Genomic DNA, 56,735 nt, shown 5'->3' with positions numbered 1-56,735 from the left:
CGATGGCCGACAGCCGCTCACGGCGGCGTTTCTCCGCGCCAAGAAGGTTGCCGACCGACTCCGCCCCGACTCCGAGACCGCGAAGCTCTCGAAGGAACAGTTCGCCGAGTACCGCACCGCCGTGACCGACTACGAGGTCGCGTTCGATCTGGCCGAACGCGAGGCTCGCCGCATCCGTGACTCGTCCTTCACCGCCGATGAGCGCAAGCGCCTGAGCACTGCGCAGCAACTGCTGAGCGTCGCGATCGATCAGGCTGCCACCCCCGCCGAGCGCCAGCTCGCGTACCGACGAGTACGCGAAGAGCTCGACGGCCTGCTCGCTCTCTCGGATGACGCGATCACGATCCTCGAAGAACGTGTGGCTCTCGAGCTTCCCGCGTCATCCCCGGCCACAACCCCCGTGGCGGAACCGCCCGCTTCGGCATCCGAGCGGGCGGCCGGCCCCGCATCTCCGGGCATTTGGCCCGTCCCCTCCCGCACCCCGCGCTCCTGAAACCAGCTCCAGACGAGCAGGCCCGGCGCCAAGCCGACGGATGCTGCGCTTGACGCATCCTGCGTTCTATGGTTACCTACTTGAGTAACTAACCGAAGAACACCACGGAGGCGCGGATGATCGAAGAAGGCAAGGCCCTCTTCCTGCAGATCGCGGAGAGCGTCGAGGACTCGATCGTTGACGGGAGCCTGGCCGAAGAGGCGCAGGCGCCCTCAACAAACGAACTCGCCGCCTTCTACCGGATCAACCCCGCCACGGCAGCGAAAGGAGTGACGATGCTCGTCGACAAGGGCGTGCTCTACAAGCGACGGGGCATCGGCATGTTCGTCGCCCCGGGTGCTCGCGAAAGCCTGCTCGCCGAACGGCGTGCGGCGTTCCGCGACCGCTACCTGACCCCCCTCTTGGCCGAAGCCCGCAAGCTCGGGCTCGGCTCCGAAGACCTCGCGCAGCTGCTCCGTGAGCACGCGCAGAACACTACAACGGAAGGCGACCAATGACTATCAACGATGTCGCACCCTCCGCGGGTGCCGGTGAGACGGTGATCGAGGTGAAGAACCTCACCAAGCGCTACCGCGATACTGTCGCGGTCGACGATGTGAGCTTCTCGATCCAGAAGGACACGATCTACGGTCTCCTCGGGCGCAACGGCGCGGGCAAGACCACCGTGATGTCGATCCTCACGGCTCAGAACTTCGCGACGTCGGGTGACGTGCGCGTGTTCGGCGAGCACCCCTACGAGAACGCTCGGGTGCTGCGCCGCATGTGCTTCGTCCGCGAGAGCCAGCGCTATCCCGATGACGCGAAGCCGATCCACGCGTTCGCGACGGCGAAGCTCTTCTTCCCCAACTGGAACCAGGAGCTCGCCGATCGCCTGATCGCCGACTTCCGCCTCCCTGTGCGCACCCGCATCAAGAAGCTCTCGCGCGGCCAGCTCTCGGCCGTCGGCGTGATCATCGGTCTGGCCTCGCGGGCCGAAGTGACCTTCTTTGACGAACCGTACCTGGGCCTGGACGCCGTCGCGCGTCAGATCTTCTACGACCGGCTCCTCGAGGACTACACCGAGCATCCCCGCACCGTCATCCTCTCGAGCCACCTCATCGATGAAGTCTCGAACCTCATCGAGCGGGTGCTCGTCATCGACCGGGGGCAGATCATCATGGATGCAGCCACCGACGACGTTCGCGATCAAGCCACCGCGATCGTGGGCGATGCCGCTGCCGTCGATGCCTTCGTCGCGGGACGCGAAGTGCTTCACCGCGAGAGCCTCGGACGGGTGGCATCCGTCACGATCGCGGGCGCACTGTCCGCAGATGAGCGCGCCCGCCTGACGGCTGCTGGTCTCGACATCGGTCCGGTGTCGCTGCAGCAGTTGATCGTCCGCACGACACAGCACGCCGACGAGACGGATGCTGCGGCATCCGATACCCGCACCACCACGAAGGGAGGCCGGCGATGAACCGCATCGGAAATGTCGTTCGCATGCAGCTGGTCAACAGACAGACATTCATCTGGGTGCCGCTTCTCGTCCTGGGCGGCACGCTCGCGGTCACGCTCATGATCTGGGCGATGCTGCCTCCTGCGGCGGTGAAGTACGGTGGCGGTGCGCAGGCGCCGATGTGGTACTTCTTTGCCGTCGGCATCATGGGGATGACCCAGACCTTCCCGTTCTCGCAGGCGATGAGCGTCACGCGACGCGAGTTCTTCTTCGGATCGCTGCTGACCGCATCCCTGACCTCGGCGATCCTCACGGTGATCTTCGTCATCGGCGGGTTCATCGAGCAGGCGACCAACGGCTGGGGTGTCAACGGGTACTTCTTCTACCTCGACTGGATCTGGAGCTCGGGACCGGTCGTGGCAGCAGCGCTCATCCTGTTCATGACGATGACCTTCTTCGTCACCGGCTTCGCGATCGCCACGATCTACAAGCGGTTCGGTCCCACCGCCCTCACGATCATCCTGGTCGGTCTGGGCCTGCTGCTGGTGGGTGCGATGTGGCTCATCGGACGCCTCAACGCGTGGGGACAGGTCTTCGGTTGGATCGTCACGCAGGGACCCGAGGGACTTGCGATTGGTCTGGTGATCACCCTGGTCGTCCTGTCGGGGATCGCCTACGGACTTCTCCGCCGCGCCATTCCGTGACGGGTGCTGCAACGAAACGGAACGGGGCTCCCGGCCACATGGCCGGGGGCCCCGTTCAACGCCTCGTAGGCAATCTTTACTCATCGACACCGTCGCGCCGGACTCCTACAGTCGCCACGACGACCGCATCCCGCGATGAGCCAAGGAGATCCATGCCCGCGTTCCGTTCCCCCGCCGCCGCCCTCGCCACTGCCGTCCTTGCTGCGCTACTGCTCGCCGGCTGCGCGACCGGCGGCACAGACGCCGGGGCGGCAGAGGGCCCCGTCGCCACGGCCGACGCCGCAGCAACCGATACGTCGGGTTCTGATGAGGCAGTCGACGAGACCGACGCCGAGCCCCAAGGTGAGCGTCCCGAGGGACTGGACCCGAGCCTCCCGGTTCCGCCCGGCACGCTCATGAGCGCCACCCCGGAGGCGAGCGCCTGGGAGTACATCTACTCGGGAGTTACGAGCGACGAGGCGCGCGCCTTCGCAGACTCTCTGAAAGACATGGGCTTTGAGCAGATGGTCAGCGTCGACTCCGACGGCGTCGAGCAGTGGTACCTGCAGAGCGCCAGCTGGGCGATCAAACTCGAAGAGACGCACGCCGACGAAAGCCTGCTCTACTGGGTGGACCCGATCTCCGAATAGTCGAGCAACACAACGCAAGCGGGCTCCCCACCACCAGGTAGGGAGCCCGCTTTTGGCACCAGAGCGTCAGGAGGTCAGGGAGTCGACCCAGTCCTGATTCTCGGAGATCCACTGCTGCACGACGGGCAGGTAGTCATCCCCGTCGTACTCGTTGAACATGGCGTTCTCGAGCGAGTAGAGCGTCGCGCTGTCCATCGTGAAGTTCGAGATCCACTGGTGAACGTCCGGGAAGTCCGTCGCGAAGGTCGTCGAGGCAACCGAGTGGATGCTCTCAGCACCGCCGAGCAGGCCGTCGGGGTCTTCGAGGTCCTTGATCGGGAAGGCGTCGTAGGCCCAGTGCGGACGCCACAGCGTCACGACGATGTTCTCATCGGCGTCGGTCGCCGCGCGCAGCTCGGTGAGCATGGCGGGGGTCGAGGACTCGACGAGGTTCATGCCCTCCAGGCCGTAGCCGGGAACGACGTCGTCGGCAGTGATGCGCATGAGACCGGAACCGGGCTCGATACCGATGATCTCGTTGTTGAACGCGTCGGCGTTGGCGGCGAGGTCGCTGAGCGAGTCGATCGGAGCGTCCTCGTTCACCGCGATGGTGAGCTTGGCCTCGTCGCTCCATGCGCCGAGGTCCTCGAGCGAGTCGCCGTACTGGTCCATGTAGTCGGCGTGGGTGACGGGCAGCCAGGTGTCGAGCACGACATCGAAGTCGCCCTGCGAAACACCCTGGTATACGGGCGCCACATCGGCGTACGTGAGGTTGACGTCGTAGCCCTGCTCCTCGAGCACGGCCTGCCACAGGTAGGACGCGGCAATGCCCTCGTCCCATCCGTTGAAGACGGCGATCTCGATCGGGCGATCAGCGCCCGATGCCGTCGCGTCGCCTGAGGCCGCCGGCTCGCTCGAGCCCGCGCATCCGGCCAGCGCCAGTGTCGCCGCGCCAACGAGTGCTGCGCCGGCGATCAGGTTTTTTCTCTTGGTCATCATGATGACTTCCTCTCCTTCCGCGTTGCTGTCCGCGGATCGGTCGTTGTCTGTCAGGCGCGCGGGTTCGCGCGCCTCCGGTGGGCGATGAACCCACCCGGTCTTGAGGGACGGATGCCGCGGCATCCGTCGTGGTCAACGCGTCGGGATGCGGCTCACCGAACCGGCGGCGTCCTGCTTGTCACGTGCCGTGGGCGCTGCGTCGACGCGCTTGGCGCGGCGGCGGGAAGCGGCGCGCGGGCCACCCTTGTCGGCGAGCGCCGAGGTCATCCGGTCGAGGATCATCGCGATCATCACGACCGAGATGCCCGCCTCGAAGGCAAGTCCGACGTTGATGCGGCCGAGGGCGCGCACGATCTCGCCACCGAGTCCACCGGCACCGACCATTCCGGCGATGACGACCATCGACAGGCTGAGCATGATGATCTGGTTCACGCCGGCCATGATGCTCGGGAGCGCAAGCGGCAGCTGGATCTGGCGCAGGATGCGACCCGGGGTCGCGCCGAAGGCCTGACCGGCCTCCACCACTTCACTGTCGACGCCACGGATGCCGAGCTCGGTCAAGCGCACGCCGGGCGCGAGGGCGAACGAGATCGTCGCGATCATGCCGGGAACGGCGCCTACTCCGAAGAAGATGATGGCGGGGATCAGGTACACGAAGGCGGGGATCGTCTGCAGGAAGTCGAGAATCGGGCGGACGATCCGCGAGACGGTGTCGTTGCGCGCTGCCCAAATGCCGACCGGGATGCTGATGATGATCGCGATGGCTGCTGCGACGAGCACCAGCGCGAGGGTGTCCATCGCGTTCTCCCACTGGTCCAGTAGGACGATCAGGAACAGGCCGAGCGCTGTGCCGAGGGCGAGCTTCCATCCCTTGACCCAGTAGGCGAGCGCTGCCAGGGCGATGATGATCAGCCAGAACGGCGGAGTGACCAGGACCCAGTCCAGGCCCTCGTAAATGGCACCCAGCGCGAGCGCGATCGCGTCGAAGAGCCAGCCGAACACTGCCCCGATGAAGTCGAGGAGCGCCTCGACCCATGCGCCGAGGGGAAGTCGAAGGTTCTCCATCAGACGCTCCCCTCTGTCGCGATGACCGGTTGGTTTGCAGCCGACACGGCCTCGAGGGTCGCGGTCAGTTCAGCAACAGGCACCGTCATCGGCACGTCGATGATCGGGATCTCGGTCGTGGTGGGTTCGACGTTGCCAAGGGCTGCGAGTAGGACGACCCGTGGGATCGCGCCGAGCAGACGACCCTTGTCGTCGACGACGGCGATCGGCACGGGACTTTCGACAGAGCGCTCGATGACATCAGCGAGTGCCTCATCGGGTCCGACGACCGACTGCGGGCTTTTCACGAGGGAACGCAGGTCCGTATTGCCGTTCTTGACCGCGCGCACCACGCTACGGTCCGTGACCGCTCCCAGGAACTTTCGGTTCTCGGTGACGAGCACCGAGCCGGTCTGCAGATCGCGCATGATCTTCAGCGCGCCACGCACGCCGGCACTGACGGGCATCATCGCTGCCGGGGGTTCCATCACGGAGGACGCCGTAAGCACACGGGTCCGGTCAACGTCCTGCACGAACTGCGCGACATAGTCGTTCGCGGGGTCGGTGAGGATTTCTTCGGGTGTGCCGTTCTGAACGATCCGGCCATCGCGCATCACCGCGATGCGGTCGCCGAGGAACATCGCCTCGTTGAGGTCATGGGTGATGAAGATGATCGTTCGCCCGAGCTCGCGCTGCAGCTCAACGAGCTGTTCCTGCATCTCCCGCCGGATGAGTGGGTCGAGCGCCGAGAATGCCTCGTCCATGAGCATGATGTCGGTGCCTGCGGTGAGGGCGCGGGCAAGTCCCACACGCTGACGCATGCCGCCCGACAGTTCATCGGGCATCGCGTCGGCGCGATCGGCCAGCCCGACCTTGTCGAGGATCTCCCGCGCACGCTCGCGTCGCTCGCTCGCCCCGACGCCCTGGATCTCGAGCGCATAGGCAGCGTTGTCGAGCACCGTGCGGTGCGGAAGCAGGGCGAAGTGCTGGAAGACCATCGAGATCGAGCGGCGCCGGATGTCGCGCAGTTGGCTCGCGCTGGCCGTTGTGACGTTCTCACCCTGGACGACGACATCACCCGCGGTCGGCTCAAGGAGTCCGTTGAGCATCCGGATCACTGTCGACTTGCCCGAACCGCTCAGGCCCATAATGACGAAGATCTCGCCTTTTTCGACCGTGAAGCTCGCGTCGATGACCGCAGCAGTGCCCTGGTCGGCGACCTCGGTTCGGGAGGCGCCGGCCCGCAGGCGGTCGACGGCGGATCGAGGGTTCTTGCCGAAGACTTTGAAGAGTCCTCGCGCTTGGAGGGCAGGGGATGTGGTCACTGTGTGCACCTTGGCAGCCGTTGCAGCTGGCTGCATCGGTCACGCCCGGGTGGCGATCACAGGCACGCGGAAATAGGGCACGCATGCGCTGGCATCGGATGTCGGATCCGATCAAGATCACCGACCGTACGCTCGCCGAGATCGAACATCGGCAACCGCGGACTGGGTCGAAGGGTTCGGGGAACCCGGCGGCCAAGTTACCAGGCTTCGTGGACGATCTCCACCCGGTAGCGCATGAGATCAGCGCCCGTCAGCGGCTTCCGTGTGGTGGCGAATCACTTCGGCGACGACGAACGAGAACCACTTCTGCGCGAACTCGGGGTCCAGATCCGCCTCTTCTGCGAGACGCCGAAGACGGGCGACCTGCTGCTCTTCTCGCGTCGGGTCCGAGGCCGGCATCCCGTGCTCAGCCTTCAAGACACCCACCTGCTTGGTAGCGCGAAAACGCTCCGCGAGCATGAAGATCAGGGCGGCGTCGATGTTGTCGATGGTCGCGCGCAAACGCAGCAGGTCGGCAACTGGATCGGTCGGCTCGGTCATCGCCACTCCCTTCGGACTGTGTCGAGATTATCGCCTCCCTCACCCAGCGACCGCCGACCCCTAGAGTGTGACCATGAGCGACAAGAGCCCGACCCCGTCATCCTCGGTGGCGCCCGACGGAGAGACCGCCGCGGCGGCCGCCGCACCCACCGACGACGCCATCACCCCAGCGCCGCAACGGCGGTCGTTCTGGGTCGGCCTCAATCAGCCGTTCGCGGTTGGGTTCGCCGTCACTCTGGGAGCGCTGGCTGCCCTTCTGCTCGGGCTTGCCGTGTCGAACCTCGCCACGGTCATCATCTACATCAGCTTCGCTCTCTTCGCCGCACTCGGACTCGACCCCATCGTGCGCGCTCTCGAACGCAAGGGCGTTGGGCGTGTCTGGGGAATGGTGATCGTCTACGTGGGCTTCCTGCTCGTCATCGCCGGCGTCATCCTGCTCATCATGCCGACGGTGGTCGCCCAGATCGCGCAGTTCATCCGCGACATCCCCTCGATGATCAATGACTTCGAAAAGTCGGACGCGTTCGCGTGGCTTCAGACGAACTTCGGCGACCAGATCGGCAGCATCCTCAAGGATGTCGAAACGTTCATCCTCAATCCCGCGAACATCGCCTCGATCACGGGCGGCGTTCTCGCAGTCGGTGCGGGAATCGCGACGGCGATTTCGGGCATCATCATCGTGATCGTCCTCAGCCTCTACTTCCTCGCCTCGCTGAACACGATCAAGGCAAGCTTTGTGCGCCTGACCCCGGCGAAGTCCCGCGCGAAGGTGACGGAGATGACCGAGCAGATCACTGACGGCATCGGCGGCTACCTCATGGGGATGGTCATCCTCGCGTTCTTCAACTCTGTCGTGGCCTTCTTCCTTCACCTCTTCCTCGGGTTGCCGTTCCCCGCGCTGATGGCTGTCATCGCGTTCTGCATCACCCTGATCCCTCTGATCGGCCCTGTGCTCTACTGGGGAATCGCGACGATCATCGCGCTGTTCACCGATCCGGTAGCTGCGCTGATCTTCGCGGCGCTCTACCTGATCTACATGCAGCTCGAGGCATACGTCCTGACTCCCCGGGTCATGAACCGTGCGATCTCGGTTCCCGGTTCTCTTGTCGTGATCGGCGCGCTTGTCGGAGGCACCCTGCTGGGACTGCTCGGCGCGCTCGTCGCTATCCCGATCACCGCATCGATCCTGCTGATCATCAAGCAGGTCGTGATCCCCCGTCAGGACGCGAAGCTCTAGCCCGGGTCGCCCGCCCGCTCGAGCAACCCGAGACGGTAGGCAGCAGGAACGGCGTGGTGGCGCGAGCTCACCCCGAGCTTGCGATAGATCGCCGAGAGCTGCGTCTTGACCGTACTCGGCGACACCGACAGTGCCTTGGCCATGTCAGAGACTGAGGCGTGCCTCTCGAGCGTTTTCAACACGATGGTCTCGCGCGGTGTCAACTGTGGCCGTTCCGCGATGACGAGAGCTGCTGACGCCTTTTCGACAGCTGCCTCGAATGCCGGACGGATGCTGCGCTCGGAGAGGTCGACCATCTGATCCATGAGCCACCCAGGCATGTGAGCGATGATCCGGACGAGCCCCGCAGCAACGACCATGCGGCCGACGATTCCCCCCTCTCTCGCGGTCGGCAGATTCCCCATCACGGCATCCGCCCAGATGCGCACGAGCAGTGCCTCAGCCCGCTCGGCAAGGCTGCTCGTCGAGCATCGAGAACGGCGGTAGCGAGCTCACGAGCAGCGCCCGCGTCTCCGACGTACATGTGCATGTGCGCTGTCGCGAGAACGACGAGGGGACCCTGCGGCGCGTGCGTCAACACCTGACGGGCGCGGTCGGGCTCTGACAGCTGCAGATGAGCATGAGCCTTCATTGCGGCCACCACATCCTGGGCGAACAGACTGTTCCAGCCCGGGTGGGTCGCTTCGGCGAACTCGACGATCTCGAGCGCCCGCATGGGACTGCGCTCGAGCAGAGCGTGTCGCGCGCGAAGAAGAGCGGTTACCGGCCACAGATCATCCGAGGCTTCCACCTCCGGCCACTCCATCTCAGGGTCGTGGGCGTCGAACCGTTCCACGAGCATCATCGCCTCGGCGAGCGCCTGCTCCTCACGCAGCGCCCGAGCCCAGCCGGGTGGAATCTCGCCGGCCACGCGATCGAAGCGGCGAAGCTGACGCCGCGCCTCCACGAGGTTTCCGCGCAGCACATGCACCGTCGCGGATTTGGCCAGGATGCTGCGGTGGAGCGTCGCGCAGGAGTCGGCAAGTCGCGCAGCCACGGCGAGGTGAGCCAACGCAACCGCAGATGAGCCCGCGTGAAGATGGGCGATCGCCAGCTGTACCCGCAGCAGGGCACGCAGGAGGGGCGGTGACCCGGGAGCTTCGAGAGTCCCCTCAGTGTCGAGCCGCGTCAGCTCCGCCAACAGTCCCGCGATCTCCTCGGGACGCGCTCGGGAGCGACTCGCGCTGAGGGTGACGAGCATCGACTCCACGCGGACGGCATCGTGCACCTCGGGGGCACCGGGAGCGAGGTCGGGGACCCCGAGCAGGTCGGAGCCTTGATGCGAGCGCAAAACGACACGCGCGGCGGCGATACGGACCGCCCAGACCCCGTCGTGCGGCGCGAGTGCTGCAAGAGCCCGGCTCGCCAGGCGCAGATCCTCGAACAACAGTCCCCAGAGCGCGTATTCGAGGATCGACTCCACATCCGCACGTCGCTGGTCATCGATCGCCGCGCTCAGGTCGTCGCGCAGCTTGTCGTCGATGTGGCGGTGCCTGGGTTCCTTATAACGAAGGCCACCTGCACCCGCCAAAAGCAGCCTGGTCCGAGGCAGAATCTGCGATGGATCCCGCACTATATGGAGTCTACGGGCGGCTGAGATGAAGAGTATTCATGGACGACGGTTGGTTGAATTACTCGGTGTAGCTCCTGTGTTCGCCGGTGTGACGCCAATAATCGAGGTGGGGGAAACGTGGGCGCTTAGGCGTCTGCGTCCGGTGTGTTGTCTGGGGAAGGCCCGTGACCCGCAGTTCTGCTGCCTCTGTCGTGTCCGGTTGGATCCGGGCCATCAATGCTGCTGACCTTTCCGGCTTTCTGAGCGAGCTGGAAGAGGAGTGCATCCTCGTCGAGCCGCAGCACACCTATCTGGGCAAGGGCAACCTTGCCCGCTGGTTCGAGATGGTGGTGCTTCACCGCTCATCCACGCTTCGACTCATTTCGACCCACGACGCCGAGCCCGATCACCTGCTCGCGTGGGCGGAGTGGCGGGCCACGAGTTTTCACGACGAGGTGACGGCCTGGACCCCCCTTGCGGTGCTGACCGCACGCGGGCGAATCCGCGAGATCCACATCTCGCCGCCGATGCGCGTTCCCCTACCCGCTATCACCCCGCCCGAACCGGAGGAGAGCGCCGCATGAGACACGTCCCCACGAGCAAGTACCCGAGCGCCCGCCGCCCTGCTCCGCCGCCCGCCGGGCCGCGGTGGTGGCACTATCTTCTGGTCGGACTGCTCGCAACCGTCGCCATCGCCCTGGCCGGCGCCGCGCTCACCCAAGACCATTCGCCGCCGCAGCCCCGCGAACGGGCTGTGTCGCTCACTCTGCCCGGGTCATCCGAGATGTCGACCGTGGCTGCACGGGGGTGACCCGGTCGCGAGATCGAACGCGCCACAGGATGCCGGCAGCAATGACACCCTGAACCATGACGATGGCGCTGATGGTGGCCGCAATCGTCCCGGCAGCTTGGTCGGATGCCGTGAGCAGGTCGAATCCCCCGTGCCAGATCAGCACGGGAACGATGCTCCATCCGGCGCCGCGGCCCATCCATGCGAGAAGGTACGAGCCCGTAACGAGGGCAAGCATCCACCCGATGATTCCGGGACCCATCTCGCGATAGGTCGGGTTGAAGATGAAGGCGGGGGCGTGCCACACGATCCACACACCCGCAACGATGAGCGCCGCCCAGAACGTGGAGAAGCGCTCCGCGAGGTGCGGTAGCAACCAGCCCCGCCATCCCGTTTCCTCGCCGAGCCCAAAGGTGAGGATCCATACGACGGCCACGGCTGCCACGTTCCACCCCGGAAGCTTCTCGGTCAGTCCGAACTGTGTCATATCGGGCCAGCCGCCCGCGACGATCGCCGCGGTGAGGTAGCCGACGAGAAAGTACGCCACGGGCATCCCGAGGGCCCACCACCACCAGACCCGGCGGAATCGCACGGAGAATGTTCGGTTCGCCCAGGCTCGCACCCCGCGCCATCCGCCGCTGAAAAGGCTCGCAACGACCGCCCCAGCGAGCGGACCGAAGGAGCCGGCGAAGAAGACGAGGGGAACCGGGGGCAGCTCCGTTGCGCCCAGCGCCGCGACAGCCAGGGGCGCCCACACCAGCCAGGTGACCCCGAACGCGACCACCAGATAGACGACGACGCTCCCGCGGCGCCCGGCTACGGCGCTGTCGACGGCAGACGACATCTCGACCTCCGCGCGTCGCCGGTGACCCTCGCTGGGGACGAGCTCGGAGTCAGACCGCTGCGACGGTTGTCACGGTAAGCGCAGGAGACAGGTCGGTGAAGGGACCTCGGTCCTTGTCGTGGGGCGGCCGGGGATTCCGCGAGCATCGAGCGGCAAGGCCGCAACATCGTTCGATCGCTGACCCGCAACCAGCAGTCCGTCAGCGACGACGAGGTGGTGCCGCGGCCAGTCGACCCCGGCCTCCACGAGCGCCAGCGGTGAAGCAGCCTCGCCCTCGCCGGTGACCCGCATGACCGCCACCGTGTTGCTTCCCCGCACACCGGCGTAGAGGAGTGTGCCGTCGGACGATTGCGTCAGTTCCGCTGCCGTGTCGCCGTCGAGCGTCCCAGCGCCCAGCGGTGTACCACCCACGACGTGCCATACGCCAGCGTCGTCCGGAGCAAGCACGAACAGCTCACACGAGAGCTCCGCGACGATGTACAGGTGGCCGCTGGGATGCAGGAGCCCGTGCCGCGGCCCGGATCCTCGGGGCAGCGTCACCTCCTGTATGAGTCGCGGCGCGCGCGAACCGGTGCGCCAGAACCTCACGAGGTCGAACCCCATGTCCGTCGTGGCGACAACACCCGGAGCCACGACGATGGACTGGTGGGCGTGCGAGACTCGCGGCTCGGGGTCGTAGCCGGCGTAGGGATCGGATGCGGCATCCGCCGTGACGGAACCACGGATGCCGCCGTCGGCGTCCAACTCGAGCTGCACCACCTGTCCGTCGCCCCAGCAGGTCACAAAGAGCCGCTCGCGGCCAGCGAGGATGTGACACGGCGCCGCACCGACGGGGCTCGGCTGCCCGAACGCGACCCACTGGTCTGGCCCCTGCTCCCGGAACGCCTGGACAGCACCCGCGCCCTCGAGTGTCGCGTAGGCCACATCCAGGTTTGGATGCTTCGCCACCCACGATGGGGAGGGCACGGATGCCAGGGTCCCCCGCCAGCTGAGGGAACCAGCACTCGTCGAGTCAGCGTCCCCAGCGGTGAGCAGACCGATCCCGTCGGCAGTGCCGTCCATATCGGCCGTGTAGCCGCCGACGAGTAAACGCATGCGCGCGGGCCTCAGTCGACCAGGTCGTGGCGGACGATGACCGCATCGCGACCAGGTCCGACACCGATCACCGAGATGCGCGTGCCGCTCATCTCCTCGAGCGCGAGCACGTAGTCCTGAGCTTCCAGCGGAAGATCCTCGAACGTGCGCGCCCCGGAGATGTCTTCGCTCCAGCCGGGCAAGTACTCCAGGATCGGGCGTGCGTGGTGGAAGTCCGACTGATTGTCGGGAATGTCGTCGAAGCGCGTCCCGTCGACGTCATACGCGACGCACACCGGGATCTGCTCGAGGCCGGTCAGGATGTCGAGTTTGGTCAGCACGAGATCGCTGATGCCGTTGATGCGCGTGGCGTACCGCGTGATGGGCGCGTCGTACCAGCCGACCCGCCGCGGACGACCCGTCGTTGTGCCGAACTCGAAGCCCCGCTGCCGAATCCATTCGCCCTGCTCGTCGAAGAGCTCGGTGGGGAACGGGCCTGAGCCCACACGGGTCGTGTACGCCTTCACGATGCCCACAATGCGGTCTAGCCGGTTGGGTCCGACTCCCGAACCGGTGGCAGCACCCCCTGCGGTAGCCGAGGAGGACGTGACGAACGGGTACGTGCCGTGGTCGACATCCAGCATGGTCGCCTGGCCGCCCTCGAAGACGACAAGTTCACCCGCGTCGAGCGCGTTGTTCAGCAGCAGCGAGGTGTCGGTCACCATCGGCCGAAGCCGTTCGGTGTACGAGAGCAGGTCTTCGACGATCTCGTCGACCTCGATCGCACGGCGGTTGTAGACCTTCACGAGCAGGTGGTTCTTCTGCTCGAGCGCACCCTCGACCTTCTGCCGCAGGATCTTCTCGTCGAACAGGTCCTGCATCCGGATGCCGACACGGTTGATCTTGTCGGCATATGCCGGACCGATACCGCGCCCCGTCGTTCCGATCTGGCGCTTGCCGAGGAAGCGCTCGGTGACCTTGTCAAGCGTGCGGTGATACTGCGTGATGACGTGCGCTGCCGAGCTGATCTTCAATCGCGACGTGTCGATGCCGCGAGCGCGCAGCGCCTCGAGCTCGCCGAAGAGGACCTCGAGGTCGACGACGACACCGTTCCCGATGACGGCGTTGACACCGGGCGAGAGGATGCCGGAGGGCAGCAAGTGCAGGGCATACTTCTCATCGCCGATCACGACGGTGTGGCCCGCGTTGTTGCCGCCGTTGAACTTGACGACCCAGTCGGTGCGTTCACCGAGCAGGTCGGTGGCTTTGCCCTTGCCTTCGTCGCCCCACTGCACTCCGATGATCACGATGCCTGGCATGACGAATTCCCCCGGGGTGACGTGAGCTGGTAGGTCTCGAGTCTATCGGCGCGTCGCGTCACGGCCCGAGAAGGCTTCGGGGACGGCGCTCGATATCGTGAGCACATGCTGAGATCACGGGCCTGGGCCACCACGTGGGCGGCGCTGCGGCTGATCGCCGCCATCGCGGGTGTGGCGGCAATCATCGGCCAGCTGGTGCGCACGCTGAGTATCTCGGCCGGCAACGGTTGGCCACTCGCACTCACCGCCGTCGACTTCTTCAGCTTCTTCACGATCCTCTCCAACGTCGGCGCGGCGGTGGCTCTGACGATCGGCGCGATCCTGATCTGGCGGGGTGACCGCGTCGACCCCGCGTGGTTTGCCAGGCTGCTTGCTGCAGTGTCGACCTACATGCTGATCACCGGGATCGTCTACAACGCGCTGCTGCGAAACATCCCGCTCCCCCAGGGATCGACAGTTCCGTGGTCGAACGAGATCCTGCACGTCTGGGCCCCCCTGTTCATCCTGCTGGACGTTCTGCTCGGTCCGCTGCGGCGGCGCCTTCCCTGGCGTGCGCTGTGGACGATCATCGCGTTCCCGATCGTGTGGGTGATCTACACGCTGGTGCGCGGGCCGCTGGTCACCGACTTCCGCACCGGCAATCCGTGGTGGTACCCCTACCCGTTCCTGAACCCCAACGTCCAGCCGTGGGGCTACGGCGGCGTCGCACTCTATGTCGTCGGCATCGCCGCCGGCATCCTGCTGCTGGCAGCCGGGGTGATCTGGGTGGGTCGTCGGCGGGCTGCCGACCCCGCGGAGGCAGGTGGCGCCGCTCAGTAGACTGAGGTTCCATGTCGAAGGTCCTCCAGTCCCTGCCCATCGGCGAGCGCATCGGCATCGCCTTCTCGGGGGGTCTGGACACCTCCGTTGCCGTCGCGTGGATGCGCGACAAGGGTGCGGTGCCCTGCACCTACACGGGAGATCTGGGGCAGCCCGATGAAGATGACATCGCCGCCATTCCGGGCCGCGCGCTAACTTACGGTGCGGAAGTTTCGCGCCTTATCGACTGCAAGACCGCGCTCGTCGAAGAGGGCTTCGCCGCCCTCTCATGCGGCGCGTTCCACATCCGCTCGGGCGGCCGCACGTACTTCAACACGACGCCGCTGGGTCGCGCCGTCACGGGAACGCTCCTCGTGCGCGCGATGAAAGAGGACGGCGTCGACATCTGGGGCGATGGGTCGACCTATAAGGGCAACGACATCGAGCGCTTCTACCGCTACGGACTCCTCGCCAACCCTGCCCTGCGCATCTACAAGCCGTGGCTGGATGCCGAGTTCGTGCGCGAACTCGGTGGCCGCAAGGAGATGAGCGAGTGGCTCGTCGCGCACGGCTTCCCGTACCGTGACTCCGCCGAGAAGGCCTACTCGACGGATGCCAATATCTGGGGTGCGACGCACGAAGCGAAGACTCTCGAGCACCTCGACGTGTCGCTCGAGACCGTTGAACCGATCATGGGGGTGCGCTTCTGGGACCCCGAGGTCGCGATCGTGACCGAGGATGTCACCGTCACTTTTGAGGCTGGTCGCCCGGTCGCTCTCAACGGCACCGAGTACTCCGACCCGGTCGACCTGGTGTTCGAGGCCAACCGCATCGGCGGTCGACATGGCCTCGGGATGAGCGACCAGATCGAGAACCGCATCATCGAAGCGAAGTCCCGCGGAATCTATGAGGCTCCAGGAATGGCGCTGCTGTTCATCGCCTACGAGCGCCTCGTCAACGCAATTCTCAATGAAGACACCCTCGCGACGTACCACGAGCAGGGCCGGCGCCTCGGCAGGCTCATGTACGAGGGCCGCTGGCTCGAGCCGCAGTCGATCATGCTGCGTGAGTCGATCCAGAAGTGGGTCGGTTCCACGATCACGGGAACCGTCACGCTCCGGCTGCGTCGCGGCGAGGACTACACCGTTCTCGACACCACCGCGCCCGTCATGTCCTACGGTCCCGAGAAGCTCTCGATGGAGCGCGTCGGCGACGCGGCCTTCGGGCCGGTGGATCGAATCGGCCAGCTCACGATGCGAAACCTCGACATCGCCGATTCCCGCACTCGACTCGAGCAGTACGCGAGCATGGGTCTTCTGGGAGGTCCCACGGGTGAGCTGATCGGTGCCCTCAAGCGTGGCGAGGCCGACGAGATTACCGAGCACGCGGCACCCTACGACCACGACCGCGAGGAGCTGGCTGAGGCGACGGATGCCGCGGGCGAGGCCGCCGCGTTCGACTTCGGCGCCGACTGAGAGGCGCAGCGCCAGCGGTGCCTGAGCATCCGCCGGCAAAAGTGCACATTAGTGTGCAAGTTCTGCGATGATTGATGCATGGCCCACACCCCCGCGCACACCCTTCGCCGGGACGCCGTGCGCAACCGCGACGAGCTCCTCGCCTGCGCGCAACGTGAGATCGCCCGCGACCCGCGCGCCTCGCTCGCCACGATCGCTCAGGCAGCAGGACTGACCCGCCGCGCACTCTACGGACACTTCTCCGACCGCGACGCACTCGTACGTGCGGTCATCGAACGCGGTGCGGAACGGTTCAACGCGATAGCGAACGGCATTGCCGCCGCAGAGCCGTTGGACGAGTTGACCGAGCTGACGACGCGACTGTGGCACGAAGCCTCTCTTGTGCACGCCTCCGCGGCGATCGCCCTCGAGGAGCGCTACCTGTCACTGACGGCGGCATCCCTCGCGCCCCTGCGCGCGCGTCTTGCAGCGATCGTCGAGGACGGTCAACGCACCGGACAGATCCGGGGGGATATCAGCGCCGCTACCCTCACGCGTCTGATCGAAGAGACTGCACGCACCCTCATCGTCCGCTGGGATCAGCAGGATGCCGAAGTCACGGCTCAGCTGCCGGTGCGCGCCGTGCTCAGCATCGCTGGGTTGTCGTGGCAGGACGTCGAGGCTCGACTCGCGAGCACGAGCACGAGCGCCGCCACGAAGGGGGCATCCGGTGCACGTTGAACTCTCCGACGTCAGCAAGGGCCGCCGCGGGATTGCACTGCCGCACATGAGTCTGAGCTACGGCAACAGTGTCGCCCGACTCGCCGTCGCTGAAACCGAACAGCGCCCCACCGTTCTCGGTCTCATCGCGGCGGGCAGGATGACACCCGACACCGGCGCTGTCCGGATCGACGGGGTTTCGGACCGTGGCGCGCTGCGCCGACGAGTCGCGCTCGTCGACGCGCCGGATGTCAGCGATCCCGCGCCCAACGTCACCGTATGGGGCATCGTCGCGGAGGAACTCATGTTCGCGGGTCAGCCTGCCTCTCCTCGAGCAGTGAAGCAGTGGCTCGTGACACACGACGCCGCGGGTCTGTCCCGCTTGCCGATCGCCGATGTCGCGCCTGCCGATCGGCTCCGGCTGCTGATGGAACTCGCGATCCTGCGGCCCGGCGTCGAAGGTCTCGTCGTCGTCTCGCCAGATCGCCACGGCGGCCATCCGGAGCGATGGTGGAAGATCGCCGTCGACTTCGCCGACCGCGGTACGAGCATTCTGGTGATCGCGGGAGCGGCGTCGGGAGCCGTACTCGCTGACATCGCTCCGCGTGCCGAGCTCGGCCCACCGGACGAGAGCGCGCTCTCCGAGGAGGATCAATCATGAAGGTTCCCGCCATGATCGCGGCGGAGCTTCGGCGACTGACCGCGACACGCATGTCGATCCTCGCCCTCGTGGCGCTCATGCTGGTGCCCGTGCTCTACGGAGGCGTCTACCTGTGGGCCAATCAAGACCCCTACGGCCGACTCAGCGAGGTGCCGGTTGCGCTCGTGAATCTCGATACGGGAGCTCAGAACGACGGCGCGAGCGTGAACTACGGCGATGAGGTCGCCGACAATCTCCTCCGTGACGGCAGCTTCGACTGGCAGTCGCTCGACGCCGGTGCTGCCGAACAGGCTCTCACCGACGGATCCGTGGACTTCATCGTGACGATCCCGGGCGACTTCTCGACGGCACTGGTGTCAACCTCCGGCAGCAATCCGCACCAGGCCCGCTTGGAACTCGAGACCAACGACGCCAACAACTACCTCGCCTCCACGATCGGCGACCAGGCGATCGAGAAGATTCGTGCGTCAGTGGCGCAACTCGTCGGGCAAGAGGCAGCGTCGCGCTTGCTTTCGGGAATCGCCGACATCCGCTCGAACCTGCAGGATGCCGTCACCGGCGCCACCGAACTGTCCTCGGGCGCGGCGCAGGCATCCGACGGGTCGGCGCGCCTGGCCGACGGGGCTGCCCAGCTCTCGTCCGGCCTCACACAACTCGCGGACGCCGCCCCGGGCCTGGCTGATGGTGCAGCCCAGGTCTCCCAGGGAACCGCGACGCTGGCGGGGTACGCCGATCGAGCCAGCTCCGCCAGCCAACAGGCCGTCAACGAGCTCCCGGCGGTTCGCCAGGACATCATCGACGCGCTCACCGCCGAAGGCCTCACCCCTGCAGAGATCGACGCCTTCCTCGCTCGCCTTGACCCACTTGCCGGGGCTGTGCAGAACGCCAACGCGCAGGTACAGAGCGCGGTGTCATCCGTTGATGCTCTCGCAGCAGGCGCCGCGCAGGTGGCTGCCGGTGCGCAGCAGCTCTCCGGCGGGCTTCAGGATGCCGCCAGCGGCGGGGTGCAGCTGGATGCCGCGTCCCAGACTCTGGCCGGCGGCCTGGCCCAGCTCGACGAGGGGGCGGCGACGCTGCGCGACGGCCTTGCGTCGGGCGTCGCGCAGATTCCCGATTCGGATGCTGCGCTTCGGGAGGCGCAAGCGCAGACGATCTCGGATCCGGTCGCGGTGGAGACCGGCAAGGTCGCCGCGGCGGGGGACTACGGTGCGGGCCTGGCCCCGTTCTTCGCGGCCCTTGCCGGATGGATCGGCATCTATGCGCTCTTCCTGATCGTGAAGCCCATCTCGCGTCGCGCCGTGACCGCCTTGCACTCTCCAGTGCGGGTCACCCTCGCCGGATGGCTCACCCCGGGCCTGCTCGGCGGACTGCAGATGCTCGCACTGTTCGGCATTCTCGCCGCGGCCCTCGGCTTCGCGTTCACGCACCCGCTGGCGACGCTCGGCGTGATGGTGTTCGCTTCCTTGACCTACGCCGCGATCATCCTGGCCCTGAACGTCTGGCTCGGATCGGTCGGACAGTTCCTCGGGCTCGTCCTCATGGTGCTGCAGCTCGTGACCGCAGGCGGAACCTTCCCCTGGCAGACGCTGCCCGAACCGCTGACCTGGCTGCATCACATCCTGCCGATGGGCTACGTCGTCGACGGGATGCGTCAACTCATGTACGGCGGAGACCTCGCGCGTGTGGGCACCGACCTCGGCATCCTGAGCCTGTGGTTGGTCGGTGCGTTGGCGTTCGCGGCGATCGGAGTCGCTCGAATGACCCACGGGAGGACGCTGCGCGACCTCCAGCCGAGCCTCATCGGCTGACTCGAATGCGGCGGCGCGAGCTAGGATGACCACCTGACACGGGATCCCAGGTCGACTGCGACCCCGTGTCCGCCCGGCTCACCCGAGAGGCTTCAATGTCGAAGACCGTACCCGCCGTTGTCGGCGACGCCCCCGAGGCGCCGACCCGCCCGCGCCTCGGCCGCCGCATCGGCCTCATCGCCTACAGCGTGCTCGTGGGGATCGTCGTGCTCGCGTTGGTTGCCGCGGGAGTCGGCGTGTGGTTCGTGAATCGCTCGTTTCCCGAGACCGAGGGAACGGTCGCCCTGGACGGGCTGTCGGGCACCGTCACCGTGCAACGCTCCCAACTCGGCATCCCGACGATCACGGCAAGCTCCACCGATGACCTCTTCTTCGCGCAAGGGTACGTGCACGCCCAGGACCGTTTCTGGGAGATGGACTTCCGTCGCCACGTCACCAGCGGTCGGCTCGCAGAGCTGTTCGGTCAGTCGCAGGTCGGCACCGATGCGTTCCTGCGCACCCTCGGCTGGCGTGAGATCGCCGAGCAGGAAGTGGCGGCGCTGGATGAGACGACCCTCTCCTATTACCAGGCGTACGCCGACGGGGTGAACGCGTATCTCGCCGACCGCGACGGGGCAGACATCTCGCTGGAGTACGCGGTCCTCGGCCTGCAGAACGCGGACTATGAGATCGAGCCGTGGACCCCCGCCGACTCGGTGGCCTGGCTGAAGGCGATGGCCTGGGACCTCCGGTCGAACATCGAGACCGAAACCGAACGAGCACTGCTGGCCACCTCCTACACCGACGAGCAGCTCCTCGAGCTGTACCCGCCCTACCCGTTCGACGAGAACCCGGTCATCGTCCCCGAGATCACTGACGTTCCAGCGGCTACCGAGCCAGCGCAAGCAGCTGCCGGCGGCATCCGCTGGACCGAGGTTTCCGACGTCGTGAGCGCCGTCTCGACGCTGATCGGCGATGCGGGCGAGGGCATTGGTTCGAACTCGTGGGTCGTGGCGGGTGACTACACCGACACTGGGATGCCGCTACTGGCCAACGACCCGCACCTGGGCGCATCGCTGCCGAGCGTCTGGTATCAGGCGGGTCTGCGCTGCGCGGTCGTGAGCGACGCCTGTCCGTTCGATGTCGCCGGCTTCAGCTTCTCGGGCGTGCCCGGCATCATCATCGGCCACAACGCGTCGATCGCGTGGGGCTTCACCAACCTCACGACGGATGTCGTCGACCTCTACATCGAGAAGCTCGACGGCGAGCAGTACTGGCGCGATGGTGAGCTCGTCGACCTCGACACCCGCACCGAGACGCTGAAGGTCGCAGGTGGCGAGGATGTCGAGCTGACGATCCGCTCGACGGTGCACGGCCCGATCATCTCGGGCCTGACGGCGGACTTCGATGCGATCGCCGCTGACCCCGTGGTCGGCACGGCAGGCGCCACCGTCACCCCGACGGCTGAGCCGGAGGGCGAGAGCGCCGTCAGCATCCAGTGGACCGCGCTGCAGCCGGGAACGACGGCCACGGCGATCTTCGAGCTGAACGCCGCCACCGATTTCACCGGATTCCGCGCAGCCGCCGAGAAGTTCGTCGTGCCGGCCCAGAACCTGATCTACGCGGATGTGACGGGCAACATCGGCTACCAGACGCCGGGGCAACTTCCGATTCGCGGTGCCGGAGACGGGTCGATGCCCCAGCCAGGGTGGGACTCGGCCTACGACTGGCAGGGCTACATCCCGTTCGCGGATCTGCCGGTGGCCTACAACCCCGACGAGGGTTACATCGTCACCGCGAACAACGCGATCGTCGACCAGAACTACCCCTACTTCCTCACGCGGGACTGGGACTACGGATGGCGCGCAGCCCGCATCGATGAACTGCTGCAGCGAGCCATCGCCGAAGGGCCCGTCACCGCCGAGGTGATGCGCGGCATCCAGGCAGACAACCAGTCCGAGATCGGCAAGACGCTCATCACCGCCTTCGAGAACCTTCGGACCGGCGACGAGGCGACGGATGCCGCACTCGACCTGCTGCGTCAGTGGGACGCCCAGAACGACGCCGACTCGTCGGCCGCCGCGTTCGCGAATGTCGTGTGGGACGAACTCGCGCACAACCTGTTCACCCGCGGTCGATCGACGCCGGTTCCCTTGACCAGCCAGTCACGGCAGTTCCTCGTGGTGCAGAACCTGCTCGCTGACCCGAGCTCTGCCTGGTGGACGAACACCGAGATCGGCGTGTCGGGCCAGCGGGAGATGCTGGAGGCCAGCGCCCGCAGCGCGACCGAGATCCTCACGACGGCGCAGGGATCGAATCCGCTGCAGTGGCGGTGGGGCACCCTGCACGCGATCACGCTCACTCACGAGACGTTCGGCACCTCGGGTATCGCGCCGATCGAGGCCCTGTTCAACCGCGGCCCCTTCCCGGTTGGTGGCGGCTCCTCGGTGGTCAACGCGACCGGATGGCCGCTCGGTGAGGGCTTCGCGACGACGACGGTGCCGTCGATGCGCATGGTCGTCGACCTGAGTGACTTCGACGCGTCAGGCTGGAATCATCTGACCGGCGCGAGCGGTCACGCGTTCCACAAGAACTACACCGATCAGACAGCGACCTGGCAAGCGGCGGGACTCACGCCGTGGGCCTTCTCTCGGGATGCCGTAACGGCAGCCACCGAGCACACCCTCACTCTCGAACCCGCGAACTAAGCCTCAGCCGGGATCGGCGCCGGTCTCGGGGCGGGAGGTCTCGATCTCGGCGTCGGCGAGTTCGTCGACCACGAGGTCATCGACGTCCATCGTGCGGTTGCGGTACGCCTGACGGCCCACCATCTGGGCCGCAAGTGGCGACGCCGCGAGCTGGATCAGGATGATCGGCACGATGAACGCGACGACCGCCCAACTGCGCTGTGCGAGGGCGATCGCGATGCACACCAGGATGACGCCCAACACCTGGGGCTTGGTCGCGGCGTGCAGGCGGCTGGGGACATCGCGGAACCGCGCCAGCCCGATCGCCGCCGTCACGCACAGCAGCGCGCCGATCAGGATCAGCACGAGAGCCGTTCCGTCCAGAAGGGCCGCGATCTCAGCATCCGTCATTTCGTCACGTCCTTTCGGGCGACGAACCGAGCGATCGCGATCGATCCGAAGATGCCGACCGCGGCAATGATCAGGAGGACCGGCAGGGTGCGAGTGTGGTGTCCGATCACCATGTCGGCGCCGAGGACGCAGACAACCTCGGTCAACAGCACATCGGACGCGACAGCGCGATCGAGGATCGAGGGCCCCACGACGATGCGCCACAGCGTGACGAGCGCCGCTGCCGTGAACGCGATGTAGATGGCGATGATCAGGATCGTCGAGATCGTCATGACACCTCCGCCTTCTGCGCCTGCCGAAGCCGGTGCAGCTGCTCGCGCGACCCGAACGCCCGGGTCAGCCGCGCCTCCCACAGGAGCGTCTCGCGCCGATTGGCGACGATCTCCTTCTGCCCGCGCACGCCGATGATGTGCAGGTACAGGATGCGGCGATCGCGGTCGGCATCCAGCACGAGCGAGCCGGGAATGAGCGAACACGTGATCGCGGTGTGAGCCATCAGCAGGTCATCGTCAGTGCGCAGCTGGACGCCGATCACGGCAGTGCGGGGCTGCCGGCGCAGGTCGAGCACCTGCCACGCGACTGTCAGCGAGCCGCGCACGAGACCCCCGAGGAAAGTGACGACGAAAACCAACGCGTACCAGAGGTTGAGCCGCCCCGACAGCTCGACCACCGGAAGGTGGAAGACGACCGTGACGGCGATGGCAGCGAGAAGGCCGGTGAGAAAGGCGAGCACCGTGAACTGTCCCCACAGCAGCATCCACAGCGCCGTCAACCACAGCAGGACGGGAAGCTGCCGCCAGATCGCGGTGAAGAAGCCGACGGGCTCGGGGGAGCGATCAGTCACTGCTGCACCTCCCCGCTCATGTCGACGGACTCGTCCAGCTGGACGACGGTGATCGGCTCGAGCAGCGCACCGCCGACCCGGGCGCAGATCTCATACAGCGGCCCGGCGAACACCGTCAGTGCGACGCTGAACGCCACCATCCCTGCGGTACCCGCCGTCATGATGCGCGGGATCACCCGGCGTTCAGTGACGGTCGTTGCCGCAGGCGCTTCCCGCAGATAGGCCGTGCGCTGCGCGGTCTCGCTCGAATCGTCTTCCTCGCGCCAGAACGAGAGGTTCCACGCTCGTATGAGGGCATACAGGGTGAGCAGGCTCGTCGCAATCCCGGCGACGATGAGCGTCATCATCAGCGGTGTGCCGACCGCCGCCCCCGCGTCGAACAGCGCGTATTTGCCGATGAAGCCCGAGAACGGTGGGAGGCCGCCGAGGTTGACGGCCGGGATGAAGTACAGCAGCGCGATGACGGGGGCCGCCCGCATGAGCCCCTTGACCTTGAGGATCGAGGTGCTTCCGGCCCGGCGTTCAACGAGGCCCACCGCGAGGAAGAGCGTCGTTTGCACCACGATGTGGTGGACCATGTAGTAGATCGTCGCCCCGATCGCCGCGGGCGTCGCGATCGCGATCCCGAAGATCATGTAGCCGACGTGGCTGACCAGGGTGAACGACAGAATCCGTTTGAGTTCGGCCTGCGCGACGGCACCCAGGATGCCGATCACCATCGTCGCGAGAGCCGCGATGAGCAGGATCGTATTGAGGTCGTTCTCGAGGAAGATCTGGGTTTCGGTGCGGATGATCGCGTAGACGCCGACCTTGGTCAGCAGGCCCGCGAACACCGCAGTAACCGGCGCTGGCGCCGTCGGGTACGAGTCGGGAAGCCAGAACGAGACGGGGAAGACCGCTGCCTTGATCGCGAACGCGAGCAGCAGCATGACGTGCAGCACGTATTGCGTTTCCTGCGGCAGCTGCGTCATCCGGTCGGCGAGCTGGACCATGTTGACCGTGCCTGTCGCGCCGTAGATCATCGCGATCGCCGAGAGGAACAGGATCGACGAGACCAGGGAAACGACGATGTAGGTGATGCCCGCACGGATGCGCTGCTCACTGTTTCCGAGGGTGATGAGCACGTAGGACGCGACGAGCAGGATCTCGAAACCGACATACAGGTTGAACAGGTCACCCGCGGTGAAGGCGACGAAGATACCCGCCGCGAGGATGAGGTACGTCGGGTGGAAGATCGAGACCGGGGTGTCGTCGTCGCCGTCGGCGGCTCCCTGGCCGATCGAGAAGAGCAACACGGCAAGCAGCACGACGCTCGAGACCATGACGAGCAGCGCCGCAAGGCGATCGACGTAGAGCACGATCCCGAACGGGACGGGCCAGCCTCCCACCGATACGGCGAAGGGGAGGTTGGAGGCGTCGACAGCGACCAGCAGCACTGTCGCGATCGCGAGCGTCAGGACGAGCGTGACCACCGAGACACCGACCTGAACCCGGCGGTGGCGGCCGGCAATGAGCGCGATGGCCGCACCCAGCAGCGGCAGCGTGACCAGGAGCGGAACGAGGGCGGTCATGAACCTGATCCCTTCGTCCGATCATCCGTGGCTTCGGATGCGAGGAAGTCGCTCGTCGCGTCGTCGTCTTCGGGTTCGATCTCCTGATCCATCTCGTCGTCGGCTCGCATGCCGCGCTCGCGAAGCGCGACATCCGCTTCGTCCTCGTCGAACGTGTCGGCCTGGCCCAGTTGCCACGAGCGGTAGATCAGCGCGAGCAGGAACGCCGAGATCGCGAAGGTGATCACGATCGCGGTCAACGTGAGCGCCTGCGGCAGGGGGTCCGACATCTCCTGAGGTTCACCGTCGCCGTAGAACGGCGCGATACCGGGCCGCCCCATGACGATGAGCAGCAAGAGGTTGGCTGCGTTGCCGAGCAGGAGGAACCCGATGAGCACGCGCGTGAGGCTGCGCTCGAGCATCGCGTACACGCCGGCGGCGAAGAGCACCGCCATGATGACGATGAGAACGATCGAGACGTTCACGATCCGCTCACCTCCTCGCGTGCCGCGACCGACGTCCCCGCTGCGTTGGCCTGACGGTCGACCTCGGCACCAAGACTGCGCAGGACATCCAGCACCAGCCCGATCACGACCAGGTACACACCGACGTCGAAGATCGTCGAGGTCACGAACTCGATGTGCCCGAGCACGGGCACATCGGCCTCGAAGATGGCCCGTGTCAGCGGCTCGACGCCGAATGCGAGCGGGATGATGGCGCAGGCAACGGCGATACCCATGCCGATCCCGAGGAAGCGTCCAGCGTCGGTGGGTGCAGCAGCGCCGAGCTCGTAGCGACCCCCGGCGATGTAGCGCATCACCAGCGCCATCCCGGCAACGAGACCCGCTGCGAACCCACCACCGGGAAGGTTGTGCCCGGCGAACAGCAGATACAGCGACACGATGATGATCGAGTGGAAGAGGATCCGCACCACGATCTCGAGCAGGATCGACCGGTTCTCGGGACGCACACGCTGCCCCGCGACGAGCCAGGCGTTGCGGCCGGTCGGGCCGTCGGCGTCAGTCTCAGCCAGCGGCGTGCGACGGCGCAGCGCGCGGTGAGCGCGCTGGACGATGGGCTGCGTGATCTGAGGGAGCGTGTCGGAGCGATTCGTCACGAAGACGAGGGAGGCCACACCGGTGGCGGCGAGAACGACGACCGAGAGTTCACCCATCGTGTCCCAGCCACGCAGATCGACTAGCGCGACGTTCACGACGTTCTTGCCGTGCCCGATCTCGTAAGCAAGGTTCGGGAAGGCGAGCGAGATGGGCAGGTCGACGCGGGCGCCGGTTGCGACGATGGCAACGCCGGCCATCGTGAGTCCCACGAGCACGGCCAGTATCGCGCGGCCCACGGCGAACGACGAACCGTTATGAGCGCCGAGGCGCGACGGGATGCGGCGCAGCACGAGCGCGAATGCGACCAGTGTGACGGTCTCGACGAGGATCTGGGTGAGAGCGAGATCAGGTGCACCGCTCGTTGCGAAGAGCACGACCATACCGAGGCCGGTGACCGAGACGAGCACGACACCCGTGTAGCGCTTGCGGGCACGAACGGCAATGACTCCGGCCGCGATCATCACCGGAGCAACGGCGAGTTGCACGGGCGTGTGGAAGGCGTCGAGGTCTGCCTGCCAGTCCGATGAGGCCAACAACGCGGTTCCCTCGCCGGCCACAAGAACGAGGAAGATCGTGGCGACGTAGACCGGGAGTGAACCGCGCTGGACGAGCGTGGTCGTCAGCACCGAGAGTCGCTCGATCATCCGCAACGAGCCGTTATAGGCATCCACCGCCGTGAAGGGAAGAACGCGCCGGCGTCCGACTCCCCGCGCCGTAAAGACAAAGAGCACGGCACCGAGCGCGATCGTGCCGAGCGAAATCCACAGGGCCGGCTCGAACCCGTGCCACAGTGCGAGATAAGCGGGGTGCTCGGGCACGGACACCTCGGCGGTCGCCAGCGGCGCGAGCTGCGCGTACGGCGCGAATGCGACATCGAGAAGGGGAGCGGCGAATCCTCCCGCAAGGCTGAGCGCAGCCAGGATCACCGGCGCCGACAGGAATCCCGCCGACGGGGCCGGCCACGACACCGTAGCCATGTCGCGCTTGGTCCAGAACGCTCCCCACACGAACCGGATGCCGTACGCCGCGGTCAGCACTGAACCGACGACGACAGCCAGAAGCGCGACAAGGCCCCATGCCGAGCCTCCGACCGCCTCATCCAGGAGGGCTGCGAGCGCACCCTCCTTCGCCACGAACCCGACGGTGGGGATGATGCCGACCATCGACGCGATCGACACGATCGCGGCCGTGGCAAGGGCTGGCACCTGACGTCCGAGTCCACTGATCTCACGAAGATCGCGGGTCGAGAGCTGGTGGTCGATGATCCCGACGATCAGGAACAGCGCGGACTTGAAGAGGGCATGACTGAGCAGCAGAGCGAGTCCCGCCAGAGCGGCATCCTGGGTGCCATAGCCGAGGACGACCATGAGGAAACCCAGCTGGCTGACAGTTCCGTAGGCGAGAAGGCGTTTGAGATCTGTCTCACGCAGGGCCTGCCATCCGCCGAGCAGCATCGTGAAACCACCGAGGCCGATCACGATCGGATGCCACGCGGGATTCTCGGCGAAGACCGGCGCCAATACCGCAACGAGATAGATGCCGGCTTTGACCATGGCTGCCGCGTGCAGATAGGCCGAGACCGGTGTCGGGGCCGCCATCGCGCCGGGGAGCCAGAAGTGGAAGGGGAAGATCGCCGACTTGCTGAGCGCGCCGACCAGCAGCAACACGAGCGCCGCGGTCATGACGGGACTGACCGGTGGGTCGGCGAGGATCTCGGACAGGCTTGAGGTTCCTGCCTGCACCACGACGAGCACGACACCGATGAGCATCACCAGGCCACCGAGAGTCGTCACCAGAAGCGCCTGCAGGGCAGCGCGCCTGCTGGCCGCACGTCTGTTGTAGTGGCCGATCAACAGGTACGACAGAACGCTCGTGACCTCCCAGAACATCACGAGCACGACGACATCGTCAGTGAGCACGAGCCCGTACATCGCCCCCGCGAACGCGAGCAGCACGGCGGCGAACTGGCCGAGCTCTTCCTTCCCGTCGAAGTACCAGCGGCAGTACAGCAGAACGAGAGCACCGACTCCGGTGACGATCAGCGCGAGGACCCACGACAGGGTGTCCATCCGCATCGACAGCTCGATATCGAGAGGTTCGATCCAGGTGAACGACTCGAAGGGGATGTCGCCGGCAAGCACTCGGGGTGAGAGCGCCGCGGTGTACACGAAAGCCCCGAACGAGACCGCGGCGGCGGCGAAGAATGCCCGTGGACCCCACGCCCGCACGAGCAGCGGCAGTGCGAGTGACCCGATCGTGAACGCCACGAGAACGAGGAGCATGCCGGCCTCCTCGTGGTCGTCGTCCCGTCGATGCTGCGGGATCGGGCGATCAGGGTGTGGCTTTCATCCTATCCGGGCAGTGTTCAGGCGCGGCCGGTGGATGCGGGATTACCCCGGGGAACCGGCCCTGCCGTGGTGCCGATTCGGAAGGAACACGTGAACGTGACGGACGCGGCATCCTCCCCCGCCAGCATCGCCACGACCGCGGCGCCGGCCGCGCGACCCTTCTCGACGGCCGGCTGCACCAGGGTCGTCAGCTCATAGGCATCCAGTCCGTCGACCTCGACTCCATCGAAGCCGGTGACGCTGAGATCGTCGGGAACGCGCAGGCCGCACTCTTCGGCCGCGCGGATGACGCCGGCGGCCAGCAGGTCGGTCTGGGCGATGACCGCCGTCGGGCGGTCGGGTCCGGCGAGAATCTCGCGGCCGGCGGTCAGGCCCTCATCGATCGAACTGGTCACCGCTGCGTACGTCGGGGCATCGGGGTAGACAGCCCGGGCACCGACCAGGCGCGCCGCGGTCACATCGACCTTGACGGCGTCGGCGGGGCCGAACCAGCCGCGGGCGCGCGAGGGGCGGATCGGGAGGGTGAGGATCGTCACCCTCTCGTGGCCGAGGCCCCGCAGGTAGCTCGCTGCCCGCTGCTGCGCCGCACTGTTGTCGAGCTCGATCCGCGGGATGTCGGGCCCCGCATCGCCCTCGATGATGACGACCGGCACGCGGCGAGCACGCAACACCTCGAGCGAGGGCTGGCGGGTTTGGCCGAATCCGACGAGGACCGCAGCATCGATCGGCGCGGAGGTCATCGCCGATGGCACCTCGATCGCACCGCTGTCGGTTTCGGTTGCCGGCGCCGCAGAGGACGTCTCATCCGGCAGAAGCAGCAGTCCGGCGCGAAGCGGTGCCACCCCCTCGGCGATCCCATCCATCATCGCGATCGTCACCGGGTCGTGAAAGGCGGAACGCAGCGAGCCTCCGAACACGACGCCGACGATGCCGGACCGACCCCGACGCAGCGACGCGGCGCGGGGATCCGGACCGGTGTACCCGAGAGCCTCAGCAGCCGCTAGCACGCGCCGGCGCGTCTCGGCGGAGGCAGGCGCGTTGCCGCTGAAGACGACGGACGCCGTGGATGCCGAGACTCCGGCTTCGCGCGCGACGTCAGTGATCGTTGCCCTGCGCTCGCTCATGGTGCCTTGATGGTACTGGCTCGCACACGCAGTTCCCCGTGAGATGGTGCGCCTCGAAACGATTCGATACACTCGACCGGTGGATACCGCTCTCTCTCGCGCTCAGATCGTCCGGTGGCGCACCGCGGTCTTCACCATCTTCTTCCTCAGTGGGCTGAGCGTGGCAACGTGGGCTGCGCGGGTGCCGGCGATCAAGGCGACGCTCGGCGTCGACAACATCCAGATCGGCTTCATGCTGCTGGGCGCCGGTATGGCCTCGATCATCGGTCTGTCCCTGGCATCCGTCGTTCTCGCGCGGTTCGGTGCTCGCCGAAGCATGCTCGGCGCCATCCTCACCTTCTCGGTCGGTGTCGCGCTCGTTGGAATCGGTGTCGACGTCGCAAACTCGTACATTCTCGTGATCGTCGGTCTCGCTCTGTTCGGCCTGGGCAACGGATCCGTCGACGTCATGATGAACGTCGAGGGTGCTGCGATCGAGAAGACGATCGGAAAGACGATCCTTCCCCTCTTCCACGCGTTCTTCAGTTTCGGAACCGTCGCCGGCGCGGGGCTCGGGGCCCTGGCGATCGCCATGAACCTCAACGTACTGACGCACACCGCGGTGATCGCCGGCCTGCTCGTGCTGACCGGTCTCTGGGCGAGCGCCAACGTGCCGGCCCGGGAGATCGCGATGGACCCGGATGCCGACCCGGAGCCGGCCCAGAAGCCGGGCATGCGCGAACGCCTGAGCGTCGCTCTGTCGGCGTGGAAGGAACCCCGCACCTACACACTCGGGATCATCATGCTCGGGATGGCGTTCGCCGAGGGCGGCGCCAACGACTGGCTCGCGCTCGGGGTCGTGGACGGACATGGCGCGAGCGAAGCGCTCGGGGCGATCGGGCTTGCCGTGTTCTCGGTCAGCATGACCGTCGTCCGGGTTTTCGGTGGGCCTCTCGTCGACCGCTTCGGCCGCGTTGCCACGTTGCGCGTTCTCTCTGTGCTCGCGGCATCCGGCCTGCTGCTGTTCATCCTCGCGCCGAATGTGCCACTCATCTTCGTCGGGGCGGCGCTCTGGGGCGCGGGTACCTCGCTCGGCTTCCCTCTCGGGATGTCGGCAGCCGCCGACGACCCCGCGAAGGCTGCAGCGCGCGTGAGCGCGGCGGCCACGATCGGCTACGTCGCGTTCCTGTGCGGCCCGCCGATCCTCGGGTTCATCAGCTTCCACATCGGCGTGCTCAACACGCTGTACATCCTGGTCGCCCTCGCGATCGCCTCGGGCCTCGCATCGGGCGCTGCCCGCCCCCTCCCGGTGCCTGCCGCCGCTCCCGCGGGCGGCGAGCGGACTGAGGGCCATTAGGCTCGACGGGTGCGTCTTGTCATCGCCCGCTGCACCGTCGATTACACCGGCCGACTGAACGCGCATCTCGCGCTCGCGACCAGGCTCCTGGTGCACAAGGGCGACGGTTCGCTGCTGGTGCACTCGGACGGCGGCTCCTACAAACCCCTGAACTGGATGAGCCCGCCCTGCTCGCTGGTCGTGGAAGAGCCGGATGCCGAAGCCGCCGATGTCGGCGTCATCGAGCAGTGGCGCGTCACGCATGCGAAGACCGGCGACGCCCTCCTCGTGCGGATCTACGAGGTCGTGCACGACTCCACGCACGAGCTCGGCGTCGACCCGGGCCTGGTGAAAGACGGCGTCGAAGCAGACCTCCAGCGTCTCCTTGCCGAGCAGGTCGACGTCATCGGCGACGGCCTGAGCCTCGTGCGTCGCGAGTATCCGACCGCAATCGGCCCGGTGGACCTCCTGCTGCGCAACCCCGAGGGCGGCACGATCGCCGTCGAGGTGAAGCGCCGGGGCGACATCGACGGTGTTGAGCAGCTCACGCGCTACCTCGAGCTGCTCGGGCGCGATCCGCACCTGGCACCGGTGACGGGAGTCTTCGCTGCCCAGGAGATCAAGCCGCAAGCGCGCGTGCTGGCGACTGACCGCGGCATCCGGTGCGTCACCCTCGACTACGAGGGGATGAAGGGCATCGAGTCGGGAGCGCCCCGCCTGTTCTAACGGGGCCTCCAGCGACTGCCGCCCCGCTGGGTTCCCCTAGCGTGGAGTCATGCGATCTCCCTGGACCTGTGTGCTGTGGGATGTCGACGGCACCGTCGTCGACGCCTCCGACGGCATCCTTCGCCGACTGACCACGACCCTCGAGCACTTCGGCTACCCCGCACCGACCCGGGCAGAGCTCGTCCACTGGATCGGTCCGCCCATGTTCGAGTCCTTTCAGGTGAACCTCGGCATGACACCGGAGCAGTCGACGGATGCCGTAGCGTACTACCGCGCCCTCAGCAAAGCCGACGGCTACACGACCGGTGCGCGGTTGTTCGACGGGATCGGAGAACTCATCGCCGATCTCGACAGCGCCGGCATCCCGCAGGCGACCGCCAGCTCGAAGCCGGAGAACCAGGTCGTCGCCCTCATGGAGCATTTCGCGCTGTCGCCGCACCTGCGTGCGATAACCGGTGCCACTCCCGACGAGCGGACTCTGAGCGCGAAGGCCGACATCGTCGCTGAAGCGCTGCGGAGACTGCGGGCTGTCGGTGTAGACACGTCGCGACCCGTGCTCATCGGGGACCGCCACCACGATGTCGACGGGGGCGCCGCTAACGATGTCCCCGTGATCTTCGTGCGGTGGGGTTTCAGTTGGCCCCACGAATCCGAGGGCGCGCAGGCGACGGTCGACGACGTCGCGTCGCTGCGCGGATTGCTCCTGGCACCGACAGAATAGGTGCGCAGGAGGGCAACGATGACCGACACCGCAGCGACCGAGACTCCCGCGCGCCGGGCGTCCGGGTTCGGGATCCGAACCGCGGTGTCGCGGATGCCTGCCACGATCGTGTTCGTGCTCGCACTACTCGCGGTGGGCATCATCTCGCAGGGCCTGTGGCGATCGTTCAAGCACAACCCGCTCTTCGCGGAGGTCGCGTACGGACTGCCGGCGTTCCTCGAGGGCCGGTGGTGGACGCCGGTCACGGGAACGTTCTTCGTCGTACATCCGTGGGTCTACGCCATCACTCTCGCGAGCTTCATCGGCATGGGCTACCTCGAGTGGCGCCGCGGGACGCGGGTTGCCCTCGCGTACTACACGGTCGGGCAGCTCTTCGCGATCTTCGCGAGCGCCCTGGCGCTCTGGCTTCTCGCCTTCACACCCTGGCCCTGGGCGCAGCGCGAGGCACTCGCCCTGGATGTCGGACCCTCCGGCGGTACCATGGCATGCCTCGCCGCCGCGGCTACGGTCCTCCCCTCCCCGTGGCGTTCCCGTGCGTGGCTGGTGCTGCTCGGCGGTAGCGCGGTGGCACTGCTCTACTGGGGTTCGCTGGCGGATGTCGTGCACGCGTTCGCCATCCTGCTTGTTCTGGTCGTGGCGAGACCGCTGCGGCTTCGCCGCGTGAGCGTTCAGGAGCAGCGATTCGTCGCTCTTGTCGCGGTCCTCGCGCTGGCAGCGGTCGAGACGCTCACCTCGATCGTTCCGACCAACGGACCGTTCGGCCGGACCGAACTCGGCGGCGGATCCTGGATCGACACGGCGATCGACGTCATCATCCTGCTTCTGGTGGCCCGGGGGCTCTTCCGCGGTCGCCGCTGGGCATGGGTCATCGCCGTGATTCTTGCGAGCATCAACGTCGTTCTCGGCATCCTGGTCATCGCCCTGTACTTCACCTTCCCCGCCGCCGACCTCACCTGGGACGGCGACCCGTCAGTCACCGTCGCGACGGCGGTGTTGTGGGGCATCCTGCTCGTCTATCTCGCCTGGGTGCGCGGCGCTTTCCGTGGCCGGCGGCGAGCGAAGTTGGGCCTCAGCCCCATCCCCACGGCCGGCGAGGTCCGCGAGATGCTGCACGCCTTCGGCGGCGGCACCCTCTCGTGGATGACGACGTGGGAGGGTCTCTCGTACGCCCGCACGAGGTCGGGGATCGTCGCCTACCAGCGCCGCTCGGGGGTGGCGCTGGTACTCGCCGACCCCCTCGGGCCGCCCGCGAGCCGAGCCGAATCAGTGCGAGAGTTCGTCTCGACGGCAGAGAGCGCGGGACTCATCCCCTGCTTCTTCTCGGCGGACGAAGCAACCCGCGCTGTCGTGCCGGAGGGCTGGCGCAGCCTCATCGTCGCTGACGACACGATCGTCGACCTGGCGGGGCTCGAGTTCACCGGCAAGCGGTGGGCTGCGGTTCGCACGTCACTGAACCGCGCGAGCCGCGAGGAGATGACGTTCCGGATGACGCACCTGGCCGATGAGCCCTGGGGCATCCAGCAGCAGCTGCGCGCCATCTCGGACATGTGGGTCGGCGACAAGGGGCTGCCCGAGATGGGCTTCACCCTGGGCACGCTGCACGAGGCTGCAGACCCTGAAGTGCGGCTCGCCCTGGCGATCTCACCGAACGGCGACGTCGACGGATTCCTTTCCTGGCTGCCGGTGTACGGCGAGGGCCGGGTCGAAGGGTGGACGCTCGACCTCATGCGCCGTCGCGAGGGCGGGTTCGGGCCCGTGATGGAGTTTCTGATCGGCTCGTCGGCACGGTTCTTCGCCGACGAGGGAGCCCGGATGCTGTCGCTGTCGGGCGCTCCCCTCACACACGACTATCCACCGGACGCCGGGATGATCGCCGACATCACCGAGCGGCTCGCCGACATGTTGGAGCCGGTCTACGGCTTCCGGTCACTGCACCGCTTCAAGGAGAAGTTCCATCCCCGCTACGAGTCGCTATACCTGCTGTATCGCGACGAGGCCGACCTGGCTCGGATCGGAATGGCGTTGACCCGGGCCTTCCTCCCCGACGCGTCGCTGCGTCAGCTCGCAGGATCGAGCCGAGAGCTCCTCCGCAGCGGCCGGTCCTGACCATCGAACGCGGTGCCATCGAACGCCCGGGCCGAGCAACGCTCCAGACCCGGGCGTCGACGGATCCCCCCGGATAGATCGCGCCAAAGCGCGACGAGCCACACTCTATCGACACGCGCGCCTCACTGGTACTGCTGCTGGATGAGATCTCCGGCCACTCACGAGGTCGCGAGAAAGACGGCGTCGCCGCCGGTGTTGAGCACGGTCCACACGCCGCCGTCGACCTCCTCGGCCGGGACGCTCACAGCGACGTTCGCCGACAGGTCTTCGGCGGGCGGATACACCGTTCCGATCGACCAGAGCTGGTTCGGCACGTCGGCTGCGGCGTTCTCGAACAGTTCGTAGCTACGCCCGCTCGCCCCGATGTAGCGGACGACCAGCGACGCCCAGGGGTCGATCCCGAGGGTGTCGGCATCCGCGGGGTCCTGCCCTGCCTCCGCGAGCTGATCACGGATCGCGTCCCAGTCGATGAGGATGCGCATCGGCAGCACGACATACCCGTCGCCGACCTCGGTCGCCGCAGTCGCACCCACCGACCACGCCGACACGTCGGAGAGGCGAATGGTCTCACCGACCGGGAGCGGGTTGGCGCGAGACCCCGGCGCCGCCTCGGCGCTCTCACTGAACGACGGCGTCGGGCTCGGATCTGGTGTCGAGTCTGCGGTGCACCCTGTCAGTGCGATGCCCACGATCGTGAGTGCGGCCAGGGCCGCGGCACGCTGGAATCTCATGACGCCTCGATTCGGGTAGGACGAAAAGAAGGCCCCTCTCGGGACCTTCTCTCCTGTGCGCGAGGGGGGAGTTGAACCCCCACGCCCTTTCGGGCACTGGCACCTGAAGCCAGCGCGTCTGCCTATTCCGCCACTCGCGCGAACCGCGGCGAACCGCGGATCAACTTCCCGAGGATATCACGACAGATCAGCGCGTCGAGCCCGGTATCGGCGCTCCCGACAGGTCGTCCATGGCCTGTTCAGAGTCTCCAACTAGCATGGACCCACCGCTCTGCCTGCCTGAGGAGATCCGTGGGACTACTTGACAGCTTCGAGAAGGGACTCGAACGTGCCGTGAACGGCGCGTTCGCGAAGACCTTCCGTAGCGGGATCCAACCCGTCGAGATCGCTTCCGCCCTGCGCAGCGAGCTCGATAAGAAGGCCGCCGTGGTCGCGCGGGACCGGATCCTCGCCCCGAACACCTTCACCGTGAGGCTGGCACCCGCAGACAACGAGCGGATGCAGGCGATCGGTCAGCCGCTCGTCGACGAACTCGCCGAGCTTGTCACGAAGCACGCACGGTCGCAGGGGTATACCTTCGCCGGCCCCGTCTCGGTGACCATTCGCCGCGACGATGCCCTGTCGACCGGAACTCTGCAGGTCGATTCGTCGACCGCCCAGGGCTCGGTCTCCTGGCGCGGCGTTCTCGACATCGCGGGCCAGCGGCATCCGCTGGTCAAGGCCCGCACCGTGATCGGCCGCGGCAGCGACGCAGACATCACACTCGCGGATGCCGGCACCAGCCGCCGTCACGTCGAGGTGCTGTGGGACGGCGAGCGCGCGATGGTGCGCGATCTCGGGTCGACCAATGGCACGCTGCTGAACGGTCGCAAGATCAGCGAGTCGCCGCTGCCGCCAGACTCCACCATCACGATCGGCCGCACCGACATGGTCTTCCGCGTCGTCGCGCAGGCCTCCGCGCCGGCACGACAGCCGGCATCCGATGCCACGCGGGCTTTCGACGTGTTCGACGGGGGCGGACGCGCATGAGTGAACTGACACTTCTGCTGCTGCAGATCGGGTTCCTGCTGCTGCTGTGGTTCTTCGTGTTCGCCGTCGTCTACGCCCTGCGCGCCGACGTGTTCGGTGTGCGGGTGCGACGGATGCCGGAAGCCGTGGCGCCGGTCGGACCTGTTCGCCGCGAGACGGCACCGGTCGCACCCACTGCCCCGAGCGCTCCCGCTGGCGCTGCGGGTGGTCTCGCCACCAAAGAAGCCGTTTCGCGCATCGTGATCACGAGTGGCCCCAAGGCCGGTCTCGAACTCCCCCTGGGAACCGAGCCGCTGACGATCGGGCGCTCCAGCGAGTCGGGCCTGGTCATCCGTGACGACTACACCTCGAGCCACCACGCCCGCCTGCTGCTCTGGGGGGAGCAGTGGATGCTGCAGGATCTCGATTCGACAAACGGCACGTGGCATGACGGTGCGCGTGTGAGTGCGCCGGTCGAGGTGAAGATCGGAGCCCCGATCAAGGTCGGCGCCACGACCTTCGAGCTGCGGAAGTAACGGCCGACCCGTCATGGTCTTCGAAGGCTCCAGCGCCGCGCTGTCGCACACCGGAAAGGTGCGCTCGAACAACCAGGACTCTGGGTACGCGGGATCGAACCTGTTCATCGTCGCCGACGGGATGGGCGGCCACGCCGGCGGCGACGTGGCCTCGAGCATCGCGATCGCGCAACTCGCAGACCTCGACCGCCCGTTCGAATCGCCCGCGGCAGCCGAACGGGCACTCGGCGAGGCGATCACCGACACCGCGGCTGCCCTCATCGACACCGTCGCCGCCCGCCCGGAACTGGCCGGCATGGGAACGACGGTCAGCGCTCTCGCGATGGTCGACGACTACGCCGTGATCGCCCACATCGGCGACTCGCGTGTCTACCTCTACCGCGACGGAGCCCTGACGCAGATCACGACCGATCACACGTTCGTGCAGCGTCTGGTCGACTCGGGACGCATCACCCCCGAAGAAGCGCGCTACCATCCGCGCCGCTCGGTGCTGATGCGTGTGCTCGGCGACATGTCGCCGAACCCTGAGATCGACACCTTCGTCATGCCGACTCAGCCGGGTGACCGGTGGCTCCTGTGCTCGGACGGACTGTGCGGCGTCGTCCCCGACACGCAGACGGCCAAGGCGCTCGGGGCAGATCTTGCCCCTGCCCGCACCGCTGACGCACTGCTGAAGATGGCCCTGGATGCCGGAGCCCCCGACAACGTCACCATCGTGCTCGTGGATGTCGGGGGGCGGCATCCGTTGTTCTCGGGAACCCCGACGGTTGTCGGTTCGGCGTCTAACCCCGCCGGCATCGACATCCCTGCCGCCCGCAGCTCCCGCACGAGCTGGCTGCACCCCGCAAGGCAGGCAGCCAACGAGCCGACGCACTTCGAACCGGCGCCAGAATTCCTCGAGGAGCTCATCGAAGAGGACCGACGTCGATCGCGCCGACGCCAGCTCGCCTGGATCGCGGGCTTCGTGATCGTGCTCGCGATGATCAGCGTCGCCCTGTTTGGCGCCTACCAGTGGACGCAGACGCGCTTCTTCGTCGGCGCCGACGAAGACACCGTCGTGATCTACCGCGGCATCCAACAGAACATCGGTCCGATCTCGCTGTCGACACCGTACGAAGACACCGGCATCCTGCTCGCCGACCTGCAGTCCTTCGACCGCGCGACCGTCGAGCGTACGATCTCGGCGCGATCCCTTGCCGACGCGCGGGCCATCGTCGACAGGATCGAATCCCGGGCGGAGGTGCCCAGTGGCTGATCCCGCCATCACACGTGAACCGGCGGCCGACATCTCGGCCGACACGGCTGTCGTCCGCGCGCTCAAGAGGTTGCGAACCCCGCAGAAGCAGCGCAACCGCGAACTCGGCCTGCTGCTGTTCGCGCTCGTACTCTCACTCGGTGCCCTCGTGCTCGTGCAGCTCGGCGTCATGGGTGAGATCGCCCCGGGTTACCTCATCGCCTTCGGCGGACTGTTCACGACGGTCATCGCCGTCCACATCGCGCTGCGCGTCTGGGCGCGCGATGCCGACCCCTTCGTCGTGCCGATCGCGACCCTGCTCACCGGGCTCGGGATCGCGATGATCTACCGCATCGACCTCGCCATCGGTGCCGAGGGGTGGGATGCAGCGTCAGTTCGCCAGCTCGCGTGGGCGGGCATCGCGATTCTCGGATGCCTCGCCGTCGTGATCGCGCTCCGCAACTACCGCGTCCTGTTCCGATACACCTACATCTTCGGGTTCGTGGGAATAGCCCTACTCCTGCTTCCTATCGTGCCGGGCCTGGGCACCGACGCGAACGCCGACGTCTGGGTGTCGCTCGGGATCTTCTCGTTCCAGCCGGGTGAGCTCGCGAAGATTTCCTTGGCGATTTTCTTCGCTGGCTACCTCGTGCGCACCCGCGAAAGCCTGAGTTCTGTCGGCACCCGGTTCCTCGGCATGACCTGGCCGCGAGCGCGGGAGCTCGGTCCCCTCCTCGTGCTCTGGCTGATTTCGCTCGGGATCATCGTGCTCCAGCGCGACCTCGGCACGGGACTGCTGCTGTTCGGCATGTTCGTCGCAATGCTCTACGTCGCCACGGGCAAGACCTCGTGGGTCGTCATCGGTCTCGTGCTGGCTGCAGCCGGCGCCTTCTTCGCCTCGCGGGTGCTCTCCTACGTCGGCGGACGCTTCGACAACTGGCTCGATCCCTTCAACCCGGACCGCATCGAAGCCACCGGCGGAAGCTTCCAGCTCGTCCAGGGCATCTACGGCCTCGCCCACGGTGGGCTCATCGGCACCGGACTCGGGCAGGGACGCCCCTACATCACCCCCCTGTCGCAGAGCGACTACATCCTGCCGAGCCTGGGCGAAGAGCTCGGCCTCGCCGGTGTGTTCGCGATCCTGCTGCTGTACATGGTGTTCGTCGCCCGCGGCATCCGGATCGGCGTCGCAGGGCAAGATGACTTCGGCAAGCTCCTCGCGACGGGCCTGGCCTTCACGATCGCCCTCCAGGTGTTCATCATGGTCGGTGGCGTCACACGCGTCATCCCGGTTACGGGGCTGACGACACCGTTCCTCGCGGCAGGTGGATCTTCGCTCGTTGCCAACTGGATCATCGTGGCGCTGCTGCTGCGCATCTCGGATGCCGTCCGCAGTCGCCCCCGCGCGGTGATCGGCTGATGGGGGTGATGGCACGATGACCAAGGAATTGCGGCGGCTCAGCATCCTGGTGCTCGTGATGTTCCTCGCTCTGTTCGCCTCGACGACGTGGATCCAGGGAATCCAGTCGGCAGATCTCGCCGACTACCCGCGAAACACCCGCGCGCTGTACGACTCGTACGAAGTGCAACGCGGTTCGATCATCGCGAGCGGTTCGGCGATTGCGTCTTCGGTCCCGTCGAGCGACGTCTTCAGCTGGCAACGCGTCTATGTCGACCCCGACATGTGGGCGCCGGTGACCGGTGTCATCCCCGTCGTGGGGCAGGCCACCGGCATCGAGCAGGCGATGAACGACGAGCTCAGCGGCACTGCAAGCTCGCAGTTTCTCTCCCGCATCGAACAGATCCTCACCGGCCAGCCGCCGCGCGGTTCAAACGTCGTGCTGTCGCTGGATGCCGACGTTCAGCGGGCCGCGTATGAGGCGCTCGGCGACCTGCAGGGCGCGGTCATCGCCATCGAGCCCGATACCGGTCGAGTCCTCGCAATGGTCACAAGCCCCAGCTACGACACCAATCTGCTCGTATCGCACGACACCGCTCAGGTCGAGACCGATTACGCCGCGCTGCTCGCCGATCCGGCGAACCCGCTCTACAACCGCGCGATCGCGGGGGATCTCAACCCGCCAGGGTCCACGTTCAAGGTCGTCGTCGTCGCCGCGGCTCTCGCGTCGGGACAGTACACACCCGAATCCCAGATCCCGAACCCCGCCATCTGGCAGCTCCCCCAGTCGTCGAACACGATCCGCAACGCCAGCGGCGGAACGTGCGGACCCGGTGAGACGGTCTCGATCGCCGACGCGCTGCGCCTGAGCTGCAACATCCCGATGGCTCAGCTTGCTGCGGAGCTCGGCGACGAGGCGATCCGCCAGCAGGCCGAGAAGTTCGGATTCAACCTCTCGTTCAGCATCCCCCTGGACTCGACTCCGTCGAGCTACCCCCGCGGGCTCGACGCCCCGCAGACCGCCCTCACCGGTTTCGGCCAGGGACAGGTGACAGCGACGCCGCTGCAGATGGCGATGGTCTCTGCCGGAATCGCCAACGGCGGGATCGTCATGAACCCCCGAATGGTCGATCAAGTCATCGGCCCGGACCTGTCGGTACAGCAGACGTTCGAGAGCACCGTTTTCGGTGAGGCACTGAGCCCGGAACTCAATGAGGAGATGGTCGCCATGATGGTCGCGAATGTCGAAAACGGCGCCGCCTCGAATGCAAGAATAGAGGGCGTCGACGTGGCCGGTAAGACGGGTACGGCGGAGAACGGACCCGACAAGCCGTACACCCTCTGGTTTACCGGGTTCGCGCCCGCCGACGATCCCGAGGTGGCAGTGGCAGTCGTCGTGGAGAACGGTGGCGGAATGGGTCAGTCGGGCTACGGGGACCTCATCGCGTCCCCGATCGCGAAGAAGGTCATGGAGGCGGTGCTGAACAAATGAGACCGACGCAGGGTGTGACCTTCGGAGGCCGTTACGAGCTGGATTCGCGGATCGCGATCGGCGGCATGGGCGAGGTCTGGGAAGCAACAGACCACGTCATCGGACGCACGGTCGCGATCAAGATCCTCAAAGACGAGTACATGGGCGACCCCGGGTTTCTGGAGCGCTTCCGCGCCGAGGCCCGGCACGCTGCCCTCGTCAACCACGAGGGCATCGCCAGCGTGTTCGACTACGGCGAAGAGAATGGCAGCGCGTTCCTGGTCATGGAACTCGTGCCGGGTGAGGCTCTCTCGACCATCCTCGAGCGCGACGGTTCACTGTCGACCGACAAGACGCTCGACATCATCGCCCAGACCTCGGCGGCCCTGCAGGCGGCACACGCCGCCGGTCTCGTGCACCGTGACATCAAGCCCGGGAACCTGCTGATCACCCCCGACGGCCGCGTGAAGATCACTGACTTCGGTATCGCGCGCATCGCCGACCAGGTTCCCCTGACCGCCACCGGTCAGGTCATGGGCACTGTGCAGTACCTCTCGCCCGAGCAGGCGTCCGGTCACCCGGCATCCCCCGCCACCGACATCTACTCGCTCGGCATCGTCGCCTACGAGTGCCTGGCAGGCAAGCGCCCATTCACGGGCGAGTCGCAGGTCGCGATCGCGATGGCCCAGATCAACGAGCAGCCGCCGCCGCTGCCGCCGACCGTCGCTGTGCCGGTGCAGAACCTCGTCATGGCGATGATCGCCAAGAAGCCCGAAGACCGCCCCGCCACCGCCGCTGCCGTCGCTCGTGCCGCAACGGCGCTTCGCCGCGGCGACGTTGCCGCGGCAGCAGCAGCGATCCCCGCGATCGCCACGGGAGCAATCGCCGCCGACGACGCAACAGCCCTGCTGACGTCCGCCGCGACATCCGCCGAGACCCGGCTGATGCCCGCTCCGGAGACCCCGGCCGAAGAGCCCGCGCCGCGCAAGCGCAGCCCGTGGACGTGGCCGCTCGTTGCGCTCATCGTGCTGCTGGTTCTTGTTCTCGGCGGCACGATCTGGGCTCTCGTAGCCAACCAGCAGCCGGCGCCTGAACCGACCAACTCGTCGTCGACCCCGTCTCCCAGCGCATCGACACCGACGCCCTCGCCCAGCGAGACGCGCATCAACATCGACGCCCTGAACCTGGTGGGCATGCAGTGCGAGCAGGCAGTGCAGACGGCGAAGAGCGCGGGTGTGCTCGAGGTCGTCACAGACACGGGCACTGCGGCTCCGGATGACTCGCAGGTCGGTGTCGTCTGGCAGGTCAACCCGACCGGCAACATCGAGCCGACGAAGGCGCTCACGATCTCGTGCTACGGCCAGGTCACCCCGATCGGCGGACCGAGCAACCCGCCCGCTATCCAGGGTGGTGCGCCTGCTACGGCGGGGTCGACCGTCACGTTGACCTGGGACAGTTTCACCTGCCCGACCGGGACCGGGACGCTCAGTGGCTACACCGTCACACTGCAAAACGCGGTCTTCACCGTCGACGGCACGTCGCAGCGCACGTTCCCCCCGAACGACCGTGAGGAGGCGATCCTCATCGCCAACGCCGCCGGTCAGACCCTGACGGCGTCATACACGGCACTGTGCAGCGGGCCCGAACAGCGGACATCGGATGCCTCGCCGCAGATGCAGGTTCAGATCCAACCCGCCTCGAGCCCTAGCCCGACGAACACGCCCTGACCGGGGGTTCACAGGAAGCGCTCGACTAGGCTGAGGAGGCTGGCTCAGTCAGGGAGGGGTAGTGTGACCGACGATTCTCGCGTGCTGTCGGGCCGCTACCGGATCGACGAGTCAATCGGCCGCGGCGGCATGGCGTCGGTGTATCGCGGATACGATCTGACGCTCGGCCGTGACGTCGCGATCAAGGTCCTCAATCCCGAGCTCGCTCGGGATGCGGGGTTCCGTACGCGCTTCCGCCTGGAGGCGCAGGCTGCGTCGCGGATGTCGCACCCGACCGTCGTGCGCGTGTTCGACGCCGGCGAAGAGACCGAGTCCCTTCCCGACGGGACGACCCAGCCCGTGCCGTACATCGTCATGGAGCTGGTGACGGGGCGGCTGCTTAAGGACGTGATCGAGGACGGTCCTGTCGAGGCCGAGCGTGCGGTCGCCTATGCCGACGGCATCCTTGAGGCTCTCGAGTACTCGCACCGCGCGGGCGTCGTGCACCGCGACATCAAGCCCGGCAACGTCATGGTTACCGCCGACGATCACATCAAGGTGATGGACTTCGGTATCGCTCGCGCGGTTTCGGACTCGTCGTCAACCGTTGCCGAGACCACCGCCATCCTCGGCACTGCCGCCTACTTCTCGCCCGAGCAGGCGAAGGGCGAACCGGTCGACGCTCGTGCCGACCTGTATTCCACAGGTGTCGTGCTCTATGAGATGTTGACCGGCCGCGCGCCGTTTCGGGGCGAGTCCTCGGTTGCCGTCGCGTACCAGCACGTCAGCGAGACCCCGCTCACGCCGTCGGAGATCAACGAAGAGATCCCGCGTGCGTTGGATGCCGTCGTGCTTCGCGCTCTGGCGAAGGATCCCTACCAGCGGTACCAAGACGCTGCATCCTTTCGGGCAGCGCTGACTCATGCCCTGACCGGCAAGGCGCCCTCGCGTCGTCAGTTGGGAACGCTGACCAGCGAGCTCTACGGCCCCAACCCGCGGCAGGCCGCGGAGACCGCTCGCTCGCTCCGCCAGCTGTCGACCGACACGACGATGCGACGCACACAGTCGGGTCCCCCGGTCGCGTGGGTGTGGGCCGGCGTCGCGATCCTCGCCGTGTTGCTGATCTCGGTGCTGTTCTGGGTGCTCACCATTCCGCGCGGCGGCGAGAACGTCCCGAGCAACTCGCGCATCGTCCCCGACGTGACAGGCATGACCTACGAGCGGGCGGCGGAGGAACTGACCGCCAACGATCTGGTTCCCGTCCGCGTCGAAGAATCAAGCGTCGCGGTGGCCGAAGGAAACGTCATCCGCACCGACCCCGGCACGGATGTCTCCGTCGAGGTGAACCAAGAGATCAAGGTCTACGTTTCGACGGGACAAGAGCTCGTGGCCGTGCCGGCGCTCACGGGCCTCACCCAGGAGACTGCCGCGCAGGCCCTCGAGCAGGTCGGTCTGAAGGTGGGCACGGTGACCTCACGCAACGATCCGGCCCTCGACGCCGGAATCGTCATCGCTGCGGACCCAACAGGCGGTGACGAGGTGGCAGTCGGCAGCAGCGTCGATCTCGTCGTTGCGACAGGGCGTGTTCTGATCAACGACGTGACCGGCTACACCGTCGAGGCAGCAACGCGGGAACTCGAAGCCCCCGACACTCAGCTGACGGTCCAAACGCAGGAGGACACGTCGTGCCCCGCGACCACCCCGCCTGTCGTCATCGCGCAGTCCCTCGCGCCCGGTGAGGTGCCCGTACGCTCGACAATCACGTTGACCTACTGCTCCGGCTGACGCCCCACTCTCACGAACTCTGACCTCGGCTAACGAGGCCGGACTCAGACGCCAGCGGCGACGTGCGGACGAAGCACGCCCGATCGTTCGACGGCATCCGGATAGCCGACCTGTTCCAGCCAGTTCGCCAACAGCCGGTAGCCGCCCTCGGTGAGCACGCTCTCGGGATGGAATTGCACGCCCCACAGCGGCGCGTCGCGGTGCGCGATTCCCATCACGATCCCGCTGTCAGTGCGGGCAGTGATGACAAGCCCCTCAGGCATCGTGTCGGGATCGACAGACAGTGAGTGATACCGGTTGGCGATGAAGGGCGACGGGATGCCGGAGAACAGCATTGACCCGTCGTGGGTCACCGGGGACGTGACGCCATGGAAGAGTTCCGGCGCGACGGTCACTCGGGCCCCCAACGCTTCGGCGATCACTTGGTGTCCGAGGCACACCCCGAGCACGGGGACATCCTGCTCGACAGCCTCCCGAACGAGCTGCTGCGATGCCGCGGTGTCGGCGGGACGCCCCGGTCCGGGGGAGACGAGGATCCCCGCGTGATCACCGACGAGGCGCGGAACGGCATCCGCGGTGATCTGGTCTGCCTCGACCATCACGGTCGTGGCGCCCAACTCGTGCAGGTACCCCACGAGGGTGTGGACGAAGCTGTCGTGGTTGTCGACCACAAGTACCGGGCCGACGTTGGGCGAGTCGGCGGTCACCCGACTGTCGCGTCCTGCGGAGTGGTCAGTTCACTGATCCAGGGGAACACGTGGAAGACCAGGCCGTAGAGAACGGCTGCGGCCATCACGGTGAGAATCGCGACCTTGGCCCACCACGGGCCGGGTAGCACGTGCCACAGAGCTGCGTACATCAGGCGATTCCTTCCGTGAGGGATGCCGGCGGGCCCGCATCCCTCGGAGTGAACGATTCGAACACGCCATACGCGACGATCCGCTCCGTCATGCTCCAGCGCGGACTGCAGCTGGTCATCGTGATGTAGGCGTCGCCGGCAGTGACATCCATCTGCGGAACGGCGTCAAGCACCGATGTTTCGGTCGGCTTCACGTACTCGAGAGTGCGGAACCTGTAGGTGTACCACCCGGCCTCGGTTTCGACGACGATCGCGTCGCCAATGCGCAGCGTCTCGATGTCGGAGAACGGCTTTCCGTAGGTTGTGCGGTGGCCGGCAACGGCGAAGTTCCCGGCCTCTCCCGGCATCTGGGTGCCGGGGTAATGGCCGATCCCGATGGGGTCGAGTGTTCGTGCGCGTGTCACACCGCCGGCGATCGTGACGCTGTAGTCCGGCCCCCAGCGGGGCACCCGCATGATGGCGAACGCTTGCGCGTCGTCGGGCTGGCCAAGAACGGGAATGGGGACCTCGGCCTCGGTCGTCGCTGTCGGGTCCGGCGAGGCCGACACATCCGGCGTGGGAGATGCCGTCTCAGCTGCCTGTGCCCACTGCTCTGACAACTCGCTGCCGGCGGCGTTCTTCTGCGCGCCCTGGATCACATCCCCGAGCCACAGCTGCCACCCGACGTACAGGAATGCCAGTACACCCAGGGTGATGAGCAGTTCCCCGATCACACCAAGGACACTCACCCGGCGGCGGCGCTTCGCTGGGCGACGCGATCGGCGGGTCGGGTGCGGCACGTCCTCCGCATCAGCCACGCGCATCCCCTTCGTCTGAGTCCTCGCCTGGGCACTGGTCACCGGGCGTCATGCATCTCGGGCGATTCTATTCGTCTCCTGCTGGAGGAGCCCTGGCAGTTAGACTTGTGCGCATGGCACGCCAGAGCAACGACGACGACCCGATCGTCGAGAGCAGCAGCGCGGATTCCGCACCGAACCCTGTCTGGTTCAAGCCGGTCATGATCGGGCTCATGCTGCTCGGCCTGGTCTGGGTTCTCGTCTTCTACATCAGCGGCATGCAGTTCCCGATTCCCGGGATCAGCGCCTGGAACCTCGTGATCGGTTTCGGCATCGCCTTTGTCGGCTTCCTCATGACCACGCGCTGGCGCTAGCCGTACGGATCGGTCCTTACCGAATTACACGGCTGTGATTCATCCCCAGGTGTGGATGAATCTGTGGATGGATTACACGTAGAACACGGCAGGGATGGCCAGCAGGGCCAACAGCCCGATGCCGATCGCGATGAGAAGTCCGATCTGCAGGGGTTGCCGAGCCCGCGTTCGGGTGCGGGCGAAAACGAGACCGATGAGTGCTCCGACAACGAGACCGCCAACGTGCGCCTGCCACGCGATGTTGTAGTCGGGTATGAACCCGATCACGAGGTTGATGCCGAGCACGATCAGGATGCCGGTGATGTTCGCCCCGATGTGACGGCCGATCACGAGCAGAGCACCGAGGAGTCCGAACACCGCGCCCGAGGCTCCGACCACCGAGATCCCGGGGGCAATCAACGCGACGCCTACCGATCCGCCGAGGCCAGAGAGCAGGTAGAGCGCGACGAATCTGCCATGGCCGAGCAGCGGCTCCAGCGACCGCCCGATCATCCAGAGCGCGAGCATGTTCAACCCGACGTGGAAGAAGCTCGAGTGCAGGAAGACAGCCGTGAGCAACCGCCATGGCTCGAAGGCGATGGATGGGATCACGTAGGCGCTGTTGAAGGCGAACATGCCTTCAAGCGCGGGGATGAATAGCTGCAGAACAAAGACCGCCGCCGTGATCGCGATGATGGTGTAGGTCGCGGTAGGACGCTGGGTGCCGACCGACATCGGCGCCCGCGACCAGCGACGTTCGGCCTTCTTCTGCGCGCTTGACTGCGTCGCGCGTTGCTCTCGCATGCACTCCGGGCAGATGACCCCGACCGCGGCCTGGGTCTGGCACTCCGGACAGATGGTGCGCATGCAGCGCTGACACAGCACGAAGCTCTGCCGGTCAGGATGCCGGTAGCAGAAGTTGTCCCGATTGCTGCGGAACGCGTCGGAAGTCGTCACGGCAGACGCCGCCCCCCGTCAGACCGAAGCGATGTCGATCGACGAAATGACGACAGGATCGATCGGGCGATCGCCCGGGCCGGTGGCGACGGCGCTGATCCCGTCGACGACACGGCGGGAGTCCTCATCCGCGACCTCACCGAAGATCGTGTGCTTGCCCTGCAACCACTCGGGACCGCGGCCGCCCTGACCGGGGACCGTGATGAAGAACTGAGAGCCGTTCGTCCCCTCGGGCTGGCCGGTGATTGCGTTGCGGCGCAGGCCCGCGTTGGCCATCGCAAGTTTGTAGGGCTCGGTGAAGGTGAGCTCGGGGCTGATCTCGTCGTTGAAGTTGTATCCCGGGCCGCCCGTGCCGACGCCCAGCGGGTCGCCGCCCTGAATCATGAAGCCTTCGATGATGCGGTGGAAGATGACATCCGTGTAGAGCGCGCCCTCGCCCGGCTTGCCGGTGGCCGGGTGGGTCCACTCGCGGCTTCCGTCGGAGAGACCGACGAAGTTCTGGACCGTGCGCGGGGCCTGGTCCCCGAAGAGGTTGACGACAATGTCGCCGTGGTTGGTGTGGATCGTGGCGACCGCGGTGTGCTGAGGCATGCGGCCATTCTTTCAGAGTTCGCCGTGAACACTTCCCGTCTGCGGCTCACATGGCAAGATGGGAAGACCACGTCGACACGACAGGGAGGGCCCCGTGAGCCTCAGCCGCAAGCGCAAGAAGGAACTCCGCAAGCTCCAGAAGCACGCGAACGACATTTGGGAGTCGCAGCAGGTGCTGGTCGGCGAAGCCGCTGACATCGCCCGGGAAGCCGGTCGGCAGCTGGGTAACTACGGCCGCGAGCAGGTCGTTCCCCAGGTCCAGGAGGCTTACGGTCGCTACGCCCAGCCGTATGTGCAGCGCGGACTCGCCTCATCCAAGTCGTTCCTGACCAACCGCGCCATCCCCGCGACCGGAGCCGTCGTCGGTTCCGCGCTCTCGGCCTGGGACGCGGCGAACGAGACGCGCGCGAAGCTCGCCGCGGGCCGCGGACTGTCGGCGCCCGACGCCAAGAAGTACGCGAAGCTCGCCGATAAGTACGGCAAGGATGTCTCGAAGAAGCTGTCCAAGAAGCTTTCGGCGCTCGAGCCCCAGAAGCAGGGAATCGGTGCCGGTGGCGTCTTCGCCATCATCCTCGGTGTGATCGCCGCAGCCGGTGTGCTCTACGCCGCGTGGCAGACGCTGCGGGCTGACGATGAGCTGTGGGTTGCCGACGACCCGCTGCGCGCTCCCGACGCCTGATCCAGATCGGCTTTCACTGCGGCGCTCGGCTTCCGGGCGCCGCAGTCGTTTGTGCTGACGCTCTCAGCGCGTGAAGGATCCGAGTCCCGCCATCCGCAGGCCGATGTTCACGAGACTGACCCGCTTGAGCCTGCGCACCTGCGTCAGCGGAAACCATTCCGCGCGATCGGTCGTGCCGTCGGTTTCGTTGCGCAGCTCGCCGCCGGTGACGTGGGCGCGGTAGACGATGCGCAGTGCCTGCAACGGCAGGTCGGATCCGGCCACCAGGCGCCGGTGGGCGGGAATCACCCGCGAATGGATGCCGAGAAGTTCGTCCAGCGCAACACGGTAGCCGGTCTCTTCCTGAACTTCGCGCCGGGCTGCGGCATCCGGGCTCTCACCCGGCTCGAGACCACCGCCGGGAAGGGTCCATCCCGATGCGCCGCCCTCGTTCCAGTGCGCGAGCAGCATGCGCCGGTCGTCGTCGATGACGATCGAGTACGCCGCGACCCGCAGATCCATGGATTCACGATACGGGAGCTGCCGGCTGCGTCTCCTGCATGCGGGACCGGAACGTCGCATCGGCGCGGTGCGGCGCGAGCCGCCCCCGCTCACGCAGGATCGGTAGGACGAGGTCTCCGAACGCCGCAACGTCCCGCGTTCCGAAGACCGGCTCGATGAGGAATCCGTCGAGTCCGGTGCGGGCAGCGAGCTCCTCAACGCCGTCCGCGACCTGGGTCGGGTCTCCGACAAGCCGGAAGCCCCGCGTGCCGCGCCCCCGCAGCTCGTCCAGGATTTCTCGGACCGTCGGGGCGGGCCTGTCGGCGCTGCCCAGGAATCGCTCGATGTTGCTGGTACCCATCTGTCCGATGGGTCCACCGGCATCGAGAACCTGGTGCAGGGTCTGGTCGGGATCCAGGGTCCGTAGGTCGATGCCGGTGTTTCCCGCGTAGAGGGTCGCGACCACATCGTCGGTCTGCATCCTGTCGAATTCGTCGGCGAGCTCCCGTGCCTCGGCGGAGGTCTCGGCAACGATGGTGGTAAGCCCCGCCATCGTCACGAGCGGAGTGGTTCGCCCCGCTTCGCCCGCGCGACGATGCAGGTCGGAGACCGCGGATGCCGTGTGGCTCGGTGTGGTCGCCTGCACGAAGACGCACTCGGCGTGCCGGGCAGCAAAGGCCCTACCGGCCGGGGATGTTCCAGCCTGAAAGAGCAGCGGCGTGCGCTGGGGGGTGGGCGGGGCGCCGTAGTATCCGCGGGAGCGATAGTGGTCACCGTCGTAGACCACGCGATGGATGCCGGACCGCTGCGCGTACACTCCGGACTCCCGATCGGCGACAAGCGCATCGTCACTCCAGGCATCCTCCCAGTACCGCCGCGCGAGCGAGACATACTCCTCGGCCATCGCGTATCGGGTGTCGTGCGCGACCATCTCGTCGTGGCCGAAGAGTTCGGCTACCGCGTTCTGCGATGCGCCGGTGACGATGTTCCAGCCGATCCTCCCGCCCGAGATCGCATCGAGCGTCGAGAAGCGACGGGCAAGTTGCACGGGGTGGTCAATGCCGGTGGTCGCGGTGACGACGAATCCAAGGTCTGATGTCTCACGCATGAGCACGGGCAGGAGCGTCGCCGGGTCGTAGCCCGAGAAGTTGATGCCGTGCGCGACGGCATCCGCGCTGATGTCATCGCCGACGATCGGGTAACCGTACCCGTCGGCGAAGAAGAGGAAGTCGAAGCCGGTGGCATCCATCACCTTCGCAAGGCGCACCCAGCGCTCGGGGTCGGCGAAGTCGATCGAGTCGCTGAGCGGATGCGGCCAGCTGAGCGTGCCACCCACTTGCGGGCCGTACACCTCGAAGACCCCAAACCGCAGCGCAGACACGTTCGCTCCCTTCGCCGCGCACGCGCGTGCCGCGGTGACGCAACGCTACGCGCCAGCTGTTTCACGCACATGACGCCCATCGCGACCGCGAAGCGCGAGCCTCGTCGGGACGAGGGGAAAGTCGGAGCAGCTTCGTTACGCCGTCAGCAACCCAAGAGCGAAGGTCAACGTTGTGCTCACTTCACCGCTATCGAGGCGGCCGAGCCCATTACCGCCAACAGCTCGGCGCGCGCATACCGAGTTGCTGACGGTCTCCGCTGCGCCGAGGCTACTTCTACGGCGCCGCAACAGCCGTCCTGCACTGGTGCAGGTAGTCCACGTGGCCGAGAATGTGGAGCAGGTGCCGAAAGCTGCGACTGTGTCGAGCCGCAGCCATGAGGTCAAGCCGATTCGCAATCTTTTGACCATCGTCGATCTTGTCGTATTGCTTCCCCCTCGCCGCCTTCTTCAGGAGGTCAAGTGCCTTCACCATGTCTGCCTTGTCAGGCTCGACCTGCCTAACCAGCGCATCTGATACCTCATACCGGGCACGTTGCTTGCGTAGCGCATCCAGGTCGGCGATGAGCCAGTTCTCGAAAGTGCGATCCTTGTAGACGACCTCGATGCGAAACAATCCAGGAGAGAGACTGTCTAGTTGCGACTTCAGCGCACGAGCCAATTCTCCCGGGGTTCTGGCCTGCTGCTCCCGATCAATTACGAGTACAAACAGATCAACCTTCCTCGCGTGAGCCTGGCGCAGCAACGGCTCACAAGCCTTGGCTATGCCCTTCACGGCGCCGTCCGGCTGACACGTGACGTGGGCGATCCTCGGTGCCAGTGCTCCGTTCTTGGTGGGCAAGGATGTGAACAGCGTCTTGAACGCTGAGAACTCGCCCATGCCCTCTGTGACGATCATGGTCTTCATCAACGCTCACCCAAGTCCGCGCGGCAAAGCCTGAGTAACAGCGCCGCTGTCGAGAAGCTCGAAGACCGTGATTTCGCCGTCGATCACTTGCTGCGCGACCTCAGGATCCATCGAAGCAACCTGTGCGATACTGCTCCGTCCCTGCTCCATCCACATCAAGTTCACGGATTCGGGCGGCACAGCGGTGAGCAGAACCGGGGAGTGGCTTGTTAGCAATATCTGCCTAGGCGAATCCTGACAGAGCTGGAGCAGCTGTCGGAGTATCCAAGGGTGCAGCGCGTTCTCGAGTTCCTCGATCACCAGTATCGATGCTCGCGGGTCGAAGATCGCCACGAGAAGCGCGAACGCCTGGATTGTGCCATCTGAGACCTCCGCGGAGTTCCAGGGTCGCCCAACTCCTCGCTCACGAAACTGGACCGCGAGGCGCCTGTCTTCGGTGTACGCGATCGAGATCTCTTCAAGTGTGGGGATGATGGTCCGCATAGCCGATTCGACGCTAGCCCATGCATCCCCGTCGTTTCGTCGAAGGAAGTCGGCCGCTCCAGGAAGGTTGTCACCATGCAACTCCAACTGAGCGCGCGGAGAAGCGACGCCCGGTAGTCGCGAAGTGTGGGGCGACAACTGGAAGACTCGTATAGACGACAAGAAGCGTGCAACCTGCCAGAACACGTCGATGAAGAGGGCGCGGCCGAAAATCAGATCACTTGGCGCCGGTTTCATCTCAGCGAGAATTTCGTCTCGCTCGTAAACATAAAGAAGATCGTCAAGAAACTCAGAGAGATCTTCCGCATGGCTCTGTCGCTCGACGACTATTCCACCGCCCCTCTGCCGCCTTATTGCGGCGAGCGGAACCCCGTCCAGAGTCGCCACTGACAGCCATTCCTGCGTGACCTCGAAATCAGCGGTGAGCTTCTGAGAAACCGCACGGAACGAGAAGTCATGACGCACGATCACGCTCGGAAGCTGCTGGCGCTTCTTTTCCCCCTTTCGGCCCCTGTCTCTCAATGTGGTGTACCGCAGTCCCTCCTCCACCTCTCTGGCCTCAACTTCGACCTCGACCGTAAGTCGAATCGGGCGTCGCGCGCGCCGGGTTCGTCGGTGGGCGAGGTTCTCGTAGCCGCCCCCGTGGCTCACGGCGAGTTCCAGTCCGTGAAGATAGGCGTTGCTGATGAAGACCAAGCCGTCAACGAGGTTGCTCTTGCCTGAACCGTTGGCACCGGTAATGACAGTCAGATCCGCGAGATCGGCAGTGAAGTCGTAAAGTGACTTGAACGCCTCGAAGTGAACTGATCTGATCCTCACTGGGCGACCTCATCTCACCGATAGACGCTTTGTTCGGGCTTCTTCGCCCGAAGACGGGACCAAGTCGGTCGCCGCGCCCAGATTATCCCGAATGCAAGCGTTCACTGATAGAGATCGCGGAGGTGCTTGCTTGACTGAGACAGCTGCACGCTCTCCGCTCTGCCCCACTTGCTACAACTAACATCGGGCCGTCGCGAAAGCTACCAACCCGCGATAAGCGACCCAGGAGGAGCGAAAAAACGTGGAACTCTCCCAGGATTACTCAAACCTTTGGTCGACGCTCCTGGACAGGAGCCGATGGGGCTCCGGGAATGCCAGTACCCCGGCAAACACTGCCCCAAATTATAACCTGAAGCAAGGAAGCCGTCAACAGCAAAAGCGGCTCTCATCTGGGGAAATAGTGACGCTGGTAGCCAGGTACGAGGCTGGGGCCACCGTCTACGAGCTGGCCGAGGCGTTCGGAATCCACCGACACACGGTCGCCCAACGGCTTCGAGAAGCAGGCGTCAAGCTGCGGCGAACCGCCCCCACAGACGACGAGATCACCGAGATGGTTCAGCGATACGAGTCCGGGCAGTCCCTCGCCAGGATCGCTGAAACTATCGGCGGCACGACGGCCAACACGGTCAAGCGATGCCTGCTCGAGCGAGGCGTGGCAATCCGGCCGAGGCCGGGCTGGAGTCGGTAGCCGGAGACGTAAGCAGCCCCGCCCTGTTGTCTCGAGGGCGGGGCTGCTCTCCTCAGAATCGGCTCCTGCGACGAACACATATAAGGTGCGATTCGGTGAATCAGCGTTCGTCGTCAGGAGCTGAGCCTGCGGATGGAAGTCACGGCGTCATGGCGAGGGTGAGGGCGTCCACAAATGTGCGTCCGAGCGTATAGCTCGAATGGTCGACGCCCGTCTCCCTTGTTCCCCATTCTGAGCGACCAGGTCGAGCATGCCAAGACGTAGAAATTACAACGCCCCTACCCGAGCCGGAGTGTCCGGACGATGCGGTCAAGCAGGCGTCCTGGTTGACGCTCTGTGAGGTCTTGGCTGTAAGGAACCCAGGCAACAAGGGTGTGCATGATGTCGTACGGAACGTCCAAGGCGGGGTCGCCTTCGAACTCCGCGAAGGTCGCTGGCGGGATGTTCAAGACCTGAAACATGCCGAAGCGAGCCTTCGGAACGAGGGCAATCTGGACTGGCGTTCGCAGATCGATATCACGGAGATACCAGCACTTGAAGTCGCTCAAGGTCAGCTCATGTACTCGTTCGAGCGGTGACCCCTCTATCGAGATACGAATCACGCCGTGCGTCAGCGTGTACTCCCAGGTGCGTGGCTTCGAGGCGGTGCTGATGAGCAAGGCCACCGCGGCAAGCACGACGACGACGGAACTCGAATACCACCAAGGCCCGAGCAGAGCGAAGAGGTACGCGAGCAGGATGGTCAGCCAGACGACGGCGACGTACCACCACCACGGGCGGCGGTGTCGGGGCTCGGTCGCACTCCAGGAGATGGCTCTGGCGGACTTCGGCTTCTTGACGGGTGACTTGGGCATGGGGTGGTTCCTCCTCTCGAGGCTCGGTTACTTCTGGCTCCCCTCGTCGGGGGCCTGGTGGTTGATGAAGACGGTGTTCGGGGCCGCGGGCACACCACGCGACTGGAGCTGGCGGAGGGCTTCCTCTGGCGACGGCTCACCGAAGCGATGCTCGGCATGGCTCGGACGCACGCTTGGGACAGCGGCCGGTTCCTTCAGCTGGGCTGGGGCCGGAGTGCCACCGACGACTCCTGCCTTCTGGAGCTTGGCGAGCGTGCGAAGAGCAGCCGCCTGGGCCTGACGGTCGATGCTGTGTTCGACGTAGTCCGATGAGTTGTTGTGCCAGAAGCCGTACTGGTCTTGATACATGGGGGCGTCCTCCTTTCCCTTCCCTTGGCGTTAGTACATCGATGGCGGCGTCGTCGATCCTGTGCCGTCGCGGATCTGGACGATGACGTCCTGCTTGTCGCCGCTCAGGCCGTTACGCAGCTTGTCGTCGGCGATGACGTTCGTCGCAAGTGCAACTCCGGCAGGCGACGTCATCAGATGAGGAGTGGCATGCATGAGCGAGCCCTTGGTTTGTCCAGCCATCTGCTCAGCCGACATGCCGGTCCAGGTACTCGCGTTGCGGGTGTGGGTTTCGAGTCGACCGCCCTGGGAAGCCCAGGCTGCGATGTCGGCTGCCTTGTTGCGGGTATCACCATGATTCGACTGGATGTTGGAGCGGATGGACTGCAGAGCCTTCTCCGATGCCACGGCCGCCTGTCGTTGCTGTGGCGTTGCTCCAGGACCCGAGCCTGCGGCGATGCGGTCCTGGTGGTGAGCGATGGTTCGACGCACCGTGTCGATGCCAGCACCGCCCTGCGAGAACAGCACGTTCTGAGCGGCTCGGGCCTGGACACTGTCGCCGCTGTCGATGGCCTGCCAGAAGCTTCTTTCCGCAGCAGCCGGGTTGCTGAGCTGCTCGTTGCGGATGACCTGCTCAGCGTCGCCGATGGCCTCCGAGTCGGCCTTCGCGGACGCGGCCGCACCCATCGCGGTCATGCGGCTGCCGTACCCACCCGTGATGGCGTCGACGGCACCGGAGCGATTGATTCGCTTGTTGACACCGGAGCGAAGGTTCCTAGCCCAGTTGAGCGGGTTGCGATTCGACCCAGCAAAGACACCGGCCGCAATCTCTGCATCACGTCGGCCTTTGAGTCCAGCCCGGAATTTGCCGAGGTTCGAGTTCTTGTACGCCGCGACACCACGCTTGGCACCGCCCTGAGCCAGCGAACTGCTCTTGTTCCCTGCCTGCTGGATCATGACTCCGATCTTGCCGACGCCGTCGAGTGAGCCCTTGAGCAGCGGGATGATGGCGATGAGCGGCACGACCAGGATGAAGTAAGAAATGATCTGCCAGATAGTTCGGTACGGGTCGGGGTCGGCGGGGATGGTGGCGTAGATGACTCGGCTGGCGAGGATGCAAGCCCCATAGAGCAGACCGATGAGTGGGAAGAGCATCAGCAGGCTCGTGAACATCTGCCGCCACTTCTTGAACAGCCCTTCCGTGTTCGGGAGTATCTGTGCTGCGAAAGCGACTGGGGCAGACACGATGAGCAACACCACCAGTGCCTGACGGACGATCAGCAGGACGAAGATCGTCAGGAGCGAGACGATGGCTCCGAGGATGGCGAGCATCGCCGCACCGAGGTTGAGCCAGAGCAGCCCGGCACCACCCAGCACGATAGCTATCCAGCCCGCGGCGTTGCCGCCCTGGTCCTTCATCGGCCCCGTGGTGCTGCTGGCATCGAGTACCTGCCCTCCAACGTTGGCGAGGAGTGTCTTGAGGCCGTAGCCGAGGATGTTCGACAGGTCGACGACGATGGCACAGATCCAGAACGAGGCGTTGATGAGTATCGCCATGACGACCAGACGCGGAAGCATTCGCTTCACGCCGTAGTTCTGGATGCCCAGACCGGTGATTTGGCTGAAGACGATGGCGATGAAGCCGATGACCAATAGGACGTTGGCGATGGTCCGCATGATGCCCCAGGACTTGTAGACCCCACCGCTCGGGTCCAGCAGACTCGCGTTGATAGACAAGAACTGGTCCGCCAGGAAGCCGTAAGCACCATCGGCGATCTTGGCCCCGGTCGTGAGGATCGGGCACAGAATCCAGCCGGTGCCATCGATGTCGCAAGAGGTAGCGAGGTCGTCATCGACGGGCGTAGTGGTTCCGGTACCCGTCTCAACGTCGCTACCCCCGTCCTCCTTGTGGTCACCAATCCACTTCTTCATGGCGGCGGCCTTGGAGTTGAGTCCGGCGATGAGGTCGTTGCAGGAGTAGACGATGCTCGTCCTAGGTCGGTAGCCGTAGAGCGTCTCCTTGACGGGGTCGTCTATGGAGCTGCTGCCGTAGCCGTAGTAGGTCGACTCAGATACGAGGTAGGCGTAGCCGTGTTGCTCAACCTCGCCCGTGTCCGTGTCGACGATGTTCACCTTCGTGTACTTGAGAGTCCCGACGGTACCGCCACCGCTGATGTAGATCTCGGACGTGGCGGCGTTCTGCTCCTGCTCCTCGTCAACGAGTTGCTTGTAGCTGGCGTTGCCTCCGAGGTCCGGGTAGACCCCTAGGTCTTTGGCCATGCACTTCCCGCCCTTGCGGGTGAAGGCCTCGAGGAAGCTGACGTAGGTGGCGGCATCGGAC

Annotated in this window: 57 protein-coding genes and 1 tRNA gene (2 of these 58 cut by a window edge); 28 read left to right on the top strand and 30 right to left on the bottom strand. The window is 66.1% G+C overall.

The features are described 5' to 3' along the window. The 5 genes from AB0O89_RS05260 to AB0O89_RS05240 all read left to right on the top strand — a co-directional run. Positions 1-493: the 3' portion of a hypothetical protein gene (locus AB0O89_RS05260; protein ID WP_363494861.1), read on the top strand. The gene continues 413 nt to the left of window position 1, outside the view; 493 of the gene's 906 nt are visible here — the last part of the coding sequence; its start codon lies off the left edge, out of view; its stop codon occupies positions 491-493. 116 nt (positions 494-609) lie between these two features. Next, complete coding sequence (locus tag AB0O89_RS05255) at positions 610-990, top strand: GntR family transcriptional regulator (RefSeq protein WP_300590815.1); 381 nt, start codon at positions 610-612, stop codon at positions 988-990. After that, positions 987-1,949 carry an ABC transporter ATP-binding protein gene (locus AB0O89_RS05250; RefSeq protein WP_363494858.1) on the top strand — a complete coding sequence of 321 codons (963 nt, stop codon included), beginning with the start codon at positions 987-989 and terminating at the stop codon, positions 1,947-1,949. The genes AB0O89_RS05255 and AB0O89_RS05250 overlap by 4 nt, the downstream gene beginning before the upstream one ends. Beyond that, positions 1,946-2,632, top strand: coding sequence for a hypothetical protein (locus AB0O89_RS05245; RefSeq protein ID WP_363494856.1), 687 nt, complete (start codon positions 1,946-1,948; stop codon positions 2,630-2,632). Before AB0O89_RS05250 ends, AB0O89_RS05245 begins: the two co-directional genes overlap by 4 nt. 152 nt (positions 2,633-2,784) lie before the next feature. Next, complete coding sequence (locus tag AB0O89_RS05240) at positions 2,785-3,261, top strand: hypothetical protein (RefSeq protein ID WP_363494854.1); 477 nt, start codon at positions 2,785-2,787, stop codon at positions 3,259-3,261. Positions 3,262-3,327: 66 nt separating this feature from the next. Here AB0O89_RS05240 and AB0O89_RS05235 read toward each other — a convergent pair whose 3' ends face one another. The 4 genes from AB0O89_RS05235 to AB0O89_RS05220 all read right to left on the bottom strand — a co-directional run bounded on the left by AB0O89_RS05235 (position 3,328) and on the right by AB0O89_RS05220 (position 7,148). Continuing rightward, positions 3,328-4,236 (bottom strand): glycine betaine ABC transporter substrate-binding protein, encoded by a 909-nt coding sequence (locus tag AB0O89_RS05235; RefSeq protein ID WP_363494956.1) that lies wholly within the window; start codon positions 4,234-4,236, stop codon positions 3,328-3,330. A gap of 135 nt (positions 4,237-4,371) precedes the next feature. Beyond that, on the bottom strand, positions 4,372-5,304 hold the full coding sequence (locus AB0O89_RS05230; protein WP_363494852.1) for an ABC transporter permease subunit: 933 nt from the start codon (positions 5,302-5,304) through the stop codon (positions 4,372-4,374). Further along, entirely contained in the window at positions 5,304-6,608 is a 1,305-nt protein-coding gene (locus AB0O89_RS05225; protein WP_341579770.1) for a glycine betaine/L-proline ABC transporter ATP-binding protein, read from the bottom strand. Before AB0O89_RS05225 ends, AB0O89_RS05230 begins: the two co-directional genes overlap by 1 nt. 240 nt (positions 6,609-6,848) lie before the next feature. Beyond that, positions 6,849-7,148 carry a chorismate mutase gene (locus AB0O89_RS05220; protein WP_300590818.1) on the bottom strand — a complete coding sequence of 100 codons (300 nt, stop codon included), beginning with the start codon at positions 7,146-7,148 and terminating at the stop codon, positions 6,849-6,851. A 73-nt stretch (positions 7,149-7,221) separates the two neighbouring features. Here AB0O89_RS05220 and AB0O89_RS05215 point away from each other — a divergent pair, with 73 nt between their 5' ends. Continuing rightward, positions 7,222-8,385 carry an AI-2E family transporter gene (locus AB0O89_RS05215; RefSeq protein ID WP_363494849.1) on the top strand — a complete coding sequence of 388 codons (1,164 nt, stop codon included), beginning with the start codon at positions 7,222-7,224 and terminating at the stop codon, positions 8,383-8,385. Here the strand turns inward: AB0O89_RS05215 and AB0O89_RS05210 are convergent. Together AB0O89_RS05210 and AB0O89_RS05205 are read right to left on the bottom strand one after the other, a co-directional pair. Next, positions 8,382-8,813, bottom strand: coding sequence for a LuxR C-terminal-related transcriptional regulator (locus AB0O89_RS05210; RefSeq protein ID WP_363494847.1), 432 nt, complete (start codon positions 8,811-8,813; stop codon positions 8,382-8,384). The two genes, AB0O89_RS05215 and AB0O89_RS05210, sit on opposite strands and share 4 nt — an antisense overlap. Next, complete coding sequence (locus tag AB0O89_RS05205; protein ID WP_363494845.1) at positions 8,789-9,997, bottom strand: hypothetical protein; 1,209 nt, start codon at positions 9,995-9,997, stop codon at positions 8,789-8,791. The genes AB0O89_RS05210 and AB0O89_RS05205 overlap by 25 nt, the downstream gene beginning before the upstream one ends. A 164-nt stretch (positions 9,998-10,161) precedes the next feature. On the opposite strand from AB0O89_RS05205, the gene AB0O89_RS05200 reads away from it, so the two are divergent. After that, positions 10,162-10,560 carry a hypothetical protein gene (locus tag AB0O89_RS05200; protein WP_363494843.1) on the top strand — a complete coding sequence of 133 codons (399 nt, stop codon included), beginning with the start codon at positions 10,162-10,164 and terminating at the stop codon, positions 10,558-10,560. Continuing rightward, the gene (locus AB0O89_RS05195) at positions 10,557-10,787 is read left to right on the top strand and encodes a hypothetical protein (RefSeq protein ID WP_363494841.1); all 231 of its coding nucleotides are present in this window, start codon (positions 10,557-10,559) and stop codon (positions 10,785-10,787) included. The genes AB0O89_RS05200 and AB0O89_RS05195 overlap by 4 nt, the downstream gene beginning before the upstream one ends. Here AB0O89_RS05195 and AB0O89_RS05190 read toward each other — a convergent pair. From AB0O89_RS05190 to AB0O89_RS05180, 3 genes are all read right to left on the bottom strand, one after another. Continuing rightward, positions 10,738-11,610, bottom strand: a complete 873-nt coding sequence (locus tag AB0O89_RS05190; RefSeq protein WP_363494839.1) for a CPBP family glutamic-type intramembrane protease — start codon at positions 11,608-11,610, stop codon at positions 10,738-10,740. The two genes, AB0O89_RS05195 and AB0O89_RS05190, sit on opposite strands and share 50 nt — an antisense overlap. Positions 11,611-11,679: 69 nt before the next feature. Next, positions 11,680-12,705, bottom strand: coding sequence for a beta-propeller fold lactonase family protein (locus AB0O89_RS05185; RefSeq protein WP_363494837.1), 1,026 nt, complete (start codon positions 12,703-12,705; stop codon positions 11,680-11,682). Positions 12,706-12,716: 11 nt separating this feature from the next. Continuing rightward, the gene (locus tag AB0O89_RS05180; protein ID WP_363494835.1) at positions 12,717-14,003 is read right to left on the bottom strand and encodes an adenylosuccinate synthase; all 1,287 of its coding nucleotides are present in this window, start codon (positions 14,001-14,003) and stop codon (positions 12,717-12,719) included. 105 nt (positions 14,004-14,108) lie between these two features. On the opposite strand from AB0O89_RS05180, the gene AB0O89_RS05175 reads away from it, so the two are divergent. The 6 genes from AB0O89_RS05175 (at position 14,109) to AB0O89_RS05150 (ending at position 22,131) form a co-directional block, all read left to right on the top strand. Continuing rightward, on the top strand, positions 14,109-14,822 hold the full coding sequence (locus AB0O89_RS05175) for a Pr6Pr family membrane protein (protein ID WP_363494833.1): 714 nt from the start codon (positions 14,109-14,111) through the stop codon (positions 14,820-14,822). An 11-nt stretch (positions 14,823-14,833) separates the two neighbouring features. After that, positions 14,834-16,276, top strand: a complete 1,443-nt coding sequence (argG, locus tag AB0O89_RS05170) for an argininosuccinate synthase (protein WP_363494831.1) — start codon at positions 14,834-14,836, stop codon at positions 16,274-16,276. Between the two features lie 78 nt (positions 16,277-16,354). Then, positions 16,355-16,996, top strand: coding sequence for a TetR/AcrR family transcriptional regulator (locus tag AB0O89_RS05165; RefSeq protein WP_363494829.1), 642 nt, complete (start codon positions 16,355-16,357; stop codon positions 16,994-16,996). After that, on the top strand, positions 16,986-17,636 hold the full coding sequence (locus tag AB0O89_RS05160) for a hypothetical protein (protein ID WP_363494827.1): 651 nt from the start codon (positions 16,986-16,988) through the stop codon (positions 17,634-17,636). The genes AB0O89_RS05165 and AB0O89_RS05160 overlap by 11 nt, the downstream gene beginning before the upstream one ends. Then, positions 17,633-19,444, top strand: coding sequence for a YhgE/Pip family protein (locus tag AB0O89_RS05155; RefSeq protein ID WP_363494825.1), 1,812 nt, complete (start codon positions 17,633-17,635; stop codon positions 19,442-19,444). The genes AB0O89_RS05160 and AB0O89_RS05155 overlap by 4 nt, the downstream gene beginning before the upstream one ends. Before the next feature lie 95 nt (positions 19,445-19,539). Next, a complete protein-coding gene (locus tag AB0O89_RS05150) occupies positions 19,540-22,131 on the top strand; it encodes a penicillin acylase family protein (RefSeq protein ID WP_363494823.1) in 2,592 nt (863 codons plus the stop codon). Between the two features lie 3 nt (positions 22,132-22,134). Here AB0O89_RS05150 and mnhG read toward each other — a convergent pair whose 3' ends face one another. From mnhG to AB0O89_RS05115, 7 genes are all read right to left on the bottom strand, one after another. Continuing rightward, complete coding sequence (gene mnhG / locus AB0O89_RS05145) at positions 22,135-22,521, bottom strand: monovalent cation/H(+) antiporter subunit G (protein WP_363494821.1); 387 nt, start codon at positions 22,519-22,521, stop codon at positions 22,135-22,137. Then, complete coding sequence (locus AB0O89_RS05140; RefSeq protein ID WP_300591805.1) at positions 22,518-22,793, bottom strand: monovalent cation/H+ antiporter complex subunit F; 276 nt, start codon at positions 22,791-22,793, stop codon at positions 22,518-22,520. The genes mnhG and AB0O89_RS05140 overlap by 4 nt, the downstream gene beginning before the upstream one ends. Then, positions 22,790-23,365, bottom strand: a complete 576-nt coding sequence (locus AB0O89_RS05135; protein WP_363494816.1) for a Na+/H+ antiporter subunit E — start codon at positions 23,363-23,365, stop codon at positions 22,790-22,792. The genes AB0O89_RS05140 and AB0O89_RS05135 overlap by 4 nt, the downstream gene beginning before the upstream one ends. After that, complete coding sequence (locus AB0O89_RS05130) at positions 23,362-24,936, bottom strand: Na+/H+ antiporter subunit D (protein WP_363494814.1); 1,575 nt, start codon at positions 24,934-24,936, stop codon at positions 23,362-23,364. Before AB0O89_RS05130 ends, AB0O89_RS05135 begins: the two co-directional genes overlap by 4 nt. Continuing rightward, complete coding sequence (locus AB0O89_RS05125; protein WP_341579788.1) at positions 24,933-25,400, bottom strand: Na(+)/H(+) antiporter subunit C; 468 nt, start codon at positions 25,398-25,400, stop codon at positions 24,933-24,935. The genes AB0O89_RS05130 and AB0O89_RS05125 overlap by 4 nt, the downstream gene beginning before the upstream one ends. After that, a complete protein-coding gene (locus AB0O89_RS05120; RefSeq protein WP_363494812.1) occupies positions 25,397-28,315 on the bottom strand; it encodes a Na+/H+ antiporter subunit A in 2,919 nt (972 codons plus the stop codon). The genes AB0O89_RS05125 and AB0O89_RS05120 overlap by 4 nt, the downstream gene beginning before the upstream one ends. 83 nt (positions 28,316-28,398) lie before the next feature. Beyond that, complete coding sequence (locus tag AB0O89_RS05115; protein WP_363494810.1) at positions 28,399-29,505, bottom strand: substrate-binding domain-containing protein; 1,107 nt, start codon at positions 29,503-29,505, stop codon at positions 28,399-28,401. A gap of 79 nt (positions 29,506-29,584) precedes the next feature. On the opposite strand from AB0O89_RS05115, the gene AB0O89_RS05110 reads away from it, so the two are divergent. Genes AB0O89_RS05110 through AB0O89_RS05095 form a run of 4 tightly spaced genes read left to right on the top strand, consistent with a single transcriptional unit; the run spans position 29,585 to position 34,373 of the window. Further along, positions 29,585-30,841, top strand: a complete 1,257-nt coding sequence (locus AB0O89_RS05110; protein WP_363494808.1) for an MFS transporter — start codon at positions 29,585-29,587, stop codon at positions 30,839-30,841. 9 nt (positions 30,842-30,850) lie between these two features. After that, the gene (gene nucS, locus AB0O89_RS05105) at positions 30,851-31,546 is read left to right on the top strand and encodes an endonuclease NucS (RefSeq protein ID WP_363494806.1); all 696 of its coding nucleotides are present in this window, start codon (positions 30,851-30,853) and stop codon (positions 31,544-31,546) included. Between the two features lie 49 nt (positions 31,547-31,595). After that, complete coding sequence (locus AB0O89_RS05100; RefSeq protein WP_363494804.1) at positions 31,596-32,267, top strand: HAD hydrolase-like protein; 672 nt, start codon at positions 31,596-31,598, stop codon at positions 32,265-32,267. Positions 32,268-32,285: 18 nt separating this feature from the next. Further along, entirely contained in the window at positions 32,286-34,373 is a 2,088-nt protein-coding gene (locus AB0O89_RS05095) for a DUF2156 domain-containing protein (protein WP_363494802.1), read from the top strand. A 158-nt stretch (positions 34,374-34,531) separates the two neighbouring features. Here AB0O89_RS05095 and AB0O89_RS05090 read toward each other — a convergent pair whose 3' ends face one another. Beyond that, positions 34,532-35,104, bottom strand: coding sequence for a hypothetical protein (locus AB0O89_RS05090; protein ID WP_363494800.1), 573 nt, complete (start codon positions 35,102-35,104; stop codon positions 34,532-34,534). Positions 35,105-35,160: 56 nt separating this feature from the next. Continuing rightward, positions 35,161-35,244, bottom strand: a tRNA-Leu gene (locus AB0O89_RS05085). 151 nt (positions 35,245-35,395) lie between these two features. Between AB0O89_RS05085 and AB0O89_RS05080 the strand changes: the two genes are divergently transcribed. From AB0O89_RS05080 to pknB, 7 genes are all read left to right on the top strand, one after another. Next, the gene (locus tag AB0O89_RS05080) at positions 35,396-36,133 is read left to right on the top strand and encodes a DUF3662 and FHA domain-containing protein (RefSeq protein WP_363494798.1); all 738 of its coding nucleotides are present in this window, start codon (positions 35,396-35,398) and stop codon (positions 36,131-36,133) included. Beyond that, complete coding sequence (locus AB0O89_RS05075; RefSeq protein WP_363494796.1) at positions 36,130-36,648, top strand: FHA domain-containing protein; 519 nt, start codon at positions 36,130-36,132, stop codon at positions 36,646-36,648. The genes AB0O89_RS05080 and AB0O89_RS05075 overlap by 4 nt, the downstream gene beginning before the upstream one ends. A 13-nt stretch (positions 36,649-36,661) precedes the next feature. Next, positions 36,662-37,903, top strand: a complete 1,242-nt coding sequence (locus tag AB0O89_RS05070; RefSeq protein ID WP_363494794.1) for a PP2C family serine/threonine-protein phosphatase — start codon at positions 36,662-36,664, stop codon at positions 37,901-37,903. 7 nt (positions 37,904-37,910) lie between these two features. Next, on the top strand, positions 37,911-39,302 hold the full coding sequence (locus tag AB0O89_RS05065) for an FtsW/RodA/SpoVE family cell cycle protein (protein ID WP_363494954.1): 1,392 nt from the start codon (positions 37,911-37,913) through the stop codon (positions 39,300-39,302). Positions 39,303-39,318: 16 nt separating this feature from the next. Continuing rightward, positions 39,319-40,773, top strand: coding sequence for a penicillin-binding transpeptidase domain-containing protein (locus AB0O89_RS05060; protein ID WP_363494792.1), 1,455 nt, complete (start codon positions 39,319-39,321; stop codon positions 40,771-40,773). Beyond that, the gene (locus AB0O89_RS05055; RefSeq protein WP_363494790.1) at positions 40,770-42,479 is read left to right on the top strand and encodes a serine/threonine-protein kinase; all 1,710 of its coding nucleotides are present in this window, start codon (positions 40,770-40,772) and stop codon (positions 42,477-42,479) included. Before AB0O89_RS05060 ends, AB0O89_RS05055 begins: the two co-directional genes overlap by 4 nt. A gap of 63 nt (positions 42,480-42,542) precedes the next feature. Then, the gene (gene pknB / locus AB0O89_RS05050) at positions 42,543-44,243 is read left to right on the top strand and encodes a Stk1 family PASTA domain-containing Ser/Thr kinase (RefSeq protein ID WP_363494788.1); all 1,701 of its coding nucleotides are present in this window, start codon (positions 42,543-42,545) and stop codon (positions 44,241-44,243) included. 44 nt (positions 44,244-44,287) lie between these two features. On the opposite strand, the gene AB0O89_RS05045 is transcribed toward pknB, so the two are convergent. The 3 genes from AB0O89_RS05045 to AB0O89_RS05035 are packed head-to-tail and all read right to left on the bottom strand — an operon-like array spanning position 44,288 to position 45,899. Then, on the bottom strand, positions 44,288-44,950 hold the full coding sequence (locus AB0O89_RS05045; RefSeq protein WP_363494786.1) for a gamma-glutamyl-gamma-aminobutyrate hydrolase family protein: 663 nt from the start codon (positions 44,948-44,950) through the stop codon (positions 44,288-44,290). Beyond that, positions 44,947-45,102: a hypothetical protein gene (locus AB0O89_RS05040; protein WP_363494784.1), complete on the bottom strand. Its 156-nt coding sequence runs from the start codon at positions 45,100-45,102 to the stop codon at positions 44,947-44,949. The genes AB0O89_RS05045 and AB0O89_RS05040 overlap by 4 nt, the downstream gene beginning before the upstream one ends. Continuing rightward, positions 45,102-45,899 carry a class E sortase gene (locus tag AB0O89_RS05035; RefSeq protein WP_363494782.1) on the bottom strand — a complete coding sequence of 266 codons (798 nt, stop codon included), beginning with the start codon at positions 45,897-45,899 and terminating at the stop codon, positions 45,102-45,104. Before AB0O89_RS05035 ends, AB0O89_RS05040 begins: the two co-directional genes overlap by 1 nt. Positions 45,900-46,012: 113 nt before the next feature. On the opposite strand from AB0O89_RS05035, the gene AB0O89_RS05030 reads away from it, so the two are divergent. Beyond that, positions 46,013-46,252: a cell division protein CrgA gene (locus AB0O89_RS05030; RefSeq protein WP_363494780.1), complete on the top strand. Its 240-nt coding sequence runs from the start codon at positions 46,013-46,015 to the stop codon at positions 46,250-46,252. Positions 46,253-46,324: 72 nt separating this feature from the next. On the opposite strand, the gene AB0O89_RS05025 is transcribed toward AB0O89_RS05030, so the two are convergent. Together AB0O89_RS05025 and AB0O89_RS05020 are read right to left on the bottom strand one after the other, a co-directional pair. After that, entirely contained in the window at positions 46,325-47,188 is an 864-nt protein-coding gene (locus AB0O89_RS05025) for a rhomboid family intramembrane serine protease (RefSeq protein WP_363494778.1), read from the bottom strand. 18 nt (positions 47,189-47,206) lie between these two features. Continuing rightward, entirely contained in the window at positions 47,207-47,779 is a 573-nt protein-coding gene (locus tag AB0O89_RS05020) for a peptidylprolyl isomerase (RefSeq protein WP_363494776.1), read from the bottom strand. Between the two features lie 94 nt (positions 47,780-47,873). On the opposite strand from AB0O89_RS05020, the gene AB0O89_RS05015 reads away from it, so the two are divergent. Further along, positions 47,874-48,458 carry a DNA helicase gene (locus tag AB0O89_RS05015; protein ID WP_363494774.1) on the top strand — a complete coding sequence of 195 codons (585 nt, stop codon included), beginning with the start codon at positions 47,874-47,876 and terminating at the stop codon, positions 48,456-48,458. A 63-nt stretch (positions 48,459-48,521) separates the two neighbouring features. On the opposite strand, the gene AB0O89_RS05010 is transcribed toward AB0O89_RS05015, so the two are convergent. The 4 genes from AB0O89_RS05010 to AB0O89_RS04995 form a co-directional block, all read right to left on the bottom strand. Beyond that, positions 48,522-48,959, bottom strand: a complete 438-nt coding sequence (locus AB0O89_RS05010; RefSeq protein WP_363494772.1) for an NUDIX hydrolase — start codon at positions 48,957-48,959, stop codon at positions 48,522-48,524. Between the two features lie 4 nt (positions 48,960-48,963). Beyond that, positions 48,964-50,319 (bottom strand): NtaA/DmoA family FMN-dependent monooxygenase, encoded by a 1,356-nt coding sequence (locus AB0O89_RS05005; protein ID WP_363494770.1) that lies wholly within the window; start codon positions 50,317-50,319, stop codon positions 48,964-48,966. A gap of 274 nt (positions 50,320-50,593) precedes the next feature. Then, positions 50,594-51,223, bottom strand: a complete 630-nt coding sequence (locus tag AB0O89_RS05000; protein ID WP_363494768.1) for a DUF4276 family protein — start codon at positions 51,221-51,223, stop codon at positions 50,594-50,596. A 6-nt stretch (positions 51,224-51,229) separates the two neighbouring features. Then, entirely contained in the window at positions 51,230-52,525 is a 1,296-nt protein-coding gene (locus AB0O89_RS04995; RefSeq protein WP_363494766.1) for an AAA family ATPase, read from the bottom strand. 400 nt (positions 52,526-52,925) lie between these two features. Between AB0O89_RS04995 and AB0O89_RS04990 the strand changes: the two genes are divergently transcribed. Further along, a complete protein-coding gene (locus AB0O89_RS04990) occupies positions 52,926-53,213 on the top strand; it encodes a sigma factor-like helix-turn-helix DNA-binding protein (RefSeq protein ID WP_363494764.1) in 288 nt (95 codons plus the stop codon). A 278-nt stretch (positions 53,214-53,491) separates the two neighbouring features. Here the strand turns inward: AB0O89_RS04990 and AB0O89_RS04985 are convergent, their stop codons facing one another. The 3 genes in view from AB0O89_RS04985 to AB0O89_RS04975 are tightly spaced (at most 30 nt apart) and all read right to left on the bottom strand, a layout consistent with a single transcriptional unit that may run on beyond the window. After that, a complete protein-coding gene (locus AB0O89_RS04985; RefSeq protein WP_363494762.1) occupies positions 53,492-54,067 on the bottom strand; it encodes a hypothetical protein in 576 nt (191 codons plus the stop codon). Positions 54,068-54,094: 27 nt separating this feature from the next. After that, entirely contained in the window at positions 54,095-54,415 is a 321-nt protein-coding gene (locus AB0O89_RS04980; RefSeq protein ID WP_363494760.1) for a hypothetical protein, read from the bottom strand. A gap of 30 nt (positions 54,416-54,445) precedes the next feature. Continuing rightward, a protein-coding gene (locus AB0O89_RS04975; RefSeq protein WP_363494758.1) for a hypothetical protein crosses the window boundary here: on the bottom strand, positions 54,446-56,735 show its 3' portion. 575 nt of this gene lie beyond the right edge of the window; 2,290 of the gene's 2,865 nt are visible here — the last part of the coding sequence; the start codon falls outside the window, past its right edge; its stop codon occupies positions 54,446-54,448.

Origin of the sequence: Microbacterium sp. NPDC076895, from assembly GCF_040687115.1 — a bacterium.
Lineage (GTDB): Bacteria > Actinomycetota > Actinomycetes > Actinomycetales > Microbacteriaceae > Microbacterium.
Note: the sequence above shows the minus strand (reverse complement) of the source record. Positions and strands in the feature narration are given on the sequence as shown.

Bases quoted from the DNA above. Each gene is read 5' to 3' on its own strand.
- AB0O89_RS05180 (WP_363494835.1), bottom strand. From the start codon at position 14,003: ATGCCAGGCATCGTGATCATCGGAGTGCAGTGGGGCGACGAAGGCAAG.
- argG (WP_363494831.1), top strand. From the start codon at position 14,834: ATGTCGAAGGTCCTCCAGTCCCTGCCCATCGGCGAGCGCATCGGCATC.
- AB0O89_RS05100 (WP_363494804.1), top strand. From the start codon at position 31,596: ATGCGATCTCCCTGGACCTGTGTGCTGTGGGATGTCGACGGCACCGTC.
- AB0O89_RS05060 (WP_363494792.1), top strand. From the start codon at position 39,319: ATGACCAAGGAATTGCGGCGGCTCAGCATCCTGGTGCTCGTGATGTTC.
- AB0O89_RS05195 (WP_363494841.1), top strand. From the start codon at position 10,557: ATGAGACACGTCCCCACGAGCAAGTACCCGAGCGCCCGCCGCCCTGCT.
- AB0O89_RS05120 (WP_363494812.1), bottom strand. From the start codon at position 28,315: ATGCTCCTCGTTCTCGTGGCGTTCACGATCGGGTCACTCGCACTGCCG.
- AB0O89_RS05250 (WP_363494858.1), top strand. From the start codon at position 987: ATGACTATCAACGATGTCGCACCCTCCGCGGGTGCCGGTGAGACGGTG.
- AB0O89_RS05175 (WP_363494833.1), top strand. From the start codon at position 14,109: ATGCTGAGATCACGGGCCTGGGCCACCACGTGGGCGGCGCTGCGGCTG.
- mnhG (WP_363494821.1), bottom strand. From the start codon at position 22,521: ATGACGGATGCTGAGATCGCGGCCCTTCTGGACGGAACGGCTCTCGTG.
- AB0O89_RS05055 (WP_363494790.1), top strand. From the start codon at position 40,770: ATGAGACCGACGCAGGGTGTGACCTTCGGAGGCCGTTACGAGCTGGAT.
- AB0O89_RS05255 (WP_300590815.1), top strand. From the start codon at position 610: ATGATCGAAGAAGGCAAGGCCCTCTTCCTGCAGATCGCGGAGAGCGTC.
- AB0O89_RS04985 (WP_363494762.1), bottom strand. From the start codon at position 54,067: ATGCCCAAGTCACCCGTCAAGAAGCCGAAGTCCGCCAGAGCCATCTCC.
- AB0O89_RS05150 (WP_363494823.1), top strand. From the start codon at position 19,540: ATGTCGAAGACCGTACCCGCCGTTGTCGGCGACGCCCCCGAGGCGCCG.
- AB0O89_RS04980 (WP_363494760.1), bottom strand. From the start codon at position 54,415: ATGTATCAAGACCAGTACGGCTTCTGGCACAACAACTCATCGGACTAC.
- AB0O89_RS05000 (WP_363494768.1), bottom strand. From the start codon at position 51,223: ATGAAGACCATGATCGTCACAGAGGGCATGGGCGAGTTCTCAGCGTTC.
- AB0O89_RS05020 (WP_363494776.1), bottom strand. From the start codon at position 47,779: ATGCCTCAGCACACCGCGGTCGCCACGATCCACACCAACCACGGCGAC.
- AB0O89_RS05215 (WP_363494849.1), top strand. From the start codon at position 7,222: ATGAGCGACAAGAGCCCGACCCCGTCATCCTCGGTGGCGCCCGACGGA.
- AB0O89_RS05115 (WP_363494810.1), bottom strand. From the start codon at position 29,505: ATGAGCGAGCGCAGGGCAACGATCACTGACGTCGCGCGCGAAGCCGGA.
- AB0O89_RS05220 (WP_300590818.1), bottom strand. From the start codon at position 7,148: ATGACCGAGCCGACCGATCCAGTTGCCGACCTGCTGCGTTTGCGCGCG.
- AB0O89_RS05245 (WP_363494856.1), top strand. From the start codon at position 1,946: ATGAACCGCATCGGAAATGTCGTTCGCATGCAGCTGGTCAACAGACAG.
- AB0O89_RS05190 (WP_363494839.1), bottom strand. From the start codon at position 11,610: ATGTCGTCTGCCGTCGACAGCGCCGTAGCCGGGCGCCGCGGGAGCGTC.
- AB0O89_RS05230 (WP_363494852.1), bottom strand. From the start codon at position 5,304: ATGGAGAACCTTCGACTTCCCCTCGGCGCATGGGTCGAGGCGCTCCTC.
- AB0O89_RS05075 (WP_363494796.1), top strand. From the start codon at position 36,130: ATGAGTGAACTGACACTTCTGCTGCTGCAGATCGGGTTCCTGCTGCTG.
- AB0O89_RS05130 (WP_363494814.1), bottom strand. From the start codon at position 24,936: ATGACCGCCCTCGTTCCGCTCCTGGTCACGCTGCCGCTGCTGGGTGCG.
- AB0O89_RS05185 (WP_363494837.1), bottom strand. From the start codon at position 12,705: ATGCGTTTACTCGTCGGCGGCTACACGGCCGATATGGACGGCACTGCC.
- AB0O89_RS05070 (WP_363494794.1), top strand. From the start codon at position 36,662: ATGGTCTTCGAAGGCTCCAGCGCCGCGCTGTCGCACACCGGAAAGGTG.
- AB0O89_RS05235 (WP_363494956.1), bottom strand. From the start codon at position 4,236: ATGACCAAGAGAAAAAACCTGATCGCCGGCGCAGCACTCGTTGGCGCG.
- AB0O89_RS05240 (WP_363494854.1), top strand. From the start codon at position 2,785: ATGCCCGCGTTCCGTTCCCCCGCCGCCGCCCTCGCCACTGCCGTCCTT.
- AB0O89_RS05140 (WP_300591805.1), bottom strand. From the start codon at position 22,793: ATGACGATCTCGACGATCCTGATCATCGCCATCTACATCGCGTTCACG.
- AB0O89_RS05030 (WP_363494780.1), top strand. From the start codon at position 46,013: ATGGCACGCCAGAGCAACGACGACGACCCGATCGTCGAGAGCAGCAGC.
- AB0O89_RS05010 (WP_363494772.1), bottom strand. From the start codon at position 48,959: ATGGATCTGCGGGTCGCGGCGTACTCGATCGTCATCGACGACGACCGG.
- AB0O89_RS05155 (WP_363494825.1), top strand. From the start codon at position 17,633: ATGAAGGTTCCCGCCATGATCGCGGCGGAGCTTCGGCGACTGACCGCG.
- AB0O89_RS05165 (WP_363494829.1), top strand. From the start codon at position 16,355: ATGGCCCACACCCCCGCGCACACCCTTCGCCGGGACGCCGTGCGCAAC.
- AB0O89_RS05095 (WP_363494802.1), top strand. From the start codon at position 32,286: ATGACCGACACCGCAGCGACCGAGACTCCCGCGCGCCGGGCGTCCGGG.
- AB0O89_RS05040 (WP_363494784.1), bottom strand. From the start codon at position 45,102: ATGTACGCAGCTCTGTGGCACGTGCTACCCGGCCCGTGGTGGGCCAAG.
- AB0O89_RS05090 (WP_363494800.1), bottom strand. From the start codon at position 35,104: ATGAGATTCCAGCGTGCCGCGGCCCTGGCCGCACTCACGATCGTGGGC.